This is a genomic window from Streptomyces sp. HUAS MG56, assembly GCF_058673395.1.
Genome location: NZ_CM178722.1, coordinates 4696242 through 4750640, shown reverse-complemented (window position 1 = coordinate 4750640; position 54399 = coordinate 4696242). Strand labels below are relative to the sequence as shown.

The window sequence follows — 54399 nt, the reverse complement described above, 5'->3', positions numbered from 1 at the left end:
GGCCGGGTACGCACAGGGCAACCCGTATGCGCAGAACCCCTACGCGCAGAACCCGTATGCCCAGAACCCGTACGCCCAGCAAGGCCTTCAGCAGGGCGCGCCCCCGCAGGCCCCGGTCACCACCGACCGGATGACCATGGACGACGTCGTCGTCCGCTCGGCCATGACGCTCGGCACGGTCGCCCTCGGCGCCGTCCTCGCCTGGGCGCTGCTGCCGGTGTCGACGACGAGCTACGGCCTGGCCGTCGGCTCCGCGCTGGTGGCGTTCGTCCTGGCGATGATCCAGAGCTTCAAGCGCACCCCGTCCCCCGCCCTGATCCTGGGGTACGCCGCGTTCGAGGGCGTCTTCCTCGGCGTCATCAGCGAGATGTACAACAGCCGCTGGAGCGGCGCCCCGTTCCAGGCGGTGCTCGGCACGATGGCGGTCGCCGGCGCCACCCTGCTGGTCTACAAGGCGGGCTGGATCCGCGTCACCGCGCGCTACGCCCGGATGGGCCTCGCCATCGCGATGGCGTTCATGGCCGTCATGGCGGTCAACCTGCTGCTGGTCGTGTTCGGCGTCGCCGAGAACGGCGGCCTGCGCAGCTTCGGCCCGCTCGGCGCGCTCGTCGGCATCTTCGCCATCCTGCTCGGCGCGTTCTTCCTGACGCTGGACTTCAAGCAGATCGAGGACGGCATCGCCTACGGCGCCCCGCGCAACGAGTCCTGGCTCGCCGCGTTCGGTCTCACCATGACCCTGGTGTGGATCTACGTCGAGATGCTGCGGCTGGTAGCGATCTTCACCAGCAACGACTAGCGGCCGAAGCCGAAGTCGACTGAAAAGGCCCCGGGCTGTCACGGCCCGGGGCCTTCTCGCGTCTAGAGCAGCTTGCGGGCCGCCCTCCTCAAGTCGTACTCGTGCACGATCGCCTTCGCGTGGCCGTACGCGAGGTCGTACTCGTGCCTGAGCCAGCTGACCTTCTCCTCGAAGCGGACCAGGGCGGGGCCTTCTTCTACGGTGCGCAGCCAGTCGGAGACTTCACGACCGGTGCAGTGGGGAATGCGGGCGAGCAGATTGCGGTGGGTCTCCTCGGAGAAGAGCTGGGACATCGGCGCCTCCGAACGCAAAGGGGATGTAAGCCGGTCCTTCACGTCACCGTGCCTGAGCGTTCGCGTGTTGGCAACAGTGCGGCGGGTTACGCTCGGCGCGTGGTTGATACGACGCCCCTGACCCAAGCAGTGGAGTTCTTCGCCGACCGGTTGCGGGCCGCCCCGCAGAGCCGGCTGCAACGAGGCGCGGCCGCGGAGGCGCTGGCGCTGGCCCGGCAGTTGGCCCGGTGGGCGCAGCGTGTCGAGGAACCGGGGAGCGAGCCCCGGGAGATGCCGGACGCCGGGATGTTCGCCGCCGCCGATCAGATCCTCGTGGCCGCACACGATGTGGGACTGGTGCTGCGGACCGAGGACGAGGTGGCCGAAGCGGTGCGGCTGGTCGAGGAGGCGCGGCAGAAGGCGGGGGTCTGAGGGCCCGCCGCGAAGGACCCTTACAGGGACGCGATGACCCGGTCCGCCAGGATGTACACCGTCTCCTCGCCGCAGGCGAAGGTCAGGGTGTAGGCGCCGGAGATGCCCGAACCGCCGAGGAGGTAGGGGGTGTCGCCCGACTGCACGGCCGCGGCCAGGCGTTCGGCGGTCTCCCGGTGGCCCGGGGTCATGCACAGGGTGGTGCCGTCGGCGAAGACGTAGACGTCGAGGGTGCCGAGCGGGCCCGGGCGGACGTCGGCCAGTTCGACACGGTCGGCGGCCAGCTGCTCCAGCGTGGTCACCGTGCGCTCGTGGTCGCCCACGACCGGGGACTGCACCGGGACGAAGTCGGGGTGCGAGGGGTGCCGGCGGCGGGCGGCGGCCAGCTCCGGGGAGTCTCCCGCGAACTCGTCGGGCTCGGCGGTCGGCTCGGACACCGGCTCCAGGCCGGCGAAGTCGCCCTGCCGGGGCAGGAACAGCTCGGTGTCGCTCAGCCCGAGCAGGGACGGCGCGTCGGAGGCGTCACGGGCTTCCTGGGCGGCCCAGAAGGCGCGCGCCTCGGCCAGCTCGCGCTCCCGCTCCTCGGCGAGCGCCTCGGTCACGGCGGCACGTATCTGCTCCGCGTCGGCCTGCGTGCGGGCGCTCGGCAGCAGGGCGCGCGTGGCGGCGGCCCGGTCCTCGGCGAGCTGCTGCTGCAGCGCCGTGAGCTGGCGGCGCAGCTGCAGGACAGTGCGCAGGACGGCGACGCCCACGGCGCCCGTGGCGACCGTGGTGAGCAGCAGGGCGATCGGCATGGCGCTCACTGACGTACTCCCGGTTCAAAGTCGACCCCCGACTTCCTACATCAGCTTGAAGGGCGGACTATCCAGCTGTCAGTGCGTAACGTCACGAAACGGACAGGACTTTGGCCTCGTGGGCTCCCCCCGTACCGCGCTGACCTGCGTTGACCTGCACTGATATGACCGGCAGGCGAGATAGGTCACATCCTGGGTGAGATTGGATCACGAAAAGGCCCGGAACCGTGGCGTTTCCTCGGTTCCGGGCCGATTCATGACGGGACGTGCCCGTCCCGTTACGGTTGGTGGCTCAGCTGAGGCGCTCGATGACCATCGCCATGCCCTGGCCGCCGCCGACGCACATCGTCTCCAGGCCGAACTGCTTGTCGTGCCACTGGAGGGAGTTGATGAGCGTGCCGGTGATGCGTGCGCCGGTCATGCCGAAGGGGTGGCCGACGGCGATGGCGCCACCGTTGACGTTCAGCTTGTCGAGGTCGATGCCGAGGTCCCGGTAGGAGGGGATCACCTGGGCGGCGAAGGCCTCGTTGATCTCGACCAGGTCGATGTCGTCGATGGTCAGGCCGGCGCGGCGCAGCGCCTGCTTGCTGGCCTCGACCGGGCCGAGGCCCATGATCTCGGGGGACAGGCCGGAGACGCCGGTGGACACGATGCGGGCGAGCGGGGTCAGGCCCAGCTCGCGGGCCTTGGTGTCGGACATGATGACTACGGCCGCGGCGCCGTCGTTGAGCGGGCAGCAGTTGCCGGCCGTGACGAGCCCGTCGGGGCGGAAGACCGGCTTGAGCCCGGACACGCCCTCCAGGGTGACGCCGGCGCGCGGGCCGTCGTCCTTGCTGACGACCGTGCCGTCGGGCAGCGTCACCGGGGTGATCTCGCGCTCCCAGAAGCCGTTCTTGATGGCTTCCTCGGCGAGGTTCTGCGAGCGGACGCCGAACTCGTCCATCTCCTGGCGGGTGACGCCCTTGACGCGGGCCAGGTTCTCGGCGGTCTGGCCCATCGAGATGTACGCGTCGGGCAGCAGGCCGTCCTCGCGCGGGTCGTGCCAGGTGGAGCCGGTCGACTCGGCCACGGCGGCGGTACGGGCCTCGGCCTCGGCGAAGAGCGGGTTGCGTCCGCTCGGCATGTCCGAACTGCCGTTGACGTAGCGGGAGACCGTCTCGACACCGGCCGAGATGAAGACGTCGCCCTCGCCGGCCTTGATGGCGTGCAGGGCCATGCGGGAGGTCTGCAGGGAGGAGGAGCAGTAGCGGGTGATCGTGCAGCCCGGCAGGTGGTCCATGCCCATCTGCACGGCGACGATGCGGCCGAGGTTGTGGCCCTGCTCGCCGCCGGGGAGGCCGCAGCCGAGCATCAGGTCGTCGATGTCCCTCGGGTCCAGCTCGGGGACCTTGGCGAGGGCGGCCTGGATGATCGTGGCGGTCAGGTCGTCGGGGCGCAGATCCTTGAGGGAACCCTTGCCGGCGCGGCCGATGGGGGAGCGGGCGGTCGAGACGATGACGGCTTCGGGCATCACGGCTCCAGTGGACGGGAAGTTGGGCAGGGCCGCTTGGGAAGTTACCGCTCCGTATGGTCCAGGTCACGTGTGTGGTGGTGTGACTCTGACCGCAATTTACTAAGCGCTTGCTTGGGCATCTGGCGGCTCGGCCGAGAGAGGTGCGGGTGGGCAGGGGCGGTCATACCGACGGGGTCGCCGGTTCGGCTTCCGGGACGCGGCGGCGGCGCCGGCGCTTCAGCAGGGCCCAGGGGCCGCGGGGGCCCGTCGGCATCGCCGCGGTGACCTCCGTGCCCGCCTCCGAGGCGGCCTCGGCCGCGGCCCGGGCCACCGGCAGGAAGCCCTCGCGCCGCATCACGTCCGGGCGCTCCTCCTCCGCCGGCCACAGCCCGAGCGCCGCGCACACCGTGGGCAGGACCGCCATCGCCGCCGTCGCGTAGCCCTCGGCCGAGGGGTGGTAGTTGTCCGGGCCGAACAGTTCCCGGGGGTTCGCCTCGAACTCCGGGCCCAGCAGGTCGCCCAGCGACACCGTGCGGCCCCCCTGCTCCACCGCGCCGATCGTCTGGGCCGCGGCCAGCTGCCGCGAGGCCCGCCGAGCCAGCCAGCGCAGCGGCTGCTGCACCGGCTCGATCGTGCCGAGGTCGGGACAGGTGCCGACCACCACCTCGGCCCCGGCCGTACGCAGCCGCCGTACCGCCGACGACAGGTGCCGTACCGAACGGGTCGGCGGCATCCGGTGGGTGACGTCGTTCGCGCCCACCATGATCACGCAGATGTCGGGGACGGGCGAGGGGGCGCCGAGGGTCAGGGACACCTGCCGGTCCAGGTCGTCCGACTGGGCACCGGGCTGGGCGACGTTGCGGAGCTCCACCGGGCGTTCCGCCACCGCCGCGAGTCCCGAGGCCAGCAGCGCCCCCGGTGTCTGGCCCGCCCGGTGCACGCCCTGCCCGGCCGCCGTCGAGTCGCCGAGCATGGCCAGCCTGAGGGGCGGCTCGCCGGGGACGTCGTAGGTGTGGCCGTAGATCCCGTCGGCCACCGGCACCCGGCCGCCGCTGCCGTTGCCCACATGGCGCCGGGCCAGCCGTACCTCCGCCAGCAGCAGGCCGACGGCGGCCGCGCCGGCCAGGCCGACCCCGCCTCCGCCGTACGCCGCTCCGGCCGCGATGCGCCGGGCCACCCGGGCCCTCGACATGCTCGTCATGCGTCGCCGCCACCTCCCTCGTAGCCGTACACCCACTCCTTGCCCCGTACAGCGCGTGCGCCAATCTCAACGGGGAGTGAACGACCACCACGTCGCACGCCTGGGCCGTAGGCTGGCGGAACCACTACGACCACTGTTTTTGTGCACAGCAACCGGAGACAACGGTGCAATTCCACGACTCGATGATCAGCCTCGTCGGCAACACCCCGCTGGTGCGGCTCAACAACGTGACCAAGGGCATCCAGGCGACCGTCCTTGCCAAGGTCGAGTACTTCAACCCCGGCGGCTCCGTGAAGGACCGCATCGCCCTGCGCATGATCGAGGCCGCCGAGCAGAGCGGCGAGCTGAGGCCGGGCGGCACCATCGTGGAGCCGACCAGCGGCAACACGGGTGTGGGGCTCGCGATCGTCGCTCAGCAGAAGGGGTACAAGTGCATCTTCGTGTGCCCCGACAAGGTGAGCACCGACAAGATCAACGTGCTGCGCGCATACGGCGCCGAGGTCGTGGTCTGCCCGACCGCCGTGGACCCCGAGCACCCCGACTCGTACTACAACGTCTCCGACCGGCTCGTCCGCGAGACCCCGGGCGCGTGGAAGCCGGACCAGTACTCCAACCCCAACAACCCGCTCTCCCACTATCACTCGACCGGCCCCGAGCTCTGGGAGCAGACCGAGGGGAAGATCACCCACTTCGTGGCGGGCGTGGGCACCGGCGGCACGATCTCCGGCACCGGCCGCTACCTGAAGGACGCCAGTGACGGCAAGGTCCAGGTCGTCGGCGCCGACCCGGAGGGCTCCGTGTACTCCGGCGGCTCCGGGCGGCCGTACCTGATCGAGGGCGTCGGCGAGGACTTCTGGCCGACCGCCTACGACCGCACCGTCGCCGACGAGATCGTCGCCGTGTCCGACAAGGACGCCTTCCAGATGACCCGCCGCCTGGCCAAGGAGGAGGGCCTGCTGGTGGGCGGCTCCTGCGGCATGGCCGTCGTCGCCGCCCTGCGCGTCGCCGAGCGGCTGGGCCCGGACGACGTCGTCGTCGTGCTGCTGCCGGACAGCGGGCGCGGATACCTCAGCAAGATCTTCAACGACGAGTGGATGGCCGACTACGGCTTCCTGGAGGACGAGGGCCCCAGCGCCCGTGTCGCCGACGTCCTGAACCACAAGGCGGGCGGCACCATCCCCTCCCTCGTGCACATGCACCCCGAGGAGACCGTCGGCCAGGCCATCGAGGTGCTGCGCGAGTACGGCGTCTCGCAGATGCCGGTCGTCAAGCCGGGCGCCGGCCACCCGGACGTGATGGCCGCCGAGGTCGTCGGCTCGGTCGTGGAACGGGAGCTGCTGGACGCCCTGTTCTCGCAGCGCGCCTCCCTGGAGGACCCGCTGGAGAAGCACATGTGCCCGCCGCTGCCGCAGGTCGGCTCCGGCGAGTCCGTGGGCGACCTGATGCAGGTGCTCGGCTCGGCGGACGCGGCGATCGTCCTCGTCGAGGGCAAGCCGACCGGCGTGGTCAGCCGCCAGGACCTGCTGGCCTTCCTCGCCCAGGGCGGCAAGCAGTAGCCGAACGCACGGTGAACCGCCGGTTTCCGTGCGGCACTTGCGGGTGGTCTGCCGGTCGGGCGGACTTCGCGGAAGTGGTACGAGCGTGTCACGTCCGCGCAGCACACGCTTAACACGGGTCCGGCACATTAGTGGGCGTCGGCAGGGGTGGGAGCGGCTCCCCGCCCAGGCCGACGCCGAACGGCGCCAAGGACCTCCGGAGCGGCTCCCGGACCTCCATGGACGCCACGGACGCGTGATGCCCGGCCCTGACCCGGCCCGCGTCCCTCGCGGGGACCGCCGTCGTCCCGCCCCCCGGAAACGGGGGTGCGGCGGTCCCCGCGAAAGCTTTCCGGACGGCCGTCGGCGCTCGCGGACGGCCGTCAGCCGTCTAGACGGTCGTCCAACTCGCCAGCAGGGCCAGGCGCTCCGCCGTCTCCGACCCCTTCTCCGGGGTGTACACCACGAGCGTCTGCTCCGGGTCCTGGCCGACCGTCAGCGTCTCGTACGGCAGGGTCAGCAGGCCCGCGACCGGGTGCCGGATCTTCTTCACGCCGTAGGCGCACTCCCTGACCTCGTGGTCCGCCCAGAGCCGGCGGAAGTCCTCGCTCCTCAGGGAGAGCTCGCCGACCAGAGCGCACAGCTCGGGGTCGTCGGCGTGCCGGCCGGCGGCGATCCGCAGGTTGGCCACCGTCGTGGCGGCCACCGCCGGCCACTCCGGGTACAGCTCACGGGCGGACGGGTTCAGGAAGACCTGCCGGGGCATGTTCCGCCCGGCCGGGGTGACGCGGCTGAAGCCGTTCACCGCGTCGCCGAGCGCGTTCCAGGCGAGCACGTCCATGCGGCGGCCCAGCACGAACGCCGGGCTGCGCTCCATGCTGTCGAGCAGGCTCTGCACGCCGGGGCGGACCTGCGGCGCGGGCCGGTGCCCGGGCCGTTCGCCCCGGTGCCGGCGCTGCGGGCGGGCCACCGTCCGCAGGTGGGCGTGCTCGGTCTCGTCCAGCCGCAGCACCCGCGCGACCGCGTCCAGCACCGCGTCACTGACGCTCGCCCCCCGGCCCTGCTCCAGGCGGATGTAGTAGTCGACGCTCACCCCCGCGAGCTGGGCCACCTCCTCGCGGCGCAGGCCCGGTACGCGGCGCCGCCCATGGCTGGGCAGCCCCACCTCCTCGGGCTGGATCCGTGCGCGCCGCGAGCGCAGGAAGCCGCCGATCTCGCCGTCCAGCCAGTCCCCGTCCATGGCCCGATCGTAAGGGAGCGGGCGGACGCGAACCTGGTACTGGCGTACCCAGGAAAAGCGCATCCCTGGGTACGGCCGCCGGGCCCGGCGAGGGTGGTGTCAGCCGCCGGGGAGCAGCCCCGGCGCCGATCCCCAGGGGGAACACCCATGTCGTACACGAACCTGTCCGGCCGCACCGCCGTCGTCACCGGAGCCGCCAGCGGCATCGGCGAGGCGCTCGCCGTCCAGCTCGCCGCCGAGGGCGCCCGGGTGGCGCTGCTCGCGCGGCGCGCAGAGCGCCTCCGGGCGCTGGTGGAGAAGATCCGGGCCGACGGGGGCGAGGCGCTCGCCGTGGCCGCCGACGTCACCGACGACGCGTCCGTGGACGCCGCCCGGGACCTGGTGCACGAGACGTTCGGGCCCGTCGACCTCGTCGTCAACAACGCCGGTGTCATGCTCCCGAACCCCGTCGCCGACGGCCGGATCGACGAGTGGCAGCGGATGCTCGACACCAACGTCGGCGGCGTCCTGCGGGTCATCCGCGCCTTCGGCGCCGACCTGGTGGCCGCCGCCGGCGCGGGCCGCACCGCCGACCTGGTCGACGTCTCCTCCGTCGGCGCCCACGTCCCGTACCCCAACTACGCGGTGTACGGCGCCACGAAGGCCGCGGTCACCTATCTCTCGCAGTCGCTGCGCAGCGAGTTCGGGCCGCGGGACGTGCGGGTGACGAACATCGAGCCGGGCCTGACGCAGACCGAGCTGGCGACGCACATCGACAGCACGGAGCTGTCCGGGCAGCTGGACGGCATGTTCGACGTGCTCGGCGGCCTGACGGCGGCGGAGGTCGCGGACGTCGTCGCCTACGCCACCAGCCGTCCCCGGCACGTCAACCTCCGCCAGATCATGGTCCTTCCGACGCGGCAGGTCTGATCCGCTCCCGGCGTCCGCTCAGTCGTCGTCGCGGGAGCGGTCGCGGTCGCGCCGGCCGGCGAGCAGTTCGGGGTTGGCCCGGACCGCCTGGGCGAAGTTGACGCCGACGATGCCGACCCAGGCGGCGATCGTCCCGGTCGTCCCCGCGATGCCGCCGCAGACGGCGGTCAGCGGAATCGCGAGGACCAGCGAGATGATCGCGAACCCGAAGCGCTCCACCCAGGTGTCGGCGTCCTTCGGCCGCCGCGCGCCGCGCGCGCTCGCCATCCGCTGCTCGGCCAGGTGCCGCTGCACCCGGCGGCCCACGATGTCGTCGATGCGCCGCTCGGCCTTCTCCAGGAAGGAGTCCAGCAGCGCGGCGTCGTAGTCCTCGCCCAGCTCGCGGCGTGCCCGCACGGTGGCGTCGAGATCCTTGCGCAGGTCCACGTCCCGCGGGTCAACAGTGGTCATGCCGTTCAGACTAGGCAGCGGCCGCCTTCGCCGCACTGGGGATATCCCCCTGTCCCCGAGGCCTGGTCGAAGACCAGCTCGGGCGGCACCGGGGAGTCGGCGCAGCCGACGATCACCGCGAACGGCTGCTCCCCGGCGGCGGGCAGGTGCCGCCGGGGAGCAGCCGGTGCCGGGGCGGCCGTCAGATCATTGCGACCGGGTCCGGCTACTTCACCAGTCCGTGCTGCCTGGCATAGGCGTCCGCGACGTCCTGGGGATCCTTCTTGTCCGTGTCCACCTGCCGGTTCAGCTCGGTGAGCTGGGCCGTGGTGAGCAGGTTGCCCAGCTTGGCGAGGGCCTTGCGGACGGTGTCGTCGGCCTTGCGGTCGGCGATGAGCGGGACGATGTGCTGGCTGGGGATCAGGTGCTCGGGGTCGGTGAGCACCACCCAGCCGTTGGCCTTGATGTCGGTGTCGGTGGTGAACAGGTTCGCCACGTCCACGTCGCCCTTCTTCAGCGCGCCCTTGACCAGCGGCCCGTCGGAGTCGAGCGACTTGAACTCCTTGAACTCCACGCCGTACACGTCCTTCAGGCCGACCGCGCCGACCTGGCGCTTCTTCACCTCGGGCGCGGCGCCGATGACCAGCCTGCCGTTCTGCTTCTTCAGGTCGGCGAGGGACGTCAGCCCGTACTTCTTCGCGGTCTCGCTGGTGACGACGAAGGCGTCGGAGTCCTCCGCCATGCCGTACGGCAGCACCTGGAGGCCGGCCGGGAGGGCCTGCGTGAGGGTGTTCTGCATCTCGCCCGACTCGGTGGCCGTGGCTTTCGGGGCGAGGTAGTTGAGGAGGGCGCCCTGGTACTCGGGCAGCAGGTCGATGTCGCCGCCCCTGAGGGCCGGGATGACGATCTCGCGGGTGCCGAGGTTGGGGCGGACGGTCGTCTTCACACCGGCTCCCTGGAGGGCGGCGGCGTACAGGTAGCCGAGCACCTGGTTCTCGGTGAAGTTGGCCGTGCCGATGGTGACTCCGCCCTTGCTGGAGCCACCGCCGCCGGCGGCGGAGCCCGAGCCGTTGAGGGAGGTGACGCCGCTCGCGCAGGCGGAGAGGGCGGGGACGGAGGCGACCGCGAACAGGCCGCCGAGGACGGTACGTCGATTCATGTCAGGGGGTTCCCTAAGCGGTGCGGTGGCGGAACAGGAAGCGCTGGAGGGCGGCCAGGGTCATGTCCAGGGCGATGGCGACGACGGCGACCAGCACCGCGCCGCCGAGCACCTGGACCAGGTCGCGCTGGGCGAGGCCGTCGAAGACGTAGCGGCCGAGGCCGCCGAAGGAGACGTACGCGGCGATGGTCGCCGTGGCGACGACCTGGATCAGGGCGAGGCGCAGACCCGTCATGATCAGCGGCAGCGCGAGCGGCAGTTCCACCTGGAACAGGACCTGGTGGCCGCGCATGCCCTGGCCGCGCGCCGCGTCCTTCACGTCCGGGTCGACGGCCGTCATGCCGGCGTAGGTGTTGGTGACGATCGCGGGGACGGCGAGGGCGACCAGCGCGACGTACACCGGCAGCATCGACAGGCCGCCGGCCAGGAAGACCAGGACGACCAGGCCGACGGTCGGCAGGGCGCGGCCGAAGGAGGCGAGGTTGATCGCGAGGAACGCGCCCCTGCCGGTGTGGCCGATCAGCAGGCCGAGCGGCAGTCCGATGGCGGCGGCGATGAGCGTGGCCAGCAGGGAGTACTGGAGGTGTTCGGCGAGGCGGTGCGCGATGCCGTCGGGGCCGGTCCACTGGGAGCCGCTGGTCAGCCAGGCACCGAGGTTCTTGAGGAGCTCGTACATCTCAGGCTCGCCTCCTGGTCCACGGAGTGAGGGCGTACTGGACGGCGACCAGCGCCGCGTCCGCCACGACGGCGAGGAGCAGGGTGAGGACCACTCCGGCGATCACCGGGGTCGGGAAGTTGCGCTGGAAGCCGTCGGTGAAGAGCTGGCCCAGGCCGCCGTCGCCGATGTAGGTCGCGACGGAGACCAGGGAGATCGACATGACGGTGGCGATGCGGACGCCGGCGAAGATCACGGGGAGCGCGAGGGGGAACTCGACGGTCAGGAGCGTGCGCAGCGGGCGCGTGCCCATCGCCTTCGCGGCCTCCTTCACCTTCACGGGGACCGAGTCCAGGCCCTCGACGGTGTTCCGCAGCAGGACGACCAGGGTGTAGACGGTCAGGCCGGTGACGGTGGTGGTGCGGGTCAGGCCGCTGACCGGCAGCAGCAGGACGAAGATCGCGATCGACGGGATCGTGAACAGGACGTTGGACAGGCCGAGCAGCAGGCCGCGCAGCCGGGGGAGCCGGTGGGCGACCACGGCCAGCGGCAGCGAGATCAGCAGGCCGAGGGCGACGGCCGTGAGAGCGGCCTGGAGGTGGGAGAGCGTCAGGGTGGTGAGGTCGTCGGTGTGGGCCGATATCCAGGACCAGTCGATCGTCATGCGGCCACCCGCACTTCCGCGTGGGCGCGGCCGGCGCGCTCGTGGATGTCGTCGCGGGAGGTGACGCCGGTGAGGACGCCGTCGGGGCCGACGCGGGCGATCAGGCCGGTGGGGGAGGCGACCGACTCGTTGAGGGCGGAGAGGAGCGAGTCGGTGTCCCGTAGCGGGCGGACCGGGATCTCGGCGTCCTGAGAGGCCCAGTGGAGGGGCTTGCGCTGCGCGTCGAGGGCGAGGGTCCAGGGGCCGCCTTCGGGTGCCGGTCCCTGCGGGACGTCGGCGAGGGTTGTCAGGGACAGCAGCTTCAGTCCGCGCTCGGCGCCGAGGAAGTCGGCCACGAACTCGTCGGCCGGCCGGGCCAGGAGTTCGGCGGGCGGGGCGCACTGGACCAGGTGGCCGCCCGTGCGGAACACGGCGATCTGGTCGCCGAGCCGCACCGCCTCGTCGATGTCGTGCGTGACGAACACGATGGTCTTGCTCAGCTCCGCCTGGAGTCGCAGCAGTTCGTCCTGGAGCTGGGCGCGTACCACCGGGTCGACCGCGCCGAACGGCTCGTCCATGAGCAGGACGGGCGGGTCGGCGGCCAGGGCGCGGGCGACGCCGACGCGCTGTTGCTGGCCGCCGGAGAGCTGGTGGGGGTAGCGCCGGCCGGCCTCCGGGGCCAGGCCCACGGTCTCCAGGAGTTCCGCGGCGCGGGCCCGGGCCTCCTTGCGGCGCCGGCCGAGCAGCAGCGGGACGGTGGCGATGTTGTCGAGCACCGTGCGGTGCGGGAAGAGGCCGGCCTGCTGGATGACGTAGCCGATGGAGCGGCGCAGCGCGGCCGCGTCCTGCCGGGTGACGTCCTGGCCGCCGACGCGGATGGTGCCGGAGGTCGGCTCGACCATCCGGTTGATCATCCGCAGGGTGGTGGTCTTGCCGCAACCGGAGGATCCGACCAGGACGGTGATGCCGCCCTCCGGCATCTCCAGGTTGAGGTCGTGGACCGCTGTGGTGCCGTTGGGGAAGCGCTTGTGGACCGCGTCGAACTGGATCATGAGATGTCCCTTGCCCGGCTGTATAACGTCATGCAGAGTTCTTGGTGTGTGAATAGCTTGTCAACGGTTCGACGTTAATCCGCTGTAACGGATGACCGAAGGGCAAGATCGAGTGTCCGGATTGAGGGGAGTTTGGGCGTGTTGTCGTCTCGCATAGTGGATGCATCGCCGTCCGTGTCGTCTGCGCGATCCGCGACCGTGGTGCTGGACGGGTCCGGACTCGGTGTCGAGGACGTCGTACGCCTCGCCGACGGGAGCGCGCGGCCGGTCCCCGCGCCCGAGGCGATGCTGCGCGTGGAGGAGTCCTGGAACGCCGCCCGGCAGATCGCCGCCACCGGACGCGTCTACGGCCGTTCCACCGGCGTCGGCGCCAACCGGAACGAGGACGTGCCCACCGAGGCCGCCTCCGATCACGGCCTGCGCCTGCTGCGCAGCCATGCCGGCGCGATCGGCGGGGAACTCCCCGCCCGGCAGGTGCGCGCCGCCCTCGCCGTCCGCGCCAACCAGTTGCTGGCCGGCGGCGCCGGGCTGCGGCCGAGCGTGGTCACCGCGCTGTGCGAGGCGCTGGAGTCGGGCGCGTACCCGGTCGTCAACGAGTTCGGCTCGGTCGGCACCGGCGACATAGCGGGCCTGGCTCAGGTCGGCCTCGCGCTCGCCGGGGAACACCCGTGGCGGGGCGCGGGCGCCCCCGCCCCGCGGCGCCTCGACAACAACGACGCCCTCGCCCTGATCAGCAGCAACGCCCTGACCCTCGGCCAGTCCGCGCTCGCCCTGCACGAGCTGCGCGGGCTCGTCGGCGCCACCCAGGTCGTCGCCGCCCTGTCCCTGCTCGCCGTCGACGGCTCCCACGAGGCCTACGCCGCCCCCGTGCACGCCGCCCGCGCGGACCGGGGCAGCGCCGAGGCGGCCCGGCGGATGCGCGAGCTGATCGGCGCCGCCGACCGGCCCACCCCGCCGCTCGGCCGGATCCAGGACCCCTACGGCTTCCGGTGCCTGCCCCAGATCCACGGCCCCGCGCACGACGCCGCCGACGCCCTGGAGCGGGTGCTGGACGTGGAGATCAACGCGGCCGCCGAGAACCCGCTCATCGTCCCCGAGGACCAGGCCGCCTACCACCACGGCGGCTTCTACGCGGCCCGACTCGCCCTCGCCCTCGACCACTTCAGGCTCGCCCTCACCCAGGTGGCCCGGCTGTCGACGTCCCGCCTGTCCACCCTCAACGAGCCCGCCTACACCCGGCTGCGGCCCTTCCTCGCCGACTCCGCGCCGGCCGCCTCCGGCGTGATGATCCTGGAGTACGCGGCCGCCGCCGCCCTCGGTGACCTGCGTGCCTTCTCCGCGCCCGCCTCGCTCGGCCACGCTGTACTCTCCCGGGGCGTCGAGGAACAGGCGAGCTTCGCCTCGCTCGCCGCGCGGCAGACCCTGCGCGCGTGCGGTGCGTATCGTCTGGTGGTCGGCTGCGAGCTCGTCGCCGCCGTCCGCGCGCTGCGCCTGCGCGACCTGCGGCCCGACCCGGGGCTGCCGGCCGGCCGGGCCTTCGCGCTCGCCGAGCCGGTCCTCGGCACCGACCCGGCCGACCGGCCGCTCACGGACGACGTGGCGGCGGCCGCCGCACTGCTCGACCGGTTCACGGACATCTGGAGGGGGAGCGCGTCATGAGCGCGGACAGGAGTACCGACACCGAGAGTGTGCCGTCCGGCGCCCCGGACAGTCCCGCGGGCCGGTTGCAGGCGCTCTTCGAGGGGCACCGGCTCACCCCGACCCAGCGCCGGATCGCGCACAGCATGGTCCGGCGGGCTGGCGACGTGGCCTTCCTGTCCAGCGTGGAGCTGGCCGAACTGGCCGGGGTCAGCCAGCCGTCGGTGACCCGGTTCGCCGTCGCGCTCGGTTTCGACGGCTATCCGGCGCTGCGCAGGCATCTGCGCGAGGTCGTGCCCGCCGAACCGGCCGCCGAGGCGGGCGCGTTCAACGAGTACCAGCAGGCCGTCGAGGCCGAGATCGAGAACCTGCGCCACCTCGCCGAACTGCTCGCCGACCCGCGCCCGGTGCAGCGGGCCGGCCGGATCCTCGCCGCGTCCCGGCCGCTGCCGGTGCTCGGGCTGCGCGCGGCCGCCTCCCAGGCGTACGGCTTCTCGTACTTCGCGGCCAAGGTCCACCCGGACGTCCGGCTGCTCGACGAGGGCGGCACGATGCTCCAGGACCGCATCGACGCCGTCGTCCGCGCGGGCGCGTCGGCCCTGCTGTGCTTCGCGCTGCCCCGGCATCCGCGCGAGGTCGTCGACACCCTCGCCTACGCCAAGGACGTGGGGCTGACCACGGTCACGGTCGCCGACTCCGCGTTCGCACCGGTCGCCAAGCACTCCGACCTGCTGCTGCCCGCCGCCGTCGGCACCGGGCTCGCCTTCGACACCGCGTGCGCGCCGATGCTGCTCGGCCGGGTGCTGCTGGAGGCGGTCTGCGACGACCTGCCCGAGGCACAGGCCCGGCTGGAGGAGTTCGACGCGAAGGCGGCGGCCCGGGGCCTGTTCGTGGAGTGACCCGTCTGCGGGCTCCCGCAGGTGCTCTCAGACTCGTCTCAGGTTCGCCCACTAGCTTCCCTGCGACATAGAGGCGCTGTGGGAACACGTGACACGGGAGGCCGACGTGGCGCGCGCAGGACGAGAAGGACGCGGGGGACGCGGACTGGCCCGGGTGGCCGTCGTCGTACGGGCCGGGGCCGCACCGCTGTGGTGGTCCGGGGTGGTCGCGGCCGGGATAGGGGTGCTGCCGCCCGGACTGACCGGACGCCGGACCGGGGTGCTGGCCGGGGCCGCGCTGTTCGTCGTGGCCGCGGCCGCCGTACCGCTCGCGCGGCGGGGGCGGTACGACGTTCTCGCGCGCGGCGCGGCCCGCGCGGGCAAGTACGACGTGCTCCAGGACCGGGCGGTGACCGTGCGCGTCTGGCGCCGGGGCCACCGCTGGTGGCTGCTGCTCGCCCTCGCCCTGGCGCTGGGTTCGGCCTTCGTCCTCCCCGCGGCCGGCGGCCTGCTGCTCGCCGGGCTCGGCACCGGACTGCGGCTGAAGGCCGCCTGGATCGGGCGGCGCGAGCGGGCCGGGCAGACGCTGCTGTGGGTGCGCGTCGACCGGCTGGGCCCGCGCGGCGGGAACCCGGTGGGCAAGGCCGTGACGGGCCTGCGCGGTACGGGCATCGCGGCCGGCGACGCGGCCCCGGGCGGGACCCGCCGCCGCACCGCGGCGCTCGCCTAGGGGCTCAGACCTCCAGTTCCTCCTCGATCCTCCTCAACTGGTGCCGGGCCATCGCCAGGTTGGCCCGGGACGAGTCCAGGACCAGGTAGAGGAACAGGCCGTTGCCGCCACGGCTGGTGAGCAGGCGGACCAGGTGGTACTGGTCGGTCAGCGTGATCAGGATGTCCTCGATCCCGCTCTTGAGGCCCAGCATCTCCATCGTGCGCATCTTGGCGCGGATCACGTCGGTGTTGCCGGCGGCGGCCACGTTCAGGTCGAAGGTCTTGCTGCCGCCCATCGTGCCCAGCGCCATCCCGCTGGTGTAGTCGACGAGCGCGACGCCGGTGGCGCCCTCGATGGAGGTGAGCGCCTCTTTCAGCGCGGTCTCGGTGTTGGCCATGGCGAGTCCTCTCGGATCGTTCAACTGTCGGTTGCGGTGCGCACGTCGGCGCTCGTGGTGCGGGTCGTACGGGGGCGGGTCGGGGGTGCGGGGCTGACGGCGCCGAGCGCCCTGCGGGGCGGGCGGGCGGCCCGGGCGGTGGCCTCGGCGGCGTCGAGCAGCTCCCCGATCCGGGCGCCGGCCCGGCGGCCCTCCAGGTGCAGCCGCCCGACGTTGACCCGGCCTTCGGCGAGCAGGGTCAGCACGGCGGTGCGGCCCGCGGCGTAGGTGGCGACGTAGCCGCCCTCGCCGCGCACCAGCAGCTCGCGGAAGCCGCCGTGTCCCGTCGCGTCGCTGACCCGGACGGCCACGCCGAGCGCGGCGGCGGTCAGCGCGGCCAGGCCCTCGGGGTCGACGCCGGGGGTGTCGTGGGCGACGACGAGTCCGTCGACGCCGGCCGCCAGGGCGCCGGTGAGCTGCGGCACCCGGGTACGCAGCCGGTGCAGCTCCTCCAGGACCGCCCGGAGGTCCTCCTCGGACACCATCAGCTCTCTCCTCTCAGCGGGGCGGTGCTCGGCGGGACGGTGCCGTTCAAAGCGCCTCCAGCGCATCCCTGAGCCTCTTCAGCAGCGCGATGTCGGGGTCGGCGACCGGGGGTGGGTACGGCGGCGCGGGGTCCGGGACCGCGGGGGGCACCGGCGCGAGCCGGCCGGCCGCCGCGAGCCGGCGCACGTCGACCAGCGTGTGGAAGGCCTGCCGGCCCAGGTTCCGGGCGATCCCGGTGGCCGTGCGGACGCCGTCCACGCGGTCCAGGACCGCCCGCTGCCGGGGCGTGAGCGGCGCGGGTGCCACCGGGTCGGCGCGGATCAGCGGGGCGCTGTCGGCGGCCGGGTCGGGCCACAGCCGGTGCAGCAGCAGCCGGCGGCGCAGCGTCTCGCGTTCCAGCGCGACGACCGGCACCGAGGGCAGCGGCCCGGGCCGGGGGGCGTTGTCGTAGCGGAAGCGGCCCGGGGTGCTGCTCGGGGCCAGCGCGAAGTACCCGGCGTCGTACAGCGCGTCCAGGTGGCACAGCTCCAGCGCGCCGGCGGGCAACAGCCCTGATTCCAGCAGGAGTTCGGCGGTCCGCAGCGGGCCCGTGGTGCGCGCGGCGGCCTGTTGCCAGGCGGCGGCCGCGAGGGTGCCGTGGGCCGTGAGGAGCACGTCGAGGCCCGGGGAGGAGGGGCTCTCGGCGTGCACCACCCGGCCCTCGGCGAGGTGCAGGACGCCGTGCTCGCGCACCAGGACGCCGGTGGCGCGCTCCTCGGCCAGCCGGGTCAGCATCGGCGACAGGGCCCGGCCGGCCGCCTTGTCGCGCACCGGCAGCGGAGGTATGTGCGTCACGGTCATCCCAGCACCAGCCGGGCGGCCATCTCGCCGAGGCGGATCCGGGCGAGCGCGAGGTTGCCGTCCTCGCGGCCGAGCCACAGGTGCAGGAACACGCTGCTGTCGAAGGACGTGTCCACGAACCGCAGCAGGTGGTAGCTGTCGCGGTTGCTGACGATCACGTCCTCGACGGGTGGCCGCCCGTCGTCGGCGCCATCACCGTGGAGGGCGAACGCGCCGTGCTCGGCGGCCATCCGGGCCAGCTCGGCGGCCTCGGCGGCGGTCGTCTCGTGATCGCCGCCGGGCGCCTCCCCGACCGTGCCGAGCGCCAGTCCGCTCGTCCAGTCCACGAGCGAGGCACCCCGCGCACCGGGCAACCGCATCGCTTCCAGCAGGCACTCGTCGATTCCGGGCACCGTGGCTCCCCTCCCGCCTGGGACTCCGGCTGAGTGACGCCGACACTACGCACCGTGCGCGCCGCGGGTGAGGCCTTTGGCATTTTCCAGTGGAACATGCGTCCGGCGTACTAGTGTGGGCCAACTGGCCTCTGTGACGCTGGAGTTGATCCAGTTGTGCGCGGGGGAGCGGCGTGCGTCAACGGCTCCCGGGCGCCCGCAGGATGGTGAGCGCGTCCGCGTGCGCCCCTCCGGACTCCGCCACCACCTCGGCGACGGTCTGCGGCTCCCGTACGACCGCGAAGGCGACGCCTCCCGCACCGTCCGGCGCGAAGCCGTAGATGCCGGGCCGGGCAAGGGAGTTGTAGGCGTAGTGGTGGGCGAAGTAGTACGCGCCCGTGTCCAGCGCCGCCGCGTGGTCGCCCTGCTCCAGCGCGGGCAGCGCGCGCCCCTCGGCGAGCAGGTCGCCCGAGAAGCAGGCCGGCCCGGCCACGTCCTGCACCACCTCCGGCCCCTGCTTGGGGCGCCCCTTGGCGTCGTACGCGGCGATCCTGAGCGGCCACGCCTCGGGCGCGTACACCGTCCGCGTCGCCACCTGCACGCCCGCGTGCGTCACCGCGATCCGCCGCCCGCCCGCGCTCTTGGCGTACTCCACCCGCGCCACCACCGTCCCGTGCCGGGCCATGAGTGAGCGCCCGAACTCGGTCACCAGCCCGTAGCGCCCGTCGAACAGTCCCGGCACCTGACCGGCCAGCACGCGCGCGTACTGCGCGTACGTCGGCTCCGTCGCCTCCGAGGCGAAGTCCACGGACAGCCCGCCGCCGATGTCGAGCGTGTCGACCTGCCGCCGGCCGGCGCGCGCGTTGATCTCCTCCGCGAGCGCGTACGTCTCCGCCACGCCCCGCGCCAGCAGCGGCAGCGGGATGCCCTGTGAGCCGGTGTGCGCGTGCAGCCGGGTCAGCCACGGCCGCGCCACGAACGCCCGCACGACCCACTCGCGTGCCCCCTCGTCGCGCAGGGGCACCCCGAACTTCGAGGTCGCCGTCGCCGTGGACGTCGCCCGGATCGAGCCGCCGCCGAGCTGCGGATTGACCCTGAGGCCCAGCGGGGAGCGGGTGGACCCCGTGCGGACGAGTGCGTCCAGCCGGTCCAGCTCCTGCGGGTTGTCGGCGTTCACGGCGATGCCGAGGGCCAGTGCCTCGCGCAGCTCGGCCGGGGTCTTCGCGGGCGCGTCCAGCACCGTCCGCTCCGCCGGCACCCCGGCCGCCCGCGCCAGCGCCAGCTCGCCGGGGCTCGCCACCTCCGCGCCGAGCCCCGCCTCGTGCAGCAGCCGCAGCACCGGCACCAGCGGGGTGGCCTTCACCGCGAAGGCGTGCAGCACCGGCGTGCCGGGCGGCACGGCCGTGTCGAACGCCGCCCGCAGCGCCGCCGCCGACCGCCGGATCCCGGTCACGTCCAGCAGTCCCACCACGGCCGCGTCCGGACCGAGCAGCCCCTGCTCCACGGCCGCGCGCACCGCCTCGTCCCGCCGGGCGGCGCGCTCCCGCGCCTCGGTCTCGACATCCCGTTCCACGGTGTCTCCCCTCAGGTCGGCCCCAGGTGCATCCAGCCAAACACCGACGACGTGCGAACGCGCTCCCCCCGATGTATTGACTAGTTCTATTCAGGAAGTCAGGATGTGAATAGACATAGCAACAGGAGGAGGCAGACGATGTCGGGACCCCGCCCCGTACGAGCCCCGCGCGGCACGGAACTCAGTGCCCTGGGATGGCAGCAGGAAGCCGCCCTGCGGATGCTCCAGAACAACCTCGACCCCGAGGTCGCCGAGCACCCCGACAAGCTCGTCGTCTACGGCGGCACCGGCAAGGCCGCCCGTGACTGGCGCTCCTTCGACGCGATGGTCCGCACCCTGAGGACCCTCAAGCAGGACGAGACCATGCTGGTCCAGTCCGGCCGCCCGGTCGGCGTCATGCAGACCCACGAGTGGGCCCCGCGCGTCCTCATCGCCAACTCCAACCTGGTCGGCGACTGGGCCAACTGGGAGGAGTTCCGCCGCCTGGAGGCCCTCGGCCTGACCATGTACGGCCAGATGACCGCCGGCTCCTGGATCTACATCGGCACCCAGGGCATCCTCCAGGGCACCTACGAGACCTTCGCCGCCGTCGCCGCGAAGAAGTTCGGCGGCACCCTCGCGGGCACGATCACTCTCACCGCCGGCCTCGGCGGCATGGGCGGCGCCCAGCCGCTCGCCGTGACCATGAACGACGGCGTCGCGATCTGCATCGACTGCGACCCGCGCGCCATCGAGCGCCGCATCGAGCACCGCTACCTCGACGTGAAGGCCGACTCACTGGACCACGCCCTCCAGCTCGCCACCGAGGCCCGCGACGCCCGCCGCCCGCTCTCCGTCGGCGTCCTCGGCAACGCCGCCGAGCTGGTCCCGCAGCTGCTCGCGATCAACGCGCCGATCGACATCGTCACCGACCAGACCTCCGCCCACGACCCGCTGTCGTACCTTCCGGTGGGCGTCGCCTTCGAGGACATGGCCGACGCCGCCGCCAAGGACCCGGCCGGCTTCACCACGCGTGCGCGTGAGTCCATGGCGAAGCACGTCGAGGCCATGGTCGGCTTCATGGACGCAGGCGCCGAGGTCTTCGACTACGGCAACTCCATCCGCGGCGAGGCCCAACTCGCCGGGTACGACCGCGCGTTCGCCTTCCCCGGCTTCGTCCCCGCCTACATCCGCCCGCTGTTCTGCGAGGGCAAGGGCCCCTTCCGCTGGGCCGCGCTCTCCGGCGACCCGGCCGACATCGCCAAGACCGACAAGGCGATCCTGGAGCTGTTCCCGGAGAACGAGTCCCTGGCCCGCTGGATCACGATGGCCCGCGAGCGCGTCCACTTCCAGGGCCTGCCCGCGCGCATCTGCTGGCTCGGCTACGGCGAGCGCGACAAGGCTGGCGAGCGCTTCAACGACATGGTCGCCTCCGGCGAGCTGGCCGCCCCGCTGGCCATCGGCCGCGACCACCTGGACTGCGGCTCCGTGGCCTCGCCGTACCGCGAGACCGAGGCCATGCTCGACGGCTCCGACGCCATCGCCGACTGGCCGCTGCTGAACGCCATGGTGAACGTGGCCTCCGGTGCCTCCTGGGTCTCCATCCACCACGGTGGCGGCGTGGGCATGGGACGCTCCATCCACGCCGGGCAGGTCAGCGTGGCGGACGGCACGAAGCTCGCCGGCGAGAAGATCCGCCGCGTGCTCACCAACGACCCGGGCATGGGCGTCATCCGGCACGTGGACGCCGGGTACGACATCGCCGAGTCGGTCGCGGCCGAGCGGGGGGTCCGGGTGCCGATGCGTGAGGGTGACGGCGCGTGACCCAGCGCTCTGCCGCGCCCCGGCCGGTACGGGCCGACGGCACACCGTCCGTCGGCCCCGCCGGCCACCGCACGCCCTCCTTCCAGGAGATGTGGCGCGAGCTTCTTCCCGTCGGCCGGCACTCCGACTCCGGTGGCTACCGGCGGTACGCCTGGACCGGGGCCGATGCCGAGTGCCGGGCCTGGTTCCAGGAGCAGGCCGAGGCGCGCGGGCTGGCCTACGAGGTCGACCGGAACGGGAACCAGTGGGCCTGGCTCGGGGACCCGGCGGCCGGGGACGCCGTCGTCACCGGGTCGCATCTCGACTCCGTGCCGGACGGCGGGGCCTTCGACGGGCCCCTCGGGGTCGTGTCCTCCTTCGCCGCGCTCGATGAACTGCGCGGCCGGGGCGCGCGGTTCGGCAAGCCCCTGGCCATCGTCAACTTCGGCGACGAGGAGGGCGCCCGGTTCGGGCTCGCCTGCGTCGGGTCGCGGCTCACCGCCGGGCAGCTGACCGTCGAGCAGGCGCACCGGCTGACCGACGCCGACGGAGTCACGCTCCCGCGCGCCATGGAGGCCGCCGGGTACGACCCCGACGCCATCGGGGCCGACCCCGAGCGGCTGGCCCGGATCGGCGCCTTCGTCGAGCTGCACGTCGAGCAGGGCCGGGCACTGGACCTGTCCGGGGATCAGGTGGGCATCGCCAGTGCCATCTGGCCGCACGGACGCTGGCGGTTCGACTTCCGGGGCGAGGCCAACCACGCCGGCACCACCCGGCTGGTGGACCGGCGCGACCCGATGCTGTCCTACGCCGAGACCGTGCTCGCCGCCCGCCGGGAGGCCGCGCTCGCCGGTGCCGTGGCCACCTTCGGGAAGATCTCCGTCGAGCCCAACGGGGTCAACGCCATCCCCTCCCTCGTGCGCGGCTGGCTCGACTCCCGCGCCGCCGACCAGGACACCCTGGACACGGTGGTCGGCGGCATCGAGAAGGCGGCCCGGGAGTACGCGGACGCCCACGGCATCGACCTCGACGTCGTCCGGGAGTCCTTCACCCCCGTCGTCGAGTTCGACCACGCCCTGCGCGACGAACTCGGCCGCATCCTGGGCAAGGACACCGGCCTGACCGTGCCCGTCCTCGGGACCGGGGCCGGACACGACGCCGGAATCCTCTCCGGGAGCATTCCGACCGCCATGCTGTTCGTGCGCAACCCCACCGGGGTCTCGCACTCCCCGGCCGAGTCCGCCGCCGAGGACGACTGCCTGGCCGGGGTGCACGCGCTCGCCGACGTACTGGAAGGGCTGGCCCGCACGTGACCAAGGCGACCTACTGGCTGGAGCACGCCTGGCTCGACACCACCGTCGAGCCGGGCGTCGCCCTGGACGTGGAAGGCGGGCGGATCAGCGCCGTCCGCACCGGTGTCACCGCCCCGCCGCCCGGCGCCGAGGTGCTGCGCGGCCTGACCCTGCCCGGCCTGGCCAACGCCCACAGCCACGCCTTCCACCGGGCGCTGCGCGGCACCGTCCAGGTCGGCAGCGGCACCTTCTGGACCTGGCGCGAGGTGATGTACTCCGTCGCCGACCGGCTCAGCCCGGAGACCTACCACGCGCTCGCCCGCGCGGTGTACGCCGAGATGGCCCTCGCCGGCATCACGGCCGTCGGCGAGTTCCACTACGTGCACCACGCGCCCGGCGGCACCCCCTACGCGGATCCCAACGCCATGGGCGAGGCGCTGATCGCGGCCGCCGCCGAGGCCGGCATCCGGATCACCCTCCTCGACACCTGCTATCTCTCCGCCGGCTTCGGCGAGGCCCCCAACGCCCGCCAACTGCGGTTCTCCGACGGCAGCGCGGAGGCCTGGGCCGAACGCTGTGCAGTTCTCAAGGAACGGGATCACGCACGGATCGGGGCGGCGATCCACTCCGTACGGGCCGTGCCCGCCGCCCAGTTGGCGACCGTGGCCCGATGGGCCGGGGAACGGCGGGCCCCGCTGCACGTGCACCTGTCGGAGCAGACCGCCGAGAACGACGCCTGCCAGGCCGCCCACGGCTGCACGCCCACCCGGCTGCTCGCCGACCACGGAGTCCTCGGGCCGCGCACCACCGGGGTGCACAACACCCACCTCACGGACGAGGACATCGCCCTGCTCGGCGGCTCGGGCACCGGCACCTGCATGTGCCCGACGACCGAGCGCGACCTCGCCGACGGCATCGGCCCGGCCGTCGCCCTCCAGCGGGCCGGCTCCCCGCTCTCGCTCGGCTCCGACAGCCACGCCGTCATCGACCTGCTCGAAGAGGCGCGCGCGATGGAGCTGAACGAGCGGCTGCGCACCCGCACCCGGGGCCACTGGACCGCGAACTCCCTGCTGCGGGCCGCCACCGCCGACGGCCACGCCGCCCTCGGCTGGGACGAGGCCGGCACGCTGGAGGCGGGCGCTCTCGCCGACTTCACGACGATCGCCCTCGACTCGGTCAGGACAGCGGGCCCGCTGCCCCGACTGGGCGCCGAGACGGCCGTATTCGCGGCGACCGGGGCGGACGTACGGCACACGGTCGTGGGCGGGCGGCAGGTCGTACGCGACGGGGCGCACACGCTCGTACCCGATGTGCCGCAGGCCCTCGCGCGGGCAGTCGAAGCCCTCCGCTCCTGACCACCACCCACGAGGACACCATGAGCAGCAGCACCGTCATCACCAACATCGCCACGCTGGTCACCAACGACCCCTCCCTCGGTGACGGCTCCCCTCTCGGTCTGATCCAGGACGCGGCCGTCGTCATCGACGGCGACCGCGTCGCGTGGACCGGTGAATCCAGCAAAGCACCCGCCACTGACAACCGGGTCGACGCGGGCGGCCGGGCGGTGCTGCCGGGCTTCGTGGACTCCCACTCCCACCTGGTCTTCGCGGGTGACCGCACCCAGGAGTTCAACGCCCGTATGTCCGGCCGCTCCTACACGGCGGGTGGCATCCGCACCACGGTCGCGGCCACCCGCGCCGCGAGCGACGCGGACCTGGAGGCGAACCTGACCCACTACCTGGCGGAGGCGCTCCGCCAGGGCACCACCACCTTCGAGACGAAGTCGGGCTACGGCCTCACGGTCGAGGACGAGTCCCGCGCCCTGCGCATCGCCGCGCGCCACACCGACGAGGTGACGTACCTCGGCGCGCACATCGTCTCCCCCGACTACGCCGACGACCCGGCCGCCTATGTCGCCCTGGTCACCGGCGAGATGCTGGACGCCTGCGCCCCGCACGCCCGCTGGATCGACGTGTTCTGCGAGAAGGGCGCCTTCGACGGCGACCAGGCCCGCGCGATCCTCACCGCCGGCAGGGCGAAGGGCCTGCACCCCCGCATCCACGCCAACCAGCTCTCCTACGGCCCCGGCGTCCAGCTCGCCGTCGAACTCGACGCGGCCAGCGCCGACCACTGCACGCACCTCACCGGCGCGGACGTCGACGCCCTCGCGAACAGCGCCACGGTCGCCACCCTCCTGCCCGGCGCGGAGTTCTCCACGCGCGCGCAGTGGCCGGACGCCCGCCGTCTCCTCGACGCCGGTGCGACGGTCGCCCTGTCCACGGACTGCAACCCGGGCTCGTCCTTCACCTCCTCCGTCCCGTTCTGCATCGCCCTGGCCGTCCGCGACATGCGGATGACCCCGGACGAGGCGGTCTGGTCGGCCACGGCGGGCGGTGCGGCGGCCCTGCGCCGCACCGACATCGGCCGCCTCACCCCGGGCGCCCGCGCCGACCTGACCCTCCTGGACGCGCCGAGCCACGTCCACCTCGCCTACCGGCCGGGCGTGCCCCTGGTCAGCGGCGTGTGGCGGCGGGGGGAGCGGGTGGTCTGAACGGCCCGCGCCGTTCGCGGAGTTCAGGCAGCCCCTGCCCGCCAGCGCTGTTCGTCGCCCCCGTCCAGCGGGTCCAGGGAGACGTCGTGGCGGCCGTCGGGGGTCACCGCCGTGTCCGGGGCGATGGCCGGGCGGATCGTGCCGTCGGGGGTGACGGTGAAACGGAGGTTGGCGCCGTTGCGGCCCTGGACCGAGTCGCAGGTCCAGACGCCGACGCCCCGGTCGGTCGCGCCCCGGCTGTCCAGGCAGAACGAGTCGTCGGCCGCCGAACGGACCACACCCAGGCCGGTGTCCACGCGCCAGCGCTGGGTCGGGGAGTCGGAACAGGGGGCCGTGACGACGTCGTTGCCCTGCTCCGGATCGCCGTCGCGGATGTCCAGACAGCGGCCCGTGGCGAGGTTCACCACCTGGGCGTACGACGCTCCCGGGGGTGTGGACGAGGGCGTGGGGCGCGGTGTGGGTGCCGGTGCCGGGGTGGTCGGGCCGAGGGAAGTCCCGATGGGGGAGGGGGAGTTCGAGGGGCTTGACGGGGACGCGGACGGGGACGGGCGCGGGGGCACCGAGATCGTCGCCGTCACCGTCACCGGGGGAGGGGGCGGGGTCGCCGACGTCGGTTCCCGATCCCGCGTGCGGTCCGGGGTGAGCAGGAAGACCAGGAGCGGGATCAGGGCCACGCCCAGGGCCGCCGAGGTCAGCAGGGCGCGGCGCCCGGCGGGCCACGTCGCTCCCGGCCGGACGGCGGGCGGGCCGGCGGTGGCCGGTGGCTCCTCGGTGCGCAGGTACGCCGCGCCGTTCCAGGGCAGCAGGCCCTCCGCCAGGGTCGGCCGGGGTGCGTCCCGCAGGGCCCGCAGGTCCTCGTAGGCGGCCGTGCAGTGCGGGCAGCTCGCCCTGTGGGCGTCCAGGTCGGCGCTGTGGCGCGGGCCGTCCGGCCGTACCGCCTCCTCGATCAGCCGGCGGAAGTCGGCGCAGCGCGGGTCGTCGGAGGCGGCCAGGCGAAGGCGCAGGCAGGCCCGGGACAGGGAGGTGAGGGCCTGCGGGGTGCCGTACGCCACGTCCGTGCGGCTCAGGCCGAGGAAGGCGGCGGTGCGCTCCTGCGGCTCCTGTTCCAGTACGCCGTACCAGAGCAGGCCCTGGGTGCGGGAGGGCAGCGAGCGGAACGCCGGGAGGAGGGGCGGCACGGGGCCGTCGGGCAGGCCGGACGCGTTCCGCACGAGCAGCAGGCCGGGATCGACGCCCGTGGAGCGCTCGTCGCGCGCCCAGGCCGTCGCCAGCCGGGCGGTCAGCAGCAGGAGGCGGTGGCGCAGCGGGACGGCCGGGTCGACGCCGCGCGCCGTTTCGCGGGCCGCCGTGGTGAAGGTCTCGGCCGCCAGCCGGCGGGCGGCGGACTCGCTCGCCGCGCACAGCCGGGCGTAGGCGAGGACCGCCGGGTGGTGCCGTCGACGCAGTTCCTGCAACGCGGGGTACGCCGTGGGGGTGGGGGTGCGGAGGAGCTCGGCGAGGCGCGAGTCCGGCGCGTCCGCCAAGCCGCTCTCCGATGTGCCCCCTTCCGGCATGCCTCGTTCCGGCGTGCCGCCTTCCGGTACGGCCCTGTCCGCCCCGGCCCCGTCCGCCTCGGCGTCGTCCCCCTGAGCCATCGTCCCGCCTCCTCGCGACGCCGGGCGGCCGCGCAGCCCGGGCCCCCGTCCGACCTACCGGCCGGTTTGTGGGCCCATGGTGGTGGAGGGTGCCGGGCGGGGAAAGAGGTTTCCCGGGGTAACCGGATAACGGTTGGGGGCGCATGCGTCACCCGGCCCGCACATGCGTCACCCGCCCGCACACGCCACAGCGGCCCGGTGCCGGTGCGGGCCGGCGGCCGGGCCGTCGCTGCGGCGGTGTCACCTCGAAACGGCGTCGCGGGGTCGCGGGGCGGAGCTCACTCCTCCAGCGTCAGCCCCTTGCGCAGGCGCACCAGCGTGCGGGAGAGCAGCCGGGACACATGCATCTGGGAGATGCCGAGTTCGTCACCGATCTCCGACTGGGTCATGTTCGCCACGAAGCGCAGCGAGAGGATCTTCCGGTCCCGGGACGGGAGTTCGGCGATCAGCGGCTTGAGGGACTCGACGTACTCGATGCCCTCCAGCCCGTGGTCCTCGTACCCGATCCGGTCCGCCAGCGCGCCCTCGGTCTCGTCCTCCTCGGGCTGGGCGTCCAGCGAGGAGGCGGTGTAGGCGTTCGAGGCGGCCATGCCCTCGACGACCTCGTCCTCGCTCAGGCCGAGCCGCTCGGCCAGCTCCGCGACCGTGGGGGAGCGGTCCAGCTTCTGGGCCAGCTCGTCCCCGGCCTTGGCCAGGTCGAGGCGGAGTTCCTGAAGCCTGCGCGGGACGCGCACGGACCACGACGTGTCACGGAAGAACCGCTTGATCTCGCCGATGATCGTCGGCATCGCGAAGGTGGGGAACTCCACCCCGCGCGACAGCTCGAAGCGGTCGATCGCCTTGATCAGGCCGATCGTGCCGACCTGGATGATGTCCTCCATCGGCTCGCTGCGGGAGCGGAAGCGCGAGGCCGAGAACTTGACGAGGGCGAGATTCAGCTCGACGAGAGTGTTGCGGACGTACGCGTACTCGTGCGTCCCTTCCTCCAGCGTCGCGAGACGCTCGAAGAGGGTCTTGGACAGGGCCCGCGCGTCGACCGGACCGATCTCGTCGTACGGCGGGATCTCAGGGAGTCCCTCGACGGGGTCGAGGGGGTCGATGGTCCGATCCAGCTGTTCCGGTGGGGGTGTCGACGTCGCGGACTGGGTATGCGATGCGTCGAGCCGGGGTGACATGGTGTCCTCCATCGTTCTCGGCTTATGGCTGCCGATGCCAATGCGTGCACTGCGGAGTGCGGCGCCTCCAAAGCCGACGTGGGCCGTCGCGGCCCGGTGGGGTTTGTGTCCTTACTAGCCCTACCGGCTTCCGTGAGGCGATCGCAAGTGCGTTCCGTTCACATATGTCCGAATATGTGAGGTTGTTCAGGTGTCGGAGTGCGTTCGGAAGGCGTAATGTTCGAGGGCATCAGCGGCCACGACCTCGGGAGAGAGAACGGCATGGACCACGGGATGGTCGGCAGCGCACAGTCGGGCCGGCTCCTGGTGGAGGTGCGGGAAGAGGGCTCCAGTGCCGTCGTCCAGCCGGCGGGTGAGCTTGACCACCACACCGCCGATCTGCTGCGCGAGCCCCTCGACCACCTTCTGGCCAAGGGCTTCTCGCGCCTCGTCGTGGACTGCACGCGCCTGGAGTTCTGCGACTCCACGGGCCTGAACGTCCTGCTCGGCGCCCGGCTGAAGGCCGAGGCCGCCGGCGGCGGGGTCCATCTGGCGGGGATGCAGCCGGTGGTGGCCCGCGTGTTCGAGATCACAGGAGCCGAAGCGGTCTTCACCGTGCACGACTCCGTGGCCGCGGCCCTGGCGCCCGGCGCCGACTGAGTCCGCCGGCCCCGCTCGCCCGTCCTTCGCGCCCTGCCCGTCCTGCCCGCGCTCCCGCCCGCCGCTCCGTCGGACGGCGTTCGTGTCCCGCGCCCCCCTTGTGACGAAATCGGGGGGTGTTCCGCCGGATCGGTCGGGCAGGAGAGGGCAGGAGGGGGCGGGAGTGGACACGGGAGTGGGCAGAAGTAAGCAGGAGTGGGCAGGTGGCGGCCGGTCGGTGCGGACCGCTGTCGGCCTTTGAAACGTGAACTGGTGGATCGGTGAGGTGAAGCGCTGATGAGCACCACCCGGCCTTGCTCGCCGGGCGACCGCGGCCCGGAGTCCAGCGGCGCTTCCGGGGCGTCCGAGGAGGGTGCGCCGGGCACGGGCGCGCCCATGGGGGCGGCGGCCGCGGGCATGCCCGTGCGGGCGGAGACGGACGCGCAGGCCGGGGACGCCGGCGGTGCGCAGGGCGTCGGCGGGCGGCAGATCCGCAGGCTGACCCTGGAGGGCGAGAGCGGGGTCGTCCCGCTCGCCCGTGACTTCACGCGCCAGGCGCTGTACGCGTGGGGCTGGCTGCCCGCCGCCACCGCCGACCAGCGCGCCGCCGCCGAGGACGTGCTGCTCGTCGTCTCCGAACTGGTCACCAACGCCTGCCTGCACGCCGAGGGCCCCGACGAACTCGTCCTCGCCTGCGACGACAAGGTGATCCGGCTGGAGGTGTCCGACCGCGGCGCCGGCCAGCCGGCCCCGCGCACCCCGCACCGGGCCGGCCGCCCGGGTGGCCACGGGATGTTCATCGTGCAGCGGCTCTGCCTGGACTGGGGGGTCGTCCGGACCCCGGGGCGGGCGGGCAAGACGGTGTGGGCGGAGCTGGGCGCTCCGCTGTGAGCGCCGCCGGGCTCCCGTAGCTCCCTGAGCTCGCCGGCCGCGGACCGTCTTCGTCACGAATCCTCCCCCGTACCGTCTCTTCCTTCCTCACGCGCCCCGGCGTACCTTGACGGGCCATCTGATGAACCGTCAGGAATGGGGTGGACCGATCGTGTCGTACCCGAAACGAACCGCCGCGCTCGCGTCCGCCGCGGCCCTCGCCGGGTCGGTGCTGCTGCTGGCGGCGCCCGCGGCGCATGCCGATGTCGTCGACGTCAACTACCGCTGCCAGACGCCGATCGGGGTCAAGAGCGCCGTCTCGCCCATCAGCATGACGGGCGTCAAGAGCGGCGCCAACTACAAGATCACGATGTCCTGGCAGAAGGGCGTCTCCTCCAGCCCGGTCGAGCTGGGCAAGGGGGCGATGACCCCGAGCGCCACCATCCGGCTGGGCGGCGCCGACAGCGGCTCGCTCCCGGTCAGCGGGCCCCCCAACGCGGCCGCGATCCCCGCCAACACGCCCATCAAGATCAGCGACTTGAGCGGGACGTACACCCCGAACAAGACCGGCAAGGTCACCTTCACGCCGGGCACGCTCACCATCAAGGCGCTCGGTACGACGACGACCTGCACGCCGACCAACAGCCCGGGGCCGGGTCTGACCCTGGACGTGACGGCGGCCGGCGGTTCCTCCTCCTCGGGCGGCTCGTCCTCCGCGGGGTCGTCCTCGTCCGCCTCGGGCGGCACCTCCGCCGCCGGACAGCTCCCGCAGACCGGCCCCGAGGACTCGGCGGTCGCCCTCGGCACGCTCGGCGCCACGGTGTTCCTCGCCGGCGCGGCCGGTGCGCTGTGGCTGACCCGCCGCGGGCAGTCCGTACGCCGCTGACCCCTGGCCACCGCTGGAGCCGCCCATGCCGTCCGCCGCCCGCGCCCTGACCTGCCCCCTGCCCCTGGCCGCCTGTCTGCTCCTCGCCGTGCTGGGCGCGGCGCCGCCCGCCGCAGCCGCGGACCCGGGCTGGTCCGTCGCACCCGTCGGCGGCGGCCGGCCGTCCTTCTACGCCGAAGGCCCGCCCGGTACCGTCCTCCAGGACGCGGTGTCCGTCACCAACTCCGGGCGTGCGCCGCTCGTCGTCCGGTTCTCCGGCACCGGCCTGCGGACCGTGTTCGCCCGGCCGTCGCTGCGCGTCCCCGCCCGCACCCGCGCCGAGGTGCCCTTCACGGTGACCGTCCCGGCCGGCGACGCACCCGGAGTCCGCTCCGGCGCCGTCGTCGTACGGGACGCGAGGGGACGCACCGTGAGCGTGCCGGTCCGGCTCCGGGTGGGCGGTCCGGCGCTCGCCGCGCTGACCGTCGAACACCTCGCCGTGCACGCCCACAGCATCACGTACGACCTGGTCAACCGGGGCACGACCGTGCTCGCGCCGACCCTCGCGGTGCGCGCGGACGGCGTGTTCGGCCGGGTGCTGGACCGCGCTCCGCGCGCCCTTGCGCTCCGGGTGCGCCCCGGCGCCCGGATGCGGCTCACCGAGCCCTGGCCCGACCGGCCCGCGCTGGACGCCGTCGACGTACGGCTGACGGTCACGGCGCCGGGCGGCGCGCGCGACACGGCGGCCGCGTCGGCCCGGTTCGTGCCGTGGGCGCCGTCGGCGGGGGCGGGCGGTGTCGTCCTGGCCGGGGCGGGCGCGCTGTTCGCCGTACGCCGCCGACGGGGCCGTACGGCGACGTACGTCCCGCAGGAGTCTGCCGAACTCCCGTGCCCCGACCCTGAGTTGACGGAAGGCGCGGTGAAGTGAACGGACATGTGAGGCCTGCGCGGCAGCCGGTGGGCGCGACGGTGCTCGCGCTGCTTCTGTTCTGCGCGGCCCTCCCCCTCGCCGCCCCGGCACACGCGGCGGACGGCCCGACCGTGAAACTGTCCACGACCCAGGCCGGCACCGGCGGCTCGGTCACCGCGAGCGGTACGGGCTGGCGGCCGAACACGCTGCTGATGCTGCTGGTGTGTGGTCGCGCCACACCCGCCCGGGGCGTGATCGGCGGCACCAACTCCTGTGCCAACGGCGACGGCCGGGCCGTGACCACCGACGCGCAGGGCGCCTTCAGCAAGAGACTCCCGGCCGCCGAACCGCCCGTGCCCTGCCCCTGTGTGGTGCACGTGGCCACGGTCACCGGGACGCAGGCGACGGCGGACGCGGTCCTGGAGGTCGCCGGGCATCCGGTCGCCCCGCTGCCCGCCGAGCCGTCCGGCGGCCGGCTGGCGATCCTGTCGGACACCCGGCTGACCGGTTCGAGCGGCCTGCTGACCTGGTTCGGGGCGCCGCCGAGCCGCAGCCTGGTCTTCACGATCGGCAACACCGGCACGAGCGCGATCAAGGACCCGGTGTTCCAGGTCGGCTCCGCACACGGCGTCTTCGCGCCGCAGTGGGACGACCGGCAGTGGCAGGGCACCCTGGCGCCCGGTAAGAAGGCGCAGGTCAAGCTGCCCGTCGAGCTGACGGCCGGGGCTCACGGCGACTACACCGTGTCCCTGAAGTACGACGGCAAGGTGCTCGCCGAGCAGCCGTGGGGCGTGGGCCGGCCCTGGGGCGTGACCCTGTTCTGGCTGCTGCTCTGCCTCGTGGTCCCGGCCGCGCTGTTCCGGATCGGCATGGCCGTCGTGGACCGGGTACGGCCCCCTCGCCCCGGCGGCGCCCACCGCACCCGCGGCATGCGCCTGCCCGACCTGCGCCTGCCGCTGCCCCGCTCCCGGACCGGCTCCGGCTCCGAAGATCCGCCCCCCTCGACCCCGACCCTGCCGTGGTTCGCCCCGGACTCCGTCCCGGGCGGCCCGGCCGGCCGGCTCTCCGCACCGCACACCGACAGCCCGACGAGTCCTACGACTCCCACCACGAAGGGACCCACGTGAGCAACCGAAGGAGAGGTACGGCCGCGGGCGCCGCGCTGGCGCTGTGCGGTGCGGGCGTCCTGCTCGGCTTCGCCGCGACCCCCGCACAGGCGGCCGAGGTGTCGTTCGCCACCCACTGCGTGCCGCCCGCGGGGATCACCCCCGTCGACGGCACCACCAAGGTCGAGATCACCGCGCCGGCGACCGCGAAGGTCGGCGACACGGTGGACGTCGTGTGGAAGTTCGTCCAGGCCGCGTCGAAGAACCCGAACATCATCGACCTGCCCGCGAACTCGGTCCAGCCGTCCGGGGTGCTGAAGGCGGCCGGCGCGCAGAGCGCCGACATCGCCATGCAGGGCCCGCGGCAGAACCCGGCGATCCCCAAGGGCGGCGACATGGTGCTGTCCGACATGAAGGGCAGCCTGAAACTGACGACGGCCGGCGAGGTGACGCTGACGCCGGACGCGTACACCGTCAACGCGATGTCGACCGACACCAAGTGCACACCCAAGGAGACCGTCCAGAAGGCGGCGACGATCCAGGTGACGGGCGCCGGTGGCGGCGGCACACCCACCACGACACCCACCACGACGCCGACGACCACCCCGACGACCACGCCGACGGCCACCCCGACCCCGTCGGGCACGCCCACGGCCACGTCCACCGGCGGCAGCGGCGGCCAGACCGACTTCACCGGCAAGGAGGTGCAGATCCCGTACGCCTGCAAGACCCCGATCGGCGACAAGAGCGCGACCTCGCCGGTGCAGATCAACGCCAGGAAGAACAGCGGGAACTTCGACCTCACCGTGCAGTTCAAGAAGTCCGTGATGAACAGCCCCGCCGACATCCCGGCGAACTCCGTGAAGCCGTCCATGGAGGTGGTGCTGGGCGGCGCGGACAAGGGCACGGTGCATGTGGAGGGGCCGATGAACGCCGGACCCATCAAGTCCGGCGACCCGATCACCATCCCGGACCTCACCGGCACCTACAAACCGGGCGCGAGCGGCAGTTCGACGCTGTCCCCGGGCGTGCTCACGGTCAAGGCGCTCGGCACGACCACGACCTGCACGCCGACGAAGACCGAGGTCTCGCTCACCCTGGACACCAGCCAGCAGCCGGGCGGCGCGTCCGGCGGCACGTCCACCGGCGGCGGCACGAGCGGCACCACCGGCTCCGGCGGCGGCTCCGGCGGCCTCGCCGACACCGGCGCGAGCGACCACGGTGCCCTGAAGGCCCTGGGCCTGGTGGCCGGTACGGCGATCCTGCTGGGCGGCGCGGTGTTCACGTTCATGCCGGGACGCAGGACGCGATAAACACCCCAGGGGCGCGGGGCGGTATCGACATGCGGCTCCGCCGCGTGGGCGCGACCAGCCACGACGGGCCCGCGGTCGCACACCGAGGCCGGCCCCTGGGGCGCTGCGCGCTGCCTCGCGCATACCAAGAGGGCCGCCGCACCCACATGGATGCGGCGGCCCTCTTCGGCCAAACCCAGCGGCAGCGACTAGTGCACGTCGCCCATCAGCTTGTTGACCTTCTTGCGGTACATCCACACCGCCGCACCGGCGAGCACGGCGAGCGCGGCCTCCAGGGCGACGAAGCCCTGCTTGTCGAGGTTGACGCCGCCGACGGCCGGGTTCGAGAGCAGCGCGGTGATCGAGTCGCCCGCGGTGACCGCGAGGAACCAGACACCCATCATCTGGGAGGCGTACTTCTTCGGCGCCATCTTCGTCGTCACCGACAGACCGACCGGCGACAGCGTCAGCTCACCGATGGTCTGCACGAAGTAGATACCGACGATCCACATCGCGGCGGCCTTGTGACCGCCCTCGGCGATGGACAGCGGGGCGAGGAAGACGAAGAAGGAGACACCGATCAGCACCAGACCGGACGCGAACTTCACGATCGTGCTCGGCTCGCTGCCGCGCCGGTTCAGCCACAGCCACAGCCAGGCGAAGACCGGCGCCAGCGCCATGATCATGACCGGGTTGACCGACTGGTACCAGGAGACCGGGAAGCCCCAGCCGAAGATCGTGTTGTTGGCCGAGCTGCTCGCGAACAGCGACAGGGTCGAACCACCCTGGTCGTAGATCATCCAGAAGACGGCGGCGGCCACGAAGAACCAGATGTACGCCGTCACCTTCGACTTCTCGCCCGCGTCCAGGTCCTTGTCCCGGCGGATGCGGGCGATGACCAGGATCGGCACGATCAGGCCGATGATCGTGAGCGGGATCAGCGCCCAGTTCAGCGTGAAGTGACCGGTGCCGCCGACGACGCCGTAGAAGACGGCCGCGACGGCCAGCCACATCAGGCCCTTGCGCAGGGTGGCGGACTTCTCCGCGGGGGTCAGCGGGGTCGGGACCTCGCTGCTCTTCTCGCTCAGGTGGCGGCCGCCGAGCAGGTACTGGGCCAGACCCAGCGCCATGCCGAGCGCGGCGAGCGCGAAGCCCAGGTGCCAGTTGACGTTCTCACCGATCGTGCCGATGACCAGGGGCGCGACGAAGGCGCCGACGTTGATGCCGATGTAGAAGAGCGTGAAGCCACCGTCACGGCGGGGGTCGTCGGCGCCCTTGTAGAGGTGGCCGACCATCGTGGAGATGTTGGCCTTCAGCAGACCGGAACCGATGGCGACCAGACCCAGGCCGACGAAGAAGCTGGCGGCGACGGGCAGGGCCAGGCACAGGTGGCCGAGCATGATGATCAGGCCCGCGACGGCGACCGTCTTGCGGGGGCCGAGCACGCGGTCGGCGAACCAGCCGCCGGGCAGGGCGAGCAGGTACACGAGCGACACGTACACCGAGTAGATGGCGGTCGCCGTGCCCGCGCTCAGGTGGAGGCCACCCGGGGCCACCAGGTACAGCGGGAGCAGGGCCCTCATGCCGTAGTAGGAGAAACGCTCCCACATCTCGGTCATGAAGAGGGTGGCCAGGCCGCGGGGGTGGCCGAAGAAGGTCTTCTCGGAGCCGGGGGTGCCCGGGCGGACCGAGTCCTTCGTCAGGCTGGACGCCATGGTCGTTCCTTGCTGGTCGGGACGCGCTGCTGGAGCGTTGCGCGCCCGGTGGGGGTGTGGCCGGCACCGGCGAGGTCGGTCGTCCACCCCCACGCCCGGGGGGAGTCCGTCTCCGGATCACGGAAGCGGGGGACGGCGACCACCGGGATCCACGCCCCGACGCGACGATGCGTCCGGGGCCCGGCCAGAGGTCATTCCTTTCAAGGCTGGCGGTCGCCAGCCCGTACACAAAAGAGACCCTCAGCGTCAGATGCCCGCCAAAGGTCCCCGGATGTACTACAGGCGTTCACGTCACTGTACGGCAGGACACTGCCGGATATGGAAGGACTTGAGACGCGGATCACAGGTGTCAAGGGAACCGCAGGAACGATTTCGAAGGTCCCTCCACGATCGCATCTCCGGACCGATGGTCCGAACCACCAGTTCAGCAAGGTAAGAGTTCCAGGAAGCGATCACACCCCAGCGAGGCGCGCGGGCGGTCTACCATCACCTCTATGACCCGTGTACTGCTCGCCGAGGACGACGCGTCCATCTCGGAGCCGCTGGCTCGCGCCCTACGCCGGGAAGGTTACGAGGTCGAGGTGCGCGAGGACGGCCCCACCGCGCTCGACGCCGGAATGCAGGGCGGTGTCGATCTGGTCGTACTGGACCTGGGACTGCCCGGCATGGACGGCCTGGAGGTCGCGCGCAGGCTGCGGGCCGACGGCCACACCGTGCCGATCCTCATCCTGACCGCGCGGGCCGACGAGGTGGACACCGTCGTCGGCCTGGACGCGGGCGCCGACGACTACGTCACCAAGCCCTTCCGGCTCGCCGAACTGCTCGCCCGCGTACGGGCCCTGCTGCGCCGCGGCGCCGCCGAGCCGCAGCAGCCGCCGGCCACCCACGGCGTCCGGATCGACGTCGAGTCGCACCGCGCGTGGATGGGCGACGAGGAACTCCAGCTCACCGCCAAGGAGTTCGACCTGCTGCGGGTGCTGGTGCGCGACGCCGGCCGGGTCGTCACGCGCGACCAGCTGATGCGCGAGGTCTGGGACACCACGTGGTGGTCGTCCACCAAGACCCTCGACATGCACATCTCCTGGCTGCGCAAGAAGCTCGGCGACGACGCGGCGAACCCTCGCTACATCGCCACGGTCCGCGGCGTGGGCTTCCGCTTCGAGAAGAGCTGAGCCCCGCCGGGGGGCCGTGCTCCCTCCGGGCCGATCACCTCAGGTAACGGAACATGCGCCGACGTCTCATCCAGTCCACCCTCGCCGTCGTCCTCGTCGTGATCGCCGTCTTCGGCGTCTCCCTGGTGATCGTCGAGTCCCGGACGATCAGCAACAGCGCCCAGGAGCGGGTGGACTCCGAGGCGGTGCGGCTGGCCAGCATCGTGGACAGCAGGATCCTCGCCGCGGAGAACGTCAACGCGGACGTGCTGCGCAATCCGGTCAGCAAGGAGCAGTACGCGGTCATCCGCATGCCCGGACAGCCCCCGATCGAGATCGGCACCAAGCCGCAGGGTGATGTGATCCACTCCACCCAGCACGGCGAGGAGGGCGAGACGGTCACCGTGCAGGAGCCGCGCTCCGCGGTGACCCGGGAGGTCGGCCGCACCCTGCTGATCATCGGGCTGGTCGCGCTGCTCGCCGTCGTCGCCGCCGTCCTGCTCGCCGTCCGCCAGGCCAACAAGCTCTCGTCCCCGCTGACCGATCTCGCCGAGACCGCCGAGCGCCTCGGCTCCGGCGACCCGCGCCCACGGCACAAGCGCTACGGCGTCCCCGAGCTGGACCGGGTCGCCGATGTGCTGGACTCCTCCGCCGAGCGGATCGGGCGGATGCTGACCGCCGAGCGACGGCTCGCCGCCGACGCCTCCCACCAGCTGCGCACCCCGCTGACCGCGCTCTCGATGCGGCTGGAGGAAATCACCCTCACGGATGACCCGGACATCGTGAAGGAAGAGGCGAACGTCGCGCTCACCCAGGTCGAGCGGCTCACGGACGTGGTCGAGCGGCTGCTGACGAACTCCCGCGACCCGCGCACCGGCTCCGCCGTCACCTTCGACCTGGACGAGGTCATCCAGCAGCAGCTCGCCGAGTGGCGGCCCGCCTACCGCAGCGCCGGCCGGGCCATCGTCAGCTCCGGCAAGCGCCATCTCCAGGCCGTCGGCACGCCGGGCGCGGTCGCCCAGGTGCTGGCGGCGCTGATCGAGAACTCCCTCATGCACGGTGGCGGCACGGTCGCGCTGCGTACCCGGGTCACCGGCAACCAGGCCGTGGTCGAGGTCACCGACGAGGGTCCCGGCGTCCCGGCCGACCTCGGCGCGCGCATTTTCGAGCGCACGATCAGCGGCCGCAACTCCACGGGGATCGGCCTGGCCGTCGCCCGCGACCTCGCGGAGGCCGACGGCGGCCGTCTGGAGCTCCTGCAGACCGCGCCCCCCGTCTTCGGCCTGTTCCTCTCCCGCACCCCGCCGGCCCGCAAGGCGGACGAGAGTCGGCCGACGGTCCGCTGAGGCACAGAAAAGTGGGCCCCCGGTCGGGGGCCCACTTCGTGCTCGATCTGTGCGCGTGTCCTACGGGACTCGCTGCGTCTTCGGTTCCGGCTCGGTCCGCGACGTCTGCGACGCGGCCGCCAGGATCGACTCCGCCTCCTGCGCCGGCTGCACCCGGAACACCCAGGTGCGGTACGACCAGAAGCGGAAGAGCGTGGCGACGCCGATGCCCACGAACTTGGAGATGTTGCTCTGCAGCGAGCTGTCCCAGCCCATGCCGTAGGTCGCCGCGTACAGCACGCCGTTCTCGATCACGAGGCCGATCGCACTGAAGAACAGGAACAGCGTGAGTTCCTTGGTGCGGCCGCTCTTCTCACGGTCCCGGTACGTCCAGTAACGGAAACCGACGTAGTTGAAGGCGATGGCGACCACGGTCGCGATGATGCTCGCGCGCACGACCGGCAGGCCGGAGGCGTGTCGCACCAGGTTGAAGACAGCGAGATTGACAAAGATGCCCGCGACACCGACGGTGCCGAACTTGGCCACCTCGCGCACGAGTCGTTGCAGCCCCGAGGAACGAGGTTCCATGGCTGGGCAGCTCCCGTCGGTAGGTTTCGTCAGCCCAGCCATGCTAACCAGGTGAACCGGCCGACGCCTGCGCTCCAGGCCACAGCTGGGAAACAGTCCGGAAAGAGGTCGGGAAGCCCGCGGTAAGAGGCCGTGCGAGGGACGCGATCCGGCTCCCTCGAAGTGGCCGATACGCTATAGGCGTGACGTTCCCGGTAGTCGGCATGGTCGGCGGGGGGCAGCTCGCGCGTATGACGCACGAAGCGGGCATCCCGTTGGGCATCAGGTTCAAGCTCCTCAGTGACACCCCTCAGGATTCCGCGGCGCAGGTCGTGAGTGATGTCGTCATAGGCGACTATCGCGACCTGGACACGCTGCGTGACTTCGCGCGCGGGTGCGATGTGATCACCTTCGATCACGAACACGTGCCCACCGAGCACCTCAGGGCCCTGGAGGCGGACGGCATTCCCGTGCGCCCGGGCCCCGACGCGCTGGTGCACGCCCAGGACAAGGGCGTGATGCGCGCGAAGCTCGACGCGATCGGCGTTCCGTGCCCCCGGCACCGGATCGTGGCCGACCCGGAGGACGTGGTCCGCTTCGCCGCGGAGGGCGACGGCTTCCCGGTCGTCCTCAAGACCGTCCGCGGCGGCTACGACGGCAAGGGCGTGTGGGTCGTGGAGACCCCCGAGGAGGCCGCGGAGCCGTTCCGCGCCGGTGTCCCGGTCCTCGCCGAGGAGAAGGTCGACTACGTCCGCGAGCTGGCCGCCTGCGTCGTCCGCTCCCCGCACGGCCAGGCCGTCGCCTACCCGGTCGTCGAGTCCCGGCAGGTGAACGGCGTCTGCGACACCGTGATCGCGCCCGCCCCCGGCCTGCCCGAGACCCTCGCGCTCCAGGCCGAGGAGATGGCGCTGCGGATCGCCAAGGAGCTCGGCGTCGTCGGGCATCTCGCCGTCGAGCTGTTCCAGACCCGCGACGGCCGTGTCCTCGTCAACGAACTGGCGATGCGACCGCACAATTCCGGCCACTGGACCCAGGACGGCGCGATCACCAGCCAGTTCGCCAACCACGTCCGCGCGGTCCTCGACCTGCCGCTCGGCGACCCGCGCCCGCGCGCCCCGTGGACGGTCATGGTCAACGTCCTGGGCGGCGACTACCCGGACATGTACTCCGCGTACCTGCACTGCATGGCCCGCGACCCCAAGCTCAAGATCCACATGTACGGCAAGGACGTGAAGCCCGGCCGCAAGGTCGGACACGTCAACACCTACGGCGACGACCTGGACGACGTGCTGGAGCGCGCCCGTCACGCTGCCGGCTACCTGAGAGGCACCATCACCGAATGAGTACCGCCGCCGGCCCCGTCGTGGGCATCGTCATGGGTTCGGACTCCGACTGGCCCGTCATGGAGGCCGCCGCCCAGGCCCTGGACGAGTTCGAGATCGCCTACGAGGTCGACGTCGTCTCCGCGCACCGCATGCCGCGCGAGATGGTCACGTACGGCGAGCAGGCCGCCGACCGCGGGCTGAAGGTGATCATCGCGGGCGCGGGCGGCGCCGCCCACCTGCCCGGCATGCTCGCCTCCGTGACCCCCCTGCCGGTCATCGGCGTGCCCGTGCCGCTGAAGTACCTGGACGGCATGGACTCGCTGCTGTCCATCGTGCAGATGCCGGCCGGTGTGCCCGTCGCCACCGTCTCCGTCGCCGGCGCCCGCAACGCCGGACTGCTCGCGGCCCGGATCCTCGCCACGCACGACGAGGACCTGCTGCACAAGATGCGCGACTTCCAGCACGACCTCAACGACCAGGCCACCGAGAAGGGCAAGCGGCTGCGCGCCAAGGTCGAGGGGTCGAGCGGCTTCGGCTTCGGGAAGTAAGACGTAATGACCTCAACTGACGAAGCACGGTCCCTGCTCCGCGAGTTCCCCGTCGTCGACGGCCACAACGACCTGCCCTGGGCGCTGCGCGAACAGGTCCGCTACGACCTCGCCGCCCGCGACATCGCCGTACCGCAGAACGAGCACCTGCACACCGACATCCCCCGCCTGCGCGAGGGCGGCGTCGGCGCGCAGTACTGGTCGGTGTACGTGCGCTCGGACCTGCCCGGCGCGGTCCCGGCCACCCTCGAACAGATCGACTGCGTACGGCAGTTGATCGCCCGGCACCCCGCCGACCTGCGGGCCGCGCTGACCGCCGCCGACATGGAGGCGGCGCGCGCGGAGGGCCGTATCGCCTCCCTGATGGGCGCGGAGGGCGGGCACTCGATCGACAACTCGCTGGGCACCCTGCGCGGTCTGTACGAGCTGGGCGTGCGCTACATGACGCTCACCCACAACGACAACAACGACTGGGCGGACTCGGCGACCGACGAGCCGAAGGTCGGCGGTCTGTCGGCGTTCGGCCGCGAGGTCGTCCGGGAGATGAACCGCCTCGGCATGCTGGTCGACCTCTCCCACGTGGCGGCCACGACGATGCGGGCCGCGCTGGACACCACGTCGGCGCCGGTGATCTTCTCGCACTCCTCCGCGCGTGCCGTGTGCGACCACCCGCGCAACATCCCGGACGACGTGCTGGAGCGGCTGCCCGCCAACGGCGGCATGGCGATGGTGACGTTCGTGCCGAAGTTCGTGCTCCAGGCGGCCGTCGACTGGACCCTGGCCGCCGACGAGAACATGCGCGCGCACGGCTTCCACCACCTCGCCTCGACGGCGGAGGCGATGAAGATCCACCGCGCCTTCGAGGAGCGCAACCCGCGCCCGATCGCCACGGTGTCCACGGTGGCGGACCACCTGGACCACATGCGCGAGGTGGCCGGCATCGACCACCTGGGCATCGGCGGCGACTACGACGGCACCGCCTTCACCCCGGACGGCCTGAGCGATGTCTCCGGCTACCCGAACCTGCTCGCCGAGCTGCTGGAGCGCGGCTGGTCCAAGGCCGACCTGGCCAAGCTGACCTGGCAGAACGCCGTGCGGGTGCTGGGCGCCGCGGAGGACGTGGCCCGTGGTCTTCAGGCGACGCGCGCCCCGTCCAACGCCACGATCGAGTCGCTCGACGGCGACGTCTGAGCGTCGGGCGCGTCGAGGGCGGGGTAGTCGTTGTAGCCGGCGGCCCCGCCCACGTACATGAAGTACCGGTCCCGGACCGGGTTGAGGGGTGCGCCGCGGCGCAGTCGCTCGACCAGGTCCGGGTTGGCGAGGAACGGCCGGCCGAGCGCGACCAGGTCGGCCCCGGCGGCCAGCATCTCCCGGGAGGCGCGGGCGACGGCCTCGCCGGACAGGTCGGTCAGGTCCGGGTTGCCGATCAAGGCGCCGGGCCAGGCGGCGCGGATCCGCCGGTACCAGCCGGCCGCCGGGTCGGAGCGCACCAGGTGCAGATAGGCGAGGTCAAGGCCCGTCAGCCGGGCGAGGAGCGTGGCGTAGAGGCCGTCGGTGTCCTCCTCGCGCACGCCGTTGACGGTGGAGGCGGGGGAGATCCGGATGCCCACCCGGTCGGCGCCGACCGCGTCGGCCACCGCCTCGGTCACCTCCACCGCGAACCGCACCCGCCGCCCGGCCGGGCCGCCGTAGGCGTCGTCGCGCCGGTTGGTGTTGTCCGCGAGGAACTGGTGCAGCAGCATCCCGTTGGCCGCGTGCACCTCGACCCCCTCGAAGCCCGCGTCGACCGCCCGTCGCGCGGCGGCGGCGAAGTCGGCGATCGTCGTACGGATGTCGTCGGCGGTCATCTCCCTCGGCACGGCGCCCGGTCGGTGTCCTCCGGCAGTGAAGATCGTCTCCGGCAGGGGCACCGCGGACGGGGCGACCGGGGTCAGCCCGGTGGTCGCCGGGTGGCTGACGCGGCCGCCGTGCTGGAGCTGGAGGAACATCCGCCCGCCGGCCGCGCGGACCGCGTCGGTGACCTTCCGCCAGCCCTCCTGGTGCCGGTCGGTGTGGATCGCGGTGATGTCCGGGTACGTCTGCCCGACCGCGTTCGGCGTCGAGCCCTCGGCGACGATCAGCCCGGCGGAGGCACGCTGGGCGTAGTGCGTGACCATGAGGTCGGAGGGGGTGCCGTCGGCCTCGGCGCGATTGCGGGTGAGCGGGGCCATCACGAGGTGGTGGGGGAGTTCGAGCCGGCCGAGCCGGGCGGGGGCGAGGAAGTCTGTGGTGTCCGTTGTCCGCGTCATGCCGGCACGGTAGAACTTGACACCGATGTGAGATTCAAGCCCTCGGCCGGCGGAGGCGGACATGCGGATCGGCGAACTGGCCCGGCGCACCGGGGTGAGCGAGCGGTCACTGCGCTACTACGAGACCCAGGGTCTGCTCGCCGCCGAGCGCACCCCCGGCGGCCACCGCGACTACCCCGAGCCGGCCGTCGACCGGGTCATCAGGATCCAGGAACTGTACGCGGCCGGGCTGCACAGCGAGAAGATCCGGCAGCTGCTGCCCTGCATGCGCGACCAGGACGGCGGCCCCTCCGCCATCGCCACCCCTCGCCTGGTCGAGGACCTCACCGCCGAGCGCGACCGCATCGACCGGATGATCGCCGACCTCGTACGCTCCCGCGACACCCTGGACGAGGTCATCCGCACGGCCCGCGACAGCTGACCGGCGTACCCCCGAACGCCCCACTCACCAGGAAGCTCCCGCTCCCTCCGTGCGACCGTGACGAGTACGCCTTCACCACGAGGTAGCTCAACCACGACGTAGCTCACGACGACGTACGGAGCCGCCATGGCCGACCTCCAGCACGGCATACCCACGACCACCGAGGCCGGCGCGGGAGAGGGCCTGCCGGACGACCCCTTCGCGCAGGACGACCCCGGCGCGCTCCTGGTGCGGGCCCACGCGCTGCTCGCCGAGCACCCCGTCGCCGACGGCTACAGCGGACTGCCCTGGGCCCTGCGCCATTTGCCCTGGTACGACCTGGAGCTGGGCGAGGCGGCCGTCGACACCGATGTGCCCCGGATGCGCGAGGGCCACGTGGGCGTGGTGTTCTGGTCGCTGCACCTGCCCGAGGGCCCCGGCGGCGACCGGGCGACGGCGGCGACCCTGGAGCAGCTGGACCAGGTGCGCACGGTGATCGAGGCGCATCCGGAGGGCCTGCGCCTGGTGGGCACCGCAGGGCAGGTCATCGACGCCCGCAACTGCGGCCGGGTCGCCGTGGTGCCGGGCCCCGCGTACGCCGCCGCGCTCGACGACTCCCTCGGCATCCTGCGGGTCCTGCGCACCCTCGGCCTGCGCGTCCTCACCCTGACCGGTACGGCCTGGGCGGGGGAGCGGGGGCTGAGCCGGTTCGGCGAGGAGGTGGTCCGCGAGATGAACCGCATCGGCGTGCTGGCGGACGTCTCCGGCGCCTGTGCCGCCACCGTCGAACGCACCCTCGCCCTGTCCAAGACCCCGGTGCTGTGCACCCGCTCCGCCGCCCGCGAGCTGCGCCCGCACCCGGCCAACCTGACCGACGAGCTGCTCACGGCGCTGGGCGCGGCGAAGGGGGTGTGCATGGTGCCGCTGACCGCCGAGCAGACCGGGCCGACGGTCAGGGACGTCGCCGACCATCTCGACCACGTCCGCGACGTGGCCGGCCCGCAGTGCGTCGGCCTGTCCGGCACCTACGACTCCGGCGCCGTCCACCCCCGGGACCTCGCCGACGCCTCGCGCTACCCCCACCTGATCGCCGAGCTCCTGCGCCGCGGCTGGGCCGAGGCCGAGCTGTCCCTGCTGACCTGGGGCAACGTCCAACGGGTGCTCCGCAGCGCGGACTTCATGGTCCGGGCGGCGCAGCGGCGCGCGTGAAGCGCGGCGATTCACAGGCAGTTCACCGGCCGGGTATGTGTCCGGTGGTGCAGAATGCGGGAGGACGCCGGTTCGGCCGACTGAGCCTCGGCCGAACCGGCGTCGTCCCGGACGGCTACGCCGTGGGGCGGCCCATCGCCCGGTACGTCCAGCCCGCCCGGCGCCACAGCTGCGGGTCGAGGGCGTTGCGCCCGTCCAGGATGAGGCGGGCCGCCGCGACCTCGCCGAGCGCCGCCGGGTCCAGCTCGCGGAACGCGCGCCACTCGGTCAGGTGCAGCACGGCGTCGGCGCCGCGCACGGCCTCCAGCGCCGAGTCGGCATAGCCGAGCGTCGGGAAGAGCTTGCGGGCGTTGTCCATGCCCTTCGGGTCGTACACGGTGACCTGGCCGCCCTGGAGGTGGATCTGACCGGCCACGTTCAGCGCGGGCGAGTCACGGACGTCGTCCGAGTCCGGCTTGAAGGTGGCGCCCAGCACCGCGATCCGCCTGCCGAGGAAGGACCCGCCGCCGAGCGCCTCGCGGGTCATCTCGACCATCTGACCGCGCCGGCGCATGTTGATGGAGTCGATCTCCCGCAGGAAGGTCAGCGCCTGGTCGGCGCCCAGCTCGCCGGCCCGCGCCATGAACGCCCGGATGTCCTTCGGCAGACACCCGCCGCCGAAGCCGATGCCCGCGCGCAGGAACTTGGCTCCGATCCGCTCGTCGTACCCGATGGCCTCCGCGAGCTTCACCACGTCACCGCCGGCGGCCTCGCACACCTCCGCCATCGCGTTGATGAAGGAGATCTTGGTGGCGAGGAAGGAGTTCGCGGCCGTCTTCACCAGCTCGGCGGTCGGGAAGTCGGTCACGACGAACGGCGTGCCCTCGCCGACCGGGACGGCGTACACCTCGCGCAGCAGCTTCTCGGCGCGCTCCCCGCGCACGCCCACCACGATCCGGTCCGGGTGCAGGGTGTCCTGCACGGCGAAGCCCTCGCGCAGGAACTCCGGGTTCCAGGCCAGCTCCGCCTCCGCGCCCACCGGGGCGTTCGCGGCCAGGTACGCCGCCAGCCGCTCGGCCGAGCCGACGGGCACGGTCGACTTGCCGACGACCAGGGCCGGGCGGTGCAGATGCGGGGCGAGCGAGGCGATGGCGGAATCGACGTACGACATGTCGCAGGCGTACTCGCCATGCTTCTGCGGGGTGTTCACGCACACGAAGTGGACATCGCCGAAGGCGCCGATCTCGGCCCAGTCGGTGGTGAACCGCAGCCGCCCGCTCGACCCCTCGATCCCGGCGACGTGCTTGCGCAGCAGCTCGTCCAGCCCCGGCTCGTACATCGGCGTCTCGCCGCGCTCCAGCAGGGCGATCTTCTCGGGGACGACATCGAGCCCGAGCACCTCGAAGCCGAGTTCGGCCATGGCGGCGGCGTGCGTGGCGCCGAGGTAGCCGGTGCCGATCACAGTGATCTTCAGGCTCATGGGGGTGCGCTCCAGCTCGGACTCGGGTACGTCGGGGATGCGGCCCCGAGCATAGTCGGGCACCTCACCGGGCAATTTCCCCGCTGTCGTGTAGCTCACGTAGGCGCGGCGCGGGCAGGCCTCTAAAATTTGAGTTACTTAACGGTAATTAGCGTCAGTATCACTGCGTCTTTGGAGCGTGAGAGACCGTGGCCGGATCGGCTGACTTCGACCTGTACCGCCCGTCCGAGGAGCACGACATGCTCCGCGACGCCGTCCGTTCCCTGGTCGAGGCGAAGATCGCGCCGTACGCCGCGGCGGTGGACGAGGAGGCCCGCTTCCCGCAGGAGGCCCACGACGCCCTCGTGGCGGGCGACCTGCACGCCGTGCACGTACCCGAGGAGTACGGCGGCGCCGGCGCCGACGCGCTCGCGACCGTCATCGTGATCGAGGAGGTCGCCCGCGCCTGCGTCTCCTCCTCCCTGATCCCCGCCGTGAACAAGCTCGGCTCGCTCCCGGTGATCCTCTCCGGCTCGGAGGACCTGAAGAAGAAGTACCTGTCCCCCCTGGCCAAGGGCGACGCGATGTTCTCGTACTGCCTCTCCGAGCCGGAGGCGGGCTCGGACGCCGGCGGCATGACGACCAAGGCGGTCCGCGACGGCGACCACTACGTCCTCAACGGCGTGAAGCGCTGGATCACCAACGCGGGCGTCTCCGACTACTACACGGTCATGGCCGTGACCGACCCGGCCAAGCGCACCAAGGGCATCTCCGCCTTCGTCGTCGAGAAGTCGGACGAGGGCGTCTCCTTCGGCGCCCCGGAGAAGAAGCTCGGCATCAAGGGCTCCCCGACCCGCGAGGTCTACTTCGACAACGTCCGCATCCCCGCCGACCGTATGATCGGCGCCGAGGGCACCGGCTTCGCGACCGCCATGAAGACCCTGGACCACACCCGCATCACCATCGCCGCCCAGGCGCTCGGTGTCGCCCAGGGCGCCTTCGACTACGCCAAGGGCTACGTCCAGGAGCGCAAGCAGTTCGGCAAGCCGATCGCCGACTTCCAGGGCATCCAGTTCATGCTCGCGGACATGTCGATGAAGATCTCGGCCGCCCGCGCCCTCACCTACCAGGCCGCCGCCGCCTCCGAGCGCGGCGACGCCGACCTCACCTACCTGGGCGCCGCCGCCAAGTGCTTCGCCTCGGACGTGGCCATGGAGGTCACCACGGACGCCGTCCAGCTGCTCGGCGGCTACGGCTACACCCGTGACTACCCGGTGGAGCGGATGATGCGCGACGCCAAGATCACGCAGATTTATGAGGGCACGAACCAAGTGCAGCGGATCGTCATGGCGAGGAACCTTCCCTAGCGGGGTTTTTGCGGGTCAGAAGCTGTTTTGAAGGTCCGGAAGGACACCCTCGGCTTTCTGCCCGTTGCGGCCCGATCAGTGCCGTTCCTGGGCGTCATGCTGGGGGAATCCTGGGCAGATGCCGGGCTGCAAACAGCCACTGACCTGCACAAACAACACAGCCCCCGGCGCGACGCCGGGGGCTGTTGTCGTACGCGTATCAGGCGACCTCTGATGCCTCCGTCGGGTCGTCGGCGTCGGGCGTCAACATCGTTGCGATGGCGGCCCGACCGCGCTGCTCGGCCCCTTCGAAGATGTAGTGGTAGTGCTCCCTCAGCACGTCCGTACTGCTGTGGCCCATCCAGTCGGCCACATCGTTCTCCGGGACTCCGGCGTACAGCAGCCGCGACCCGTAGTAGTGCCGGAGCGAGTGCGCCTTGCAGTACTGCACCTGTCCCTTGCCCAGAGCCTCCATCCAGATCTTCGGGTAGAAGTACGACGCGTAGAGGTAGCCGGTCCGCGTCACGTTGGGGAAGAGAAGCCGCTCCGGCCCCCATACGCCGTGGTTCTTGATGTGCCGCCGCAGCTCGAAGGCGACGTTCGGCGGGAGGGGGACGGAACGCCCTGGCTCGCCTTCTTCACGAGCCTTGATGTGCCGACGCTGGATCGCGCTGTTCTTCCCCGACTCGGTGTCTCCGTCCTCAGCGATCTGGAAGTCGACGCGAAGCGTCTCGGCCTTGAAGTCGATCTGATCGCGGGACACCGCCATGGCCTCACCCAGCCGCAGGCCGCACCCGGCCATGAGCCACAGCATCGCGCGGTATCGCGGAGGAGCGGCATCCAGCATCGCCAGAACTTCCCGCGTCGTGAGCCGCCTTGCGGTGCTCTTCTGCTCCCGGATCTCCTTGGCGCGGCTGCCCGCGCCCTTGACCTTCTTGCACGGGTTCCGGCCGACGATCTCGTTGACGACAGCCCAGTCCATCATCCCGGAGAAGAACGAGAACCGCTGACGCCGTGTGCGGGCGGACAGCTTCCGGTCCTGCTCCATCCACAAGAGCCACTGCACAACATCAGCGACCTTCAGGGACACGATGGAACGGGCCTTGAAGAACGGCTCAATGGTCGTGTTGAGGATCGACCGGTACTGCTTCTTGGTGCTGTTCTCCAGCTTCCTTTGATTCGTCCACTGCTCCCACACGGCCGTCACGGGCTGCTTGCCCAAGCGGTCGTCCAGGTAGGTCCCGGCGTCGAGTTCCTGCTCCTTGCGCTTGCGCTGGTCATCAGCCCGCTTCTTGGTCTCGAACGTCTTCTGTCGTTGCTTGCCGTCCGGGTCGTACCAGAACGTCGTCCACTTCTTCGGGTCGTCCTTTGACCGCGCGACCCATGCCCTTGCCACTGAAGCGGCCCCCTCCTGCTGCTGCCGACATACGGGCCCGCCCCGTCGTCGCGCCGGTCACTCCCCGGCGTTTCAAGTTTGCCCATGGGTCACCCTGGGTTGTCAACACAGGGTGGAACCCCCTGGGTGTGCTAACTTGAGCGATATGGAAGCGGATGACGGCGGGTTCGAGATCACTCAGCAGCAAGGCGCCTGGGTGGTCCGCATGTGGTGGCCAGTGGGGCCGGTCAACGGGGGGCCAAAGCGGATCACCATCGAGCCGGCCGACGATGCCCCTGCTCGTGAGGTGGCGCGGGGCATCTCGACCACTGTCCTGCGCAGGCTCGATGTAGCCGCAGCCCTGGAGTTGGCCAAGCAGGCTCCCGAAGCCCAGCGGACGTTGGAGGAGGTGGCAGGGAGGCTGAATGGGATGGGAGAGGCGGCGGGGCTCGCCCTGGAGGGCGAAGGCGTCTCAGAGCGGTACTTGGCCTTGCTTGTTGCCACGTACACCGCCATGGCGGATTTTGGGGCTCCTGCGCCCATTCCGTGGCTGGCACGGCTCATCGGCCGGCGACCTGAGACGGTGAAGGATCACCTGAAGCGGGCCAGAAGGGACGGCTTCCTGACCACAGTTGCCGGTAAGGCGGGTGGAGAGCTGACGGACAAGGCCAAAGCAGTACTTGAGGAAATGGCTGAAGCAGGTAGCCAAGGCGGCTGAACTACCTAGCACTTCATACGCATGAGCCCCCGAGGGTCTTCGGGGGCTTTCTTGTTTCTTGGAGGACGGATGGCGCTAGCCAAGCTGATGACCGTTGATGACGTAGCCGACTATCTGAACAAGCCCCGTTCCTGGGTGTAGGGGAACTGGAAGGCCGAACAGATCCCGTTCCGGAAGGTAGGGCAGTCGCTTCGATGCCGCCCTGCCGACCTGGATCGCTGGCTGGACGGCCAGGGGGCCGAGTGAGCTACCACTTTGCCAAGGTCTACCGGCCTGAACACTCCAATCCTGCAATCCGCAGCGCCGTACTTCATCTCGAACTTCGCATGTGGCTGCTGGCTTTGGACCGCATGCAGCGGGGAGGGCATTCACCGTTGGGATCCGGCGAATTGCAGCTCATCCTGACCAAGGAGAACGGAGAGCCGTACACCAAGGGTCGCTACTCGCAGGCGCTTGGATCCCTCAAGGCTGCTGGACTTCTGGCCCCGTCCGCCAGTTACCGATGCCTGCTCATCCCGTCTACCGTCGCGTCGATGGACGCCCCGTCAAGGAAGAAGCGAGAGGAGTGCGCCACGCACGGGCACAAAATCCCGTGGAACGGCAGGCACGGCGACTGGATGTTCAGCACGCCGGAAGCTGCTCAGCGTTGGGAAGCGGAGTGCGACAACATCGCCCGTCGCGGATCCCCGTTCCCCTCGAACGAGTGGGCACAGAGCGTCCGACTCAGGTCCGAGGAGTTTAACGAAACGGCACCCTCGGCCGCTTGATACCAAGGGCGAGTCCTACGCCCCTTCTTAAATACAGTTGACATGGCGACCTGGTGCAGTGCGGCGCTACTTACCTCGCAGCGCGGCGTACTTATTCGTCTCAGCGTCGATGTTCTTAGCGATGCGCTCCAGCTCCCAGCTGAATGGGCTTCTCCAATTATCAACGCCATGCTGAATTTTTACTCCGCAGCCGGAAAGCCGTTCCAGGCTGGCTCGAAGTTCACCGATAAGCTCCTGATGTCTAACCGGTTCAATAACCCAAGTCTTCACTGTCTCATTGGCGATCGGCAGCGCCTTTGTCAATTCTAGATGCGCTCGCCTAACCCGCTTACGCTCCTCTTCGACAGCCTTCAGTTCAGCGGCACGATCCTCGTCCATCTTGACGTGCCGGAGTTGCTGCCTCTTCTCCCGGTCACCCTTCATGATCTCGACGCGGTGCCGCAGATCGTCAACCCAGATCATGGTTGCCTCAAGCGAGGCTTTCCGCCAAGCCGTGATCATTCCGGCAGCGAAGCCGAAGACCAGCGTGCTAATGAGTCCGGCCCAGTCGACCACGTGTCCCCCTATTGCGCAGTCAGAGTGTCCAGGAATCTTACTCCCGGGCACTGACAGTGCGCGTCTCTCTTGACGAGCAACCTGGGCCTACCCCTGCCAGCCACGGGGGACATCTTGCCGGGGCTCGGAGGCGTCAGCCGTATAGCCGTCAAAGTGCACCTAGACCGGCTTCGGCGCGTACATCAGATTGTTCCTCCTCCCACACCACCAGGGCGAAGGACGTGCAGAGGCGCCGGAAGCCACCATGTCCGGTCCGGCCGGTATGGCTTATGCACCCGACATCGACGGAGGCCCCATCCGTTGAAGGGGTGGCCTGCCGGTCGCACTCATACGTCAGACACTCGGCCTCGAAGGTCACGTCAGTATTCGAGTGCCGGGTTGGTGATCTTGTGTTCGATCCAGCAAAGGATGGAACGGGGCATCACGGGCAAGTGAAGTCCAGCGAGGGACCGAAGCACCGGCAAGCCAAGCCGGTACAGGGCAGGTGCAGCAGAGTTACTAGCAAGTGGAACAGGCTTAATAATTCCCAGAGTTGGGGCGAACCGAAGAACAGGTGAGATGATTCCGGAGGGGTCCCTGATCTTCAGGGACCCTCTTCTCGTTCACTGATCAACCACATATGATCACCGATCACACGAACCATGTGGGGGGTCCATCTACATGCCAACGACACAGGGCAACCGCCCGCTGAGAAACATCGTTGACCGCTACGGCTGGCCGAAGGTGCTTCTCGTCGCCTGCATCATCGGCGCCTCGGGTGGCTGGATCAGCTCTCACATCGGCCACAACGACGGGCCGCCGGCCTGTGCGAAGCGGTGGGCTGGCGTGTGTCCGGCGTAAGTAACGCGGACGCGAACAAGATGGTCGAGTGTGACGACCCAACGGGATTACGTGATCCATGGTCTCTGAAGCTCCGCCGCAGTACACACAGCAACCTCTGACGGGGGAGCAGACGACTCGTCGAACCTCGTGCCAGCCTGCCACGATTGCGACCAACGTAAGGGCGACAAGACGCCGGCCGAGTTGATGATTGGATGGGATCTGCGCTCCCGGTGGAGCGGGAAGGGAACAGCCCAAAAGTCAGACTTCGGCGGCAAGAGTCTTCGGGACATGTACCTGTCTATACATGAAGAAGTGTTGACGCTGTTCGATGATCTCGACACGGTTGCGGCCGAGATAGCAGACCCGAAACGCCGGGCGTGGTTCATCTGGGCAACTCCCTTCAAGTACCCCAGTGACATAGGTATCGGGTACTACCGCGCGCGCTTCGCCGAGGAGGTTCAAAAAGCCAAGGCGGAGGGGTGGCCGGACAACCGTCCCGAATCGGTCAAGAAGAGGAGTGCCTAAACAAAGAAAAGCCCAGCTCGAAGGCCGGGGCTCTCTCGTTGCTTGGACTACGCGACTGGGCAGGCCAGTTCAGGGTGCGAACGATTCGGGGAGCACGTCACCACTGCCAGGGACAGATACGAGGGACGTTCGAGGTAGAAGCCGTACGACACATCAGCACCTGAGTGCAGTTGTTCGGCAGCAGCGTTCACCCGTCGGGCCAGGCGCGTGGTGTCTCGGTCCCTCTCCGATGCGAAACGGGGGGTGTACTCGGGCAGACGCTCACCGAGCCAGGCCGCAGCTTCCTTCGCCTCATCCCACGTGCCCCGAACCAGTGAATGGGGCTTGACGAGCCAGTACGCCGTTTCCAGCGGCGGGAGATCCGACGTGGGGAACTCTGCGGCCACCTCGCGGTAACGAAGGATCAGTTCTGGCCTGCTTCCGGCCGGGGGCGGCTCAGGATGTGGAGGTCGCCGCAGGGCCTCATTGTCGAAACGCTCTTTCGGGCCGGTCCATAGATAGCCGTGGTGGTGCACCAGTCGTTCCGTTCCGAGGAGTGCCAGCCGGGCCGAACCCAGGGACGGGGGATGGACCCGGCCCGGCTGGCTAGAGGGGGAGGATCAGACGTTCAGGCCGAAGCGGGCCGGGTCGATACCGGCCGCGTCCAGCTCCTCCGTAGTGAAGCGCAGCGGCTCTGCGTTCGGCCGCTTGCTGTCACTGAGGGCCCAGGCGTCCTCGCCGATGCGGGCCAGGGTCACGCACCCCTCGGTGCAGGGGCCACCGCACGCCTGGACGAACGAGGCCCCACTGATGTCGAGCGCGTACAGGTCGGTTCCGTTCTGCATCACTGCACCTTCCTGCTCAACTAATCGCGGCCATGACTGACCGCCGCCGCCCGTAGCGGGCGGGAGTCCAGGTCCGCCACAACTGCGGCAGGGGCTCTACTCGGCGCGAACGACCATGGCGAACGAGGTCCTGATACGTCGGAAACCGGCGTGACCAGAGCGGCCCGTGTGGCTTATGCACTCCACATCGAGGGATGCCGACTCGGTGGAAGGTGTCGCCTTCCACTTGCAGTGCAGGCACTCAGCCTCAAAGGTCACGTCCGTATCCGGGTGCTCGGTGATCCTGTGCATCACGTACCGCATCACCGTTCTGATGGTCACAGCCGGCCCCTACGGCTCTGCGCGTTGGCTTCGGCAACTCTGCTGCTCAGTCCCTCTGTCGACCCATTCGGCGGGGTCTTGTAGTCAGGACACTTCGGGATCCCACACTCGCACCGGGGCCAGCGCAAGGCCGAACTGGGCGCCATGTCGGCGCCTTCGGGGCCAGGATCGCTCTTGTGCACCATGAGCACGCCGCCTACGCCGAATGCATCGGAGAGACGGGATAGGAACTGTCGGGCCTCACTGCTGCCCAGATGATCAGCCGGTTCGGTGCCCCGCGCCCTGCTTTCGCCCATCACGCCGCGCCCTCCCGATCGTTTCCGCGTCGATGTGCCGACCGTAGGAAGTGGCGACTGTCGGGCTCCACAAACTTGCACGAGCTTGCACGCCAATTCTTGTGGCTGGTAGCCATATTGACGCTGTCTCCACAGGTCAACGACGCTGATGCAAGCCCGAGCAAGCACCTAGACCAGGGAGCCAGCCATGGCCGTAGAGTTCATTGGAATCGACCCCGACACGGACCGGGACCACTGCCCCACCGTGTGGGCAGACGCCGAAGCTCAGGAGGTCTTGTTGCAGGGGTGGAAGCCGAGCACTGAGACTCAGGCGGACTGCGAGGCAAGCAGCCCCGCGAACGGTCCGGTGCCCGAGAGCGAAGCCATCGTGAGGATTCCGGCCCGGATGATCCCGATGATCAGGGAGGCGTGTGATGCTGTCGAGCGTGCCCAGCTTCGCTGAGCTGCTTGGCCAGTGCGAGCGGTCCGCTGTCCACCTGGAGCTGCGTGACGCCTACGCGCCAACGGATCGGTTCGAGGCCTGGAAGAGGGGCGAGCGGATCAACTGGGAGGACCGTGAATCCTGGTGGCACCCCTACGACCAATTGATCACGGACACCGTGGCCCGGGGCGTGGCGATTCGCCGAGCCCGGGTGGTCTCCGAGCCGGTATCGGATTACATCCGGTGGGAGCACTACGTCACCCGCGCCAACGTCACGGCCGGTGAGGAAGTGCGGTGGTTGCCACGGCGACGGGCCACGAGTATCCCTCTGCCAGGGAATGACTTCTGGTTGTTCGATGGTGCGCTGCTACGGGTGCACCACTTCTCAGGTGACGGTGCGGTGGTGGAGGACGAGGTAACGACGGACCCAGAAGCCGTGAAGCTGTGCTCCGCCGCGTTCGAAGCAGTCTGGGAGCGAGCGATCCCGCACCACCTGTACAAGATCTGACGAAAGCCAGCTCCGTGCCCACACACCCGTCCTCACGCGTTCAGCAGGTCCGCGAAGAGCTGGCCGGCCGTCTGCGTGAGATCCGGAAGGATGCGGGGATCAGCGGGCGGGAGCTGGCCGTCAGGTGCGGTTGGTCAGAGTCGAAGTCATCCAGGATCGAGAACGCGAAGACGCCTCCCTCCGATAGGGACATTAGAGCGTGGTGCCGAGCCTGCGCCGCTGATGATCAGGTCCCCGACTTGATCGCGGCTAACAGACAGTCCGCCGATGCTCACGTGCAGTGGAGACGACTCCAGCGGAGCGGCCTACGTCGCCTG

The 54399-nt window shown here is 71.3% G+C and carries 58 protein-coding genes (2 of these 58 running past the window's edge); 31 read left to right on the top strand and 27 right to left on the bottom strand.

The window, feature by feature from the left end:
• Positions 1 to 796, top strand: the 3' portion of a protein-coding gene (locus AC4OXY_RS22470) for a Bax inhibitor-1/YccA family protein (RefSeq protein ID WP_356027235.1). It extends 80 nt beyond the left edge of the window; the window shows 796 of its 876 coding nt (coding positions 81-876); its start codon lies beyond the left edge, outside the window; it ends in the stop codon at positions 794 to 796.
• Between the two features lie 62 nt (positions 797 to 858).
• Here the strand turns inward: AC4OXY_RS22470 and AC4OXY_RS22465 are convergent, their stop codons facing one another.
• Positions 859 to 1089, bottom strand: coding sequence for a DUF4287 domain-containing protein (locus tag AC4OXY_RS22465; protein ID WP_067045839.1), 231 nt, complete (start codon positions 1087 to 1089; stop codon positions 859 to 861).
• A gap of 99 nt (positions 1090 to 1188) precedes the next feature.
• Between AC4OXY_RS22465 and AC4OXY_RS22460 the strand changes: the two genes are divergently transcribed.
• Entirely contained in the window at positions 1189 to 1500 is a 312-nt protein-coding gene (locus AC4OXY_RS22460; protein ID WP_079172946.1) for a hypothetical protein, read from the top strand.
• A 20-nt stretch (positions 1501 to 1520) separates the two neighbouring features.
• Here AC4OXY_RS22460 and AC4OXY_RS22455 read toward each other — a convergent pair whose 3' ends face one another.
• From AC4OXY_RS22455 to AC4OXY_RS22445, 3 genes are all read right to left on the bottom strand, one after another.
• Complete coding sequence (locus AC4OXY_RS22455; RefSeq protein ID WP_356027239.1) at positions 1521 to 2303, bottom strand: hypothetical protein; 783 nt, start codon at positions 2301 to 2303, stop codon at positions 1521 to 1523.
• 283 nt (positions 2304 to 2586) lie between these two features.
• Complete coding sequence (locus AC4OXY_RS22450; RefSeq protein ID WP_356027242.1) at positions 2587 to 3804, bottom strand: acetyl-CoA C-acetyltransferase; 1218 nt, start codon at positions 3802 to 3804, stop codon at positions 2587 to 2589.
• Positions 3805 to 3967: 163 nt separating this feature from the next.
• Positions 3968 to 4987, bottom strand: coding sequence for an SGNH/GDSL hydrolase family protein (locus AC4OXY_RS22445; RefSeq protein WP_362821482.1), 1020 nt, complete (start codon positions 4985 to 4987; stop codon positions 3968 to 3970).
• Positions 4988 to 5151: 164 nt separating this feature from the next.
• Here AC4OXY_RS22445 and AC4OXY_RS22440 point away from each other — a divergent pair, with 164 nt between their 5' ends.
• Positions 5152 to 6543: a cystathionine beta-synthase gene (locus AC4OXY_RS22440; protein WP_356027247.1), complete on the top strand. Its 1392-nt coding sequence runs from the start codon at positions 5152 to 5154 to the stop codon at positions 6541 to 6543.
• A 370-nt stretch (positions 6544 to 6913) separates the two neighbouring features.
• On the opposite strand, the gene AC4OXY_RS22435 is transcribed toward AC4OXY_RS22440, so the two are convergent.
• Positions 6914 to 7762 (bottom strand): helix-turn-helix transcriptional regulator, encoded by an 849-nt coding sequence (locus AC4OXY_RS22435; protein ID WP_362821483.1) that lies wholly within the window; start codon positions 7760 to 7762, stop codon positions 6914 to 6916.
• A gap of 147 nt (positions 7763 to 7909) precedes the next feature.
• Here AC4OXY_RS22435 and AC4OXY_RS22430 point away from each other — a divergent pair, with 147 nt between their 5' ends.
• Positions 7910 to 8671, top strand: a complete 762-nt coding sequence (locus tag AC4OXY_RS22430; RefSeq protein WP_356027251.1) for an SDR family oxidoreductase — start codon at positions 7910 to 7912, stop codon at positions 8669 to 8671.
• Between the two features lie 18 nt (positions 8672 to 8689).
• On the opposite strand, the gene AC4OXY_RS22425 is transcribed toward AC4OXY_RS22430, so the two are convergent.
• The 5 genes from AC4OXY_RS22425 to AC4OXY_RS22405 all read right to left on the bottom strand — a co-directional run bounded on the left by AC4OXY_RS22425 (position 8690) and on the right by AC4OXY_RS22405 (position 12609).
• Entirely contained in the window at positions 8690 to 9121 is a 432-nt protein-coding gene (locus AC4OXY_RS22425) for a hypothetical protein (protein WP_356027254.1), read from the bottom strand.
• 205 nt (positions 9122 to 9326) lie between these two features.
• Complete coding sequence (locus AC4OXY_RS22420; protein ID WP_356027256.1) at positions 9327 to 10259, bottom strand: ABC transporter substrate-binding protein; 933 nt, start codon at positions 10257 to 10259, stop codon at positions 9327 to 9329.
• A gap of 13 nt (positions 10260 to 10272) precedes the next feature.
• Positions 10273 to 10935 (bottom strand): ABC transporter permease, encoded by a 663-nt coding sequence (locus tag AC4OXY_RS22415; RefSeq protein ID WP_356027258.1) that lies wholly within the window; start codon positions 10933 to 10935, stop codon positions 10273 to 10275.
• Between the two features lies 1 nt (position 10936).
• Positions 10937 to 11578, bottom strand: a complete 642-nt coding sequence (locus tag AC4OXY_RS22410) for an ABC transporter permease (protein WP_356027261.1) — start codon at positions 11576 to 11578, stop codon at positions 10937 to 10939.
• Positions 11575 to 12609 carry an ABC transporter ATP-binding protein gene (locus AC4OXY_RS22405; protein WP_362821487.1) on the bottom strand — a complete coding sequence of 345 codons (1035 nt, stop codon included), beginning with the start codon at positions 12607 to 12609 and terminating at the stop codon, positions 11575 to 11577. The genes AC4OXY_RS22410 and AC4OXY_RS22405 overlap by 4 nt, the downstream gene beginning before the upstream one ends.
• Positions 12610 to 12750: 141 nt before the next feature.
• Between AC4OXY_RS22405 and AC4OXY_RS22400 the strand changes: the two genes are divergently transcribed.
• From AC4OXY_RS22400 to AC4OXY_RS22390, 3 genes are all read left to right on the top strand, one after another.
• Positions 12751 to 14268, top strand: a complete 1518-nt coding sequence (locus AC4OXY_RS22400; RefSeq protein ID WP_356027266.1) for an aromatic amino acid ammonia-lyase — start codon at positions 12751 to 12753, stop codon at positions 14266 to 14268.
• Positions 14265 to 15146 carry a MurR/RpiR family transcriptional regulator gene (locus AC4OXY_RS22395; RefSeq protein ID WP_362821488.1) on the top strand — a complete coding sequence of 294 codons (882 nt, stop codon included), beginning with the start codon at positions 14265 to 14267 and terminating at the stop codon, positions 15144 to 15146. The genes AC4OXY_RS22400 and AC4OXY_RS22395 overlap by 4 nt, the downstream gene beginning before the upstream one ends.
• A gap of 106 nt (positions 15147 to 15252) precedes the next feature.
• Entirely contained in the window at positions 15253 to 15855 is a 603-nt protein-coding gene (locus AC4OXY_RS22390) for a hypothetical protein (protein ID WP_491994505.1), read from the top strand.
• Between the two features lie 4 nt (positions 15856 to 15859).
• Here the strand turns inward: AC4OXY_RS22390 and AC4OXY_RS22385 are convergent, their stop codons facing one another.
• From AC4OXY_RS22385 to AC4OXY_RS22365, 5 genes are all read right to left on the bottom strand, one after another.
• Positions 15860 to 16234, bottom strand: coding sequence for a roadblock/LC7 domain-containing protein (locus AC4OXY_RS22385; protein WP_356027273.1), 375 nt, complete (start codon positions 16232 to 16234; stop codon positions 15860 to 15862).
• A gap of 20 nt (positions 16235 to 16254) precedes the next feature.
• On the bottom strand, positions 16255 to 16758 hold the full coding sequence (locus AC4OXY_RS22380; RefSeq protein ID WP_362821490.1) for a roadblock/LC7 domain-containing protein: 504 nt from the start codon (positions 16756 to 16758) through the stop codon (positions 16255 to 16257).
• Positions 16759 to 16804: 46 nt separating this feature from the next.
• On the bottom strand, positions 16805 to 17599 hold the full coding sequence (locus AC4OXY_RS22375) for a transcriptional regulator (RefSeq protein ID WP_402062893.1): 795 nt from the start codon (positions 17597 to 17599) through the stop codon (positions 16805 to 16807).
• Entirely contained in the window at positions 17596 to 17991 is a 396-nt protein-coding gene (locus AC4OXY_RS22370) for a hypothetical protein (protein WP_356027279.1), read from the bottom strand. Before AC4OXY_RS22370 ends, AC4OXY_RS22375 begins: the two co-directional genes overlap by 4 nt.
• Positions 17992 to 18169: 178 nt before the next feature.
• Complete coding sequence (locus tag AC4OXY_RS22365) at positions 18170 to 19558, bottom strand: type III PLP-dependent enzyme domain-containing protein (RefSeq protein ID WP_491994628.1); 1389 nt, start codon at positions 19556 to 19558, stop codon at positions 18170 to 18172.
• A 123-nt stretch (positions 19559 to 19681) separates the two neighbouring features.
• Between AC4OXY_RS22365 and hutU the strand changes: the two genes are divergently transcribed.
• The 4 genes from hutU (at position 19682) to hutI (ending at position 25168) form a co-directional block, all read left to right on the top strand.
• Positions 19682 to 21346, top strand: coding sequence for a urocanate hydratase (hutU, locus tag AC4OXY_RS22360; protein WP_491994504.1), 1665 nt, complete (start codon positions 19682 to 19684; stop codon positions 21344 to 21346).
• Between the two features lie 89 nt (positions 21347 to 21435).
• Positions 21436 to 22638 carry an allantoate amidohydrolase gene (locus tag AC4OXY_RS22355; protein ID WP_356027322.1) on the top strand — a complete coding sequence of 401 codons (1203 nt, stop codon included), beginning with the start codon at positions 21436 to 21438 and terminating at the stop codon, positions 22636 to 22638.
• Positions 22635 to 23972, top strand: coding sequence for a formimidoylglutamate deiminase (locus AC4OXY_RS22350; RefSeq protein ID WP_491994503.1), 1338 nt, complete (start codon positions 22635 to 22637; stop codon positions 23970 to 23972). The genes AC4OXY_RS22355 and AC4OXY_RS22350 overlap by 4 nt, the downstream gene beginning before the upstream one ends.
• Positions 23973 to 23992: 20 nt before the next feature.
• Positions 23993 to 25168 carry an imidazolonepropionase gene (hutI, locus tag AC4OXY_RS22345; protein ID WP_362821493.1) on the top strand — a complete coding sequence of 392 codons (1176 nt, stop codon included), beginning with the start codon at positions 23993 to 23995 and terminating at the stop codon, positions 25166 to 25168.
• A gap of 23 nt (positions 25169 to 25191) precedes the next feature.
• Here hutI and AC4OXY_RS22340 read toward each other — a convergent pair whose 3' ends face one another.
• Together AC4OXY_RS22340 and AC4OXY_RS22335 are read right to left on the bottom strand one after the other, a co-directional pair.
• Positions 25192 to 26721, bottom strand: a complete 1530-nt coding sequence (locus AC4OXY_RS22340; RefSeq protein WP_491994627.1) for a ricin-type beta-trefoil lectin domain protein — start codon at positions 26719 to 26721, stop codon at positions 25192 to 25194.
• A gap of 359 nt (positions 26722 to 27080) precedes the next feature.
• Positions 27081 to 27989, bottom strand: a complete 909-nt coding sequence (locus AC4OXY_RS22335) for an RNA polymerase sigma factor SigF (protein ID WP_356027291.1) — start codon at positions 27987 to 27989, stop codon at positions 27081 to 27083.
• A 249-nt stretch (positions 27990 to 28238) separates the two neighbouring features.
• On the opposite strand from AC4OXY_RS22335, the gene AC4OXY_RS22330 reads away from it, so the two are divergent.
• The 6 genes from AC4OXY_RS22330 to AC4OXY_RS22305 all read left to right on the top strand — a co-directional run bounded on the left by AC4OXY_RS22330 (position 28239) and on the right by AC4OXY_RS22305 (position 33659).
• Positions 28239 to 28616 (top strand): STAS domain-containing protein, encoded by a 378-nt coding sequence (locus tag AC4OXY_RS22330; protein WP_356027327.1) that lies wholly within the window; start codon positions 28239 to 28241, stop codon positions 28614 to 28616.
• A 276-nt stretch (positions 28617 to 28892) separates the two neighbouring features.
• A complete protein-coding gene (locus tag AC4OXY_RS22325; protein ID WP_491994502.1) occupies positions 28893 to 29486 on the top strand; it encodes an ATP-binding protein in 594 nt (197 codons plus the stop codon).
• 151 nt (positions 29487 to 29637) lie between these two features.
• Positions 29638 to 30351 (top strand): LPXTG cell wall anchor domain-containing protein, encoded by a 714-nt coding sequence (locus tag AC4OXY_RS22320; protein WP_356027296.1) that lies wholly within the window; start codon positions 29638 to 29640, stop codon positions 30349 to 30351.
• Positions 30352 to 30376: 25 nt separating this feature from the next.
• On the top strand, positions 30377 to 31258 hold the full coding sequence (locus tag AC4OXY_RS22315) for a hypothetical protein (protein WP_356027298.1): 882 nt from the start codon (positions 30377 to 30379) through the stop codon (positions 31256 to 31258).
• Positions 31255 to 32367 (top strand): hypothetical protein, encoded by a 1113-nt coding sequence (locus AC4OXY_RS22310; RefSeq protein ID WP_491994501.1) that lies wholly within the window; start codon positions 31255 to 31257, stop codon positions 32365 to 32367. Before AC4OXY_RS22315 ends, AC4OXY_RS22310 begins: the two co-directional genes overlap by 4 nt.
• Positions 32364 to 33659, top strand: coding sequence for a hypothetical protein (locus AC4OXY_RS22305; RefSeq protein ID WP_376287221.1), 1296 nt, complete (start codon positions 32364 to 32366; stop codon positions 33657 to 33659). The genes AC4OXY_RS22310 and AC4OXY_RS22305 overlap by 4 nt, the downstream gene beginning before the upstream one ends.
• Positions 33660 to 33847: 188 nt before the next feature.
• Here the strand turns inward: AC4OXY_RS22305 and AC4OXY_RS22300 are convergent, their stop codons facing one another.
• Complete coding sequence (locus AC4OXY_RS22300; RefSeq protein WP_376287218.1) at positions 33848 to 35353, bottom strand: peptide MFS transporter; 1506 nt, start codon at positions 35351 to 35353, stop codon at positions 33848 to 33850.
• Between the two features lie 494 nt (positions 35354 to 35847).
• Between AC4OXY_RS22300 and AC4OXY_RS22295 the strand changes: the two genes are divergently transcribed.
• Entirely contained in the window at positions 35848 to 36525 is a 678-nt protein-coding gene (locus AC4OXY_RS22295; RefSeq protein ID WP_020940464.1) for a response regulator transcription factor, read from the top strand.
• 53 nt (positions 36526 to 36578) lie between these two features.
• Positions 36579 to 37850 carry a sensor histidine kinase gene (locus AC4OXY_RS22290; RefSeq protein WP_356027305.1) on the top strand — a complete coding sequence of 424 codons (1272 nt, stop codon included), beginning with the start codon at positions 36579 to 36581 and terminating at the stop codon, positions 37848 to 37850.
• Positions 37851 to 37910: 60 nt separating this feature from the next.
• Here the strand turns inward: AC4OXY_RS22290 and AC4OXY_RS22285 are convergent, their stop codons facing one another.
• Complete coding sequence (locus AC4OXY_RS22285; protein WP_356035537.1) at positions 37911 to 38417, bottom strand: GtrA family protein; 507 nt, start codon at positions 38415 to 38417, stop codon at positions 37911 to 37913.
• Positions 38418 to 38599: 182 nt separating this feature from the next.
• On the opposite strand from AC4OXY_RS22285, the gene AC4OXY_RS22280 reads away from it, so the two are divergent.
• The 3 genes from AC4OXY_RS22280 to AC4OXY_RS22270 are packed head-to-tail and all read left to right on the top strand — an operon-like array spanning position 38600 to position 41460.
• Positions 38600 to 39739, top strand: a complete 1140-nt coding sequence (locus AC4OXY_RS22280) for a 5-(carboxyamino)imidazole ribonucleotide synthase (RefSeq protein ID WP_356035535.1) — start codon at positions 38600 to 38602, stop codon at positions 39737 to 39739.
• Positions 39736 to 40269 carry a 5-(carboxyamino)imidazole ribonucleotide mutase gene (gene purE / locus AC4OXY_RS22275; RefSeq protein ID WP_356035532.1) on the top strand — a complete coding sequence of 178 codons (534 nt, stop codon included), beginning with the start codon at positions 39736 to 39738 and terminating at the stop codon, positions 40267 to 40269. Before AC4OXY_RS22280 ends, purE begins: the two co-directional genes overlap by 4 nt.
• 6 nt (positions 40270 to 40275) lie before the next feature.
• Positions 40276 to 41460, top strand: coding sequence for a dipeptidase (locus AC4OXY_RS22270; RefSeq protein WP_356035529.1), 1185 nt, complete (start codon positions 40276 to 40278; stop codon positions 41458 to 41460).
• Here AC4OXY_RS22270 and AC4OXY_RS22265 read toward each other — a convergent pair.
• On the bottom strand, positions 41403 to 42557 hold the full coding sequence (locus AC4OXY_RS22265; protein WP_376287212.1) for an alkene reductase: 1155 nt from the start codon (positions 42555 to 42557) through the stop codon (positions 41403 to 41405). The two genes, AC4OXY_RS22270 and AC4OXY_RS22265, sit on opposite strands and share 58 nt — an antisense overlap.
• A 61-nt stretch (positions 42558 to 42618) precedes the next feature.
• On the opposite strand from AC4OXY_RS22265, the gene AC4OXY_RS22260 reads away from it, so the two are divergent.
• Positions 42619 to 42978: a MerR family transcriptional regulator gene (locus AC4OXY_RS22260; protein WP_071379426.1), complete on the top strand. Its 360-nt coding sequence runs from the start codon at positions 42619 to 42621 to the stop codon at positions 42976 to 42978.
• A 126-nt stretch (positions 42979 to 43104) separates the two neighbouring features.
• The gene (locus tag AC4OXY_RS22255) at positions 43105 to 44166 is read left to right on the top strand and encodes a dipeptidase (RefSeq protein WP_362823252.1); all 1062 of its coding nucleotides are present in this window, start codon (positions 43105 to 43107) and stop codon (positions 44164 to 44166) included.
• A gap of 115 nt (positions 44167 to 44281) precedes the next feature.
• Here the strand turns inward: AC4OXY_RS22255 and AC4OXY_RS22250 are convergent, their stop codons facing one another.
• Positions 44282 to 45625: a UDP-glucose dehydrogenase family protein gene (locus AC4OXY_RS22250; protein WP_356035547.1), complete on the bottom strand. Its 1344-nt coding sequence runs from the start codon at positions 45623 to 45625 to the stop codon at positions 44282 to 44284.
• A 188-nt stretch (positions 45626 to 45813) separates the two neighbouring features.
• On the opposite strand from AC4OXY_RS22250, the gene AC4OXY_RS22245 reads away from it, so the two are divergent.
• Positions 45814 to 46971 (top strand): acyl-CoA dehydrogenase family protein, encoded by a 1158-nt coding sequence (locus tag AC4OXY_RS22245; protein ID WP_356035522.1) that lies wholly within the window; start codon positions 45814 to 45816, stop codon positions 46969 to 46971.
• 199 nt (positions 46972 to 47170) lie between these two features.
• Here AC4OXY_RS22245 and AC4OXY_RS22240 read toward each other — a convergent pair whose 3' ends face one another.
• Entirely contained in the window at positions 47171 to 48346 is a 1176-nt protein-coding gene (locus AC4OXY_RS22240) for a tyrosine-type recombinase/integrase (RefSeq protein ID WP_376287206.1), read from the bottom strand.
• Between the two features lie 145 nt (positions 48347 to 48491).
• On the opposite strand from AC4OXY_RS22240, the gene AC4OXY_RS22235 reads away from it, so the two are divergent.
• Both AC4OXY_RS22235 and AC4OXY_RS22230 read left to right on the top strand, forming a co-directional pair.
• Positions 48492 to 49043 (top strand): hypothetical protein, encoded by a 552-nt coding sequence (locus tag AC4OXY_RS22235; protein ID WP_376287715.1) that lies wholly within the window; start codon positions 48492 to 48494, stop codon positions 49041 to 49043.
• A 242-nt stretch (positions 49044 to 49285) separates the two neighbouring features.
• Positions 49286 to 49810: a hypothetical protein gene (locus AC4OXY_RS22230; protein ID WP_376287204.1), complete on the top strand. Its 525-nt coding sequence runs from the start codon at positions 49286 to 49288 to the stop codon at positions 49808 to 49810.
• Between the two features lie 66 nt (positions 49811 to 49876).
• On the opposite strand, the gene AC4OXY_RS22225 is transcribed toward AC4OXY_RS22230, so the two are convergent.
• Positions 49877 to 50365 (bottom strand): hypothetical protein, encoded by a 489-nt coding sequence (locus tag AC4OXY_RS22225; protein WP_376287201.1) that lies wholly within the window; start codon positions 50363 to 50365, stop codon positions 49877 to 49879.
• A 148-nt stretch (positions 50366 to 50513) separates the two neighbouring features.
• Positions 50514 to 50723: a DUF7848 domain-containing protein gene (locus AC4OXY_RS22220; protein ID WP_491994500.1), complete on the bottom strand. Its 210-nt coding sequence runs from the start codon at positions 50721 to 50723 to the stop codon at positions 50514 to 50516.
• Between the two features lie 752 nt (positions 50724 to 51475).
• Between AC4OXY_RS22220 and AC4OXY_RS22215 the strand changes: the two genes are divergently transcribed.
• The gene (locus AC4OXY_RS22215; protein ID WP_491994499.1) at positions 51476 to 51712 is read left to right on the top strand and encodes a hypothetical protein; all 237 of its coding nucleotides are present in this window, start codon (positions 51476 to 51478) and stop codon (positions 51710 to 51712) included.
• Positions 51713 to 51759: 47 nt separating this feature from the next.
• Here AC4OXY_RS22215 and AC4OXY_RS22210 read toward each other — a convergent pair whose 3' ends face one another.
• From AC4OXY_RS22210 to AC4OXY_RS22200, 3 genes are all read right to left on the bottom strand, one after another.
• Entirely contained in the window at positions 51760 to 52227 is a 468-nt protein-coding gene (locus AC4OXY_RS22210; RefSeq protein WP_376287196.1) for a hypothetical protein, read from the bottom strand.
• 84 nt (positions 52228 to 52311) lie between these two features.
• Complete coding sequence (locus AC4OXY_RS22205) at positions 52312 to 52536, bottom strand: DUF397 domain-containing protein (RefSeq protein ID WP_376287193.1); 225 nt, start codon at positions 52534 to 52536, stop codon at positions 52312 to 52314.
• A gap of 96 nt (positions 52537 to 52632) precedes the next feature.
• Positions 52633 to 52839 (bottom strand): DUF7848 domain-containing protein, encoded by a 207-nt coding sequence (locus AC4OXY_RS22200; RefSeq protein ID WP_491994626.1) that lies wholly within the window; start codon positions 52837 to 52839, stop codon positions 52633 to 52635.
• Positions 52840 to 53340: 501 nt separating this feature from the next.
• Between AC4OXY_RS22200 and AC4OXY_RS22195 the strand changes: the two genes are divergently transcribed.
• The 3 genes in view from AC4OXY_RS22195 to AC4OXY_RS22185 are tightly spaced (at most 14 nt apart) and all read left to right on the top strand, a layout consistent with a single transcriptional unit that may run on beyond the window.
• Positions 53341 to 53595 carry a hypothetical protein gene (locus AC4OXY_RS22195; protein WP_491994498.1) on the top strand — a complete coding sequence of 85 codons (255 nt, stop codon included), beginning with the start codon at positions 53341 to 53343 and terminating at the stop codon, positions 53593 to 53595.
• Positions 53567 to 54082 carry a DUF6879 family protein gene (locus AC4OXY_RS22190; RefSeq protein ID WP_376287188.1) on the top strand — a complete coding sequence of 172 codons (516 nt, stop codon included), beginning with the start codon at positions 53567 to 53569 and terminating at the stop codon, positions 54080 to 54082. The genes AC4OXY_RS22195 and AC4OXY_RS22190 overlap by 29 nt, the downstream gene beginning before the upstream one ends.
• Positions 54083 to 54096: 14 nt before the next feature.
• Positions 54097 to 54399, top strand: the 5' portion of a protein-coding gene (locus AC4OXY_RS22185; protein ID WP_376287185.1) for a helix-turn-helix domain-containing protein. It continues 546 nt past the right edge of the window; only the first 303 of its 849 coding nucleotides appear in the window; the start codon lies at positions 54097 to 54099; the stop codon falls past the right edge of the window.

Excerpts from the sequence above, each read along its gene's own strand:
- AC4OXY_RS22270 (WP_356035529.1), top strand. The coding sequence starts at position 40,276 with ATGACCTCAACTGACGAAGCACGGTCCCTGCTCCGCGAGTTCCCCGTC.
- AC4OXY_RS22330 (WP_356027327.1), top strand. The coding sequence starts at position 28,239 with ATGGACCACGGGATGGTCGGCAGCGCACAGTCGGGCCGGCTCCTGGTG.
- AC4OXY_RS22295 (WP_020940464.1), top strand. The coding sequence starts at position 35,848 with ATGACCCGTGTACTGCTCGCCGAGGACGACGCGTCCATCTCGGAGCCG.
- AC4OXY_RS22265 (WP_376287212.1), bottom strand. The coding sequence starts at position 42,557 with ATGACGCGGACAACGGACACCACAGACTTCCTCGCCCCCGCCCGGCTC.
- AC4OXY_RS22425 (WP_356027254.1), bottom strand. The coding sequence starts at position 9,121 with ATGACCACTGTTGACCCGCGGGACGTGGACCTGCGCAAGGATCTCGAC.
- AC4OXY_RS22395 (WP_362821488.1), top strand. The coding sequence starts at position 14,265 with ATGAGCGCGGACAGGAGTACCGACACCGAGAGTGTGCCGTCCGGCGCC.
- AC4OXY_RS22325 (WP_491994502.1), top strand. The coding sequence starts at position 28,893 with ATGAGCACCACCCGGCCTTGCTCGCCGGGCGACCGCGGCCCGGAGTCC.
- AC4OXY_RS22385 (WP_356027273.1), bottom strand. The coding sequence starts at position 16,234 with ATGGCCAACACCGAGACCGCGCTGAAAGAGGCGCTCACCTCCATCGAG.
- AC4OXY_RS22300 (WP_376287218.1), bottom strand. The coding sequence starts at position 35,353 with ATGGCGTCCAGCCTGACGAAGGACTCGGTCCGCCCGGGCACCCCCGGC.
- AC4OXY_RS22375 (WP_402062893.1), bottom strand. The coding sequence starts at position 17,599 with ATGACCGTGACGCACATACCTCCGCTGCCGGTGCGCGACAAGGCGGCC.
- AC4OXY_RS22290 (WP_356027305.1), top strand. The coding sequence starts at position 36,579 with ATGCGCCGACGTCTCATCCAGTCCACCCTCGCCGTCGTCCTCGTCGTG.
- AC4OXY_RS22260 (WP_071379426.1), top strand. The coding sequence starts at position 42,619 with ATGCGGATCGGCGAACTGGCCCGGCGCACCGGGGTGAGCGAGCGGTCA.
- AC4OXY_RS22430 (WP_356027251.1), top strand. The coding sequence starts at position 7,910 with ATGTCGTACACGAACCTGTCCGGCCGCACCGCCGTCGTCACCGGAGCC.
- AC4OXY_RS22285 (WP_356035537.1), bottom strand. The coding sequence starts at position 38,417 with ATGGAACCTCGTTCCTCGGGGCTGCAACGACTCGTGCGCGAGGTGGCC.
- AC4OXY_RS22355 (WP_356027322.1), top strand. The coding sequence starts at position 21,436 with ATGTGGCGCGAGCTTCTTCCCGTCGGCCGGCACTCCGACTCCGGTGGC.
- AC4OXY_RS22335 (WP_356027291.1), bottom strand. The coding sequence starts at position 27,989 with ATGGAGGACACCATGTCACCCCGGCTCGACGCATCGCATACCCAGTCC.
- AC4OXY_RS22250 (WP_356035547.1), bottom strand. The coding sequence starts at position 45,625 with ATGAGCCTGAAGATCACTGTGATCGGCACCGGCTACCTCGGCGCCACG.
- AC4OXY_RS22445 (WP_362821482.1), bottom strand. The coding sequence starts at position 4,987 with ATGACGAGCATGTCGAGGGCCCGGGTGGCCCGGCGCATCGCGGCCGGA.
- AC4OXY_RS22205 (WP_376287193.1), bottom strand. The coding sequence starts at position 52,536 with ATGCAGAACGGAACCGACCTGTACGCGCTCGACATCAGTGGGGCCTCG.
- AC4OXY_RS22420 (WP_356027256.1), bottom strand. The coding sequence starts at position 10,259 with ATGAATCGACGTACCGTCCTCGGCGGCCTGTTCGCGGTCGCCTCCGTC.
- AC4OXY_RS22235 (WP_376287715.1), top strand. The coding sequence starts at position 48,492 with ATGGAAGCGGATGACGGCGGGTTCGAGATCACTCAGCAGCAAGGCGCC.
- AC4OXY_RS22415 (WP_356027258.1), bottom strand. The coding sequence starts at position 10,935 with ATGTACGAGCTCCTCAAGAACCTCGGTGCCTGGCTGACCAGCGGCTCC.
- AC4OXY_RS22255 (WP_362823252.1), top strand. The coding sequence starts at position 43,105 with ATGGCCGACCTCCAGCACGGCATACCCACGACCACCGAGGCCGGCGCG.
- hutU (WP_491994504.1), top strand. The coding sequence starts at position 19,682 with ATGTCGGGACCCCGCCCCGTACGAGCCCCGCGCGGCACGGAACTCAGT.
- AC4OXY_RS22215 (WP_491994499.1), top strand. The coding sequence starts at position 51,476 with ATGTACCTGTCTATACATGAAGAAGTGTTGACGCTGTTCGATGATCTC.
- AC4OXY_RS22465 (WP_067045839.1), bottom strand. The coding sequence starts at position 1,089 with ATGTCCCAGCTCTTCTCCGAGGAGACCCACCGCAATCTGCTCGCCCGC.
- hutI (WP_362821493.1), top strand. The coding sequence starts at position 23,993 with ATGAGCAGCAGCACCGTCATCACCAACATCGCCACGCTGGTCACCAAC.
- purE (WP_356035532.1), top strand. The coding sequence starts at position 39,736 with ATGAGTACCGCCGCCGGCCCCGTCGTGGGCATCGTCATGGGTTCGGAC.
- AC4OXY_RS22405 (WP_362821487.1), bottom strand. The coding sequence starts at position 12,609 with ATGATCCAGTTCGACGCGGTCCACAAGCGCTTCCCCAACGGCACCACA.
- AC4OXY_RS22195 (WP_491994498.1), top strand. The coding sequence starts at position 53,341 with ATGGCCGTAGAGTTCATTGGAATCGACCCCGACACGGACCGGGACCAC.
- AC4OXY_RS22410 (WP_356027261.1), bottom strand. The coding sequence starts at position 11,578 with ATGACGATCGACTGGTCCTGGATATCGGCCCACACCGACGACCTCACC.
- AC4OXY_RS22315 (WP_356027298.1), top strand. The coding sequence starts at position 30,377 with ATGCCGTCCGCCGCCCGCGCCCTGACCTGCCCCCTGCCCCTGGCCGCC.
- AC4OXY_RS22190 (WP_376287188.1), top strand. The coding sequence starts at position 53,567 with ATGCTGTCGAGCGTGCCCAGCTTCGCTGAGCTGCTTGGCCAGTGCGAG.
- AC4OXY_RS22380 (WP_362821490.1), bottom strand. The coding sequence starts at position 16,758 with ATGGTGTCCGAGGAGGACCTCCGGGCGGTCCTGGAGGAGCTGCACCGG.
- AC4OXY_RS22200 (WP_491994626.1), bottom strand. The coding sequence starts at position 52,839 with ATGCGGTACGTGATGCACAGGATCACCGAGCACCCGGATACGGACGTG.
- AC4OXY_RS22435 (WP_362821483.1), bottom strand. The coding sequence starts at position 7,762 with ATGGACGGGGACTGGCTGGACGGCGAGATCGGCGGCTTCCTGCGCTCG.
- AC4OXY_RS22450 (WP_356027242.1), bottom strand. The coding sequence starts at position 3,804 with ATGCCCGAAGCCGTCATCGTCTCGACCGCCCGCTCCCCCATCGGCCGC.
- AC4OXY_RS22340 (WP_491994627.1), bottom strand. The coding sequence starts at position 26,721 with ATGCCGGAAGGGGGCACATCGGAGAGCGGCTTGGCGGACGCGCCGGAC.